This is a genomic window from Streptomyces sp. CB01580 (genome assembly GCF_001905795.1).
In the GTDB taxonomy this organism is placed as follows: domain Bacteria; phylum Actinomycetota; class Actinomycetes; order Streptomycetales; family Streptomycetaceae; genus Streptomyces.
This window is the reverse complement of sequence record NZ_LIXJ01000035.1, coordinates 1-57671: the sequence shown is the minus strand read 5'-3', so window position 1 is coordinate 57671 and position 57671 is coordinate 1. Positions and strand designations below refer to the sequence as shown.

Below are 57671 nucleotides of genomic sequence, written 5' to 3'. Positions count from 1 at the left end.
ATCAGCTCGGAGTCCCTGCGAGGCATAACGATCACGTGTCCGAGAACACGGGGAAACTTCAGTGGCCCCGAAGGGTTGGCGGCCGTAGCCAGAAAGGGCCCAGTACGCGGTGAGCAGGCCGCGCTCAGCGCGGGTCGTGTCGTGGCGTGGCGGTCGTGACGGCGCATCGTGGGTCATCCTCCGAGCCGCATTGCCCCGTTGATCGCCCGTGGAGCGGCAGTCGCATGAACGCGGGCACTCAGCCTCTGGGTGTTCCCGGAACCGGAGCCGGTGGCCAACAACCAGTCGACCCCTATCGTCCACTGGGCCGAAGGATGTATAGGGGGTCGTCCGCGCGCACGACGCCCCCGACTGATGGTCGGGCGATCCTGGGACGCACACGGGGTTGTCGATAGGAGTCGGCCCTATCGTCACCAGGAGCGCTATGACCGAGCTACACATACGACAACCCGCACCCTCACCCGCGCCCACGGCCGCCGGGGCCATGGGCCGCGCGTTGGCTGGCGGCCTGATCATGGCGGTGGCGCTCGGTGCCGGCAACGGCCTCGGACCCGTACTGGCGGACGCCACCGGAGCCAGTGGCTTGGCCGCCCGGCTGATCGCTGCGGCCCTCGTCACCGTCGTGGCCGTGCCGTTCGTCCTGCGTTTGTCACACCCCCGGACGGTCGGCTTCGGCAGTCCGGGCGCGAGCCTACGGGCGTTCCTCACCGGCGTCGGGGTGACGGCCGCGGCAGCGGCGCTGGTCCTGGGCGCGGGCACGGCCGTGGGGTTACTCGTCTGGCAGCAGCTGGACCTCGCCACCCTGGCTGGCTTTCTCGTCACCAACGCCGTCGTCGCACTCCTGCTTGAAGCCCTGCCCGAGGAGACGACGCTGCGCGGCTACACGTGGACATCGCTGCGCAGTCGGTTCGGGCCCGCACCGGCGGCGTTCGGCACCACGGCGGTCTTCCTGCTCGTACCGGGCACCTCGACGCTGGTGACGGTCGGCATCGCCCGGCTGGCCGGTGACGAGCCGGGCCACATCGGCATCGCCCCGGAGGGGCAGCACCCGGTCGACTACCTCATCCTCCTGACGGTCTTCAGCCTGACCCTGATCGCCGCCCGTGCGGCCGTGGGTCACGCCCAGCTGTGGGCGGCGATCGGCACGCACCTGACCGTCCTGACCGTGAACCGCATCATGCTGCAGGGCGAGGACCGCGACGCGGGCGTGACGGTGGAGCAGGCGTCCGGTGACGCGGTGCTCCTCGTACCGCTGTACCTGGTGGTCGTCGCGATCGCATTCCTGGCGTGCCGTCGGGTCACGCGTCGGCACACGCCCGGCGAAAAGTAGGCGGTCACCGTCACCGGCCTGCCCGATGCCGGGCTCCTGGTCCACGCAGAGGACGGAACCGCAGCCCTGGCCGACGACGTCCGTACGGCCTCCGCGAAGCGGCCGAGAAGAAGCGCAAAGCGGACAACGACGCCGCCTATGCCAACCAACGCGCAAGGGCCACACAGGCGAATTCGTTTCCCAGCAGCCCTCCGGCCGCGGAGCAGGGCCAGCAGGCGCACCACCAGCACGCCCGCCTGGCGCTACCGCTACCCCGCCTTCCCGCGGCTGCTCCTGGTCCTCACCGGTGCTTCCGAGGAACGGCTCGCCCGGCGCATCGCCGGCCTGCGAAGCCTCGCCGCCAGCTTGGCGGCCGCGCACCGCGAGCAGCACTCCATGGCCTGCCACCAGCCTCCTTCCCGGTCGGTGAGCACGGCCAGGACGACTGGCCCACCGCACCGCCAGGGTTCGGCACGCGCGTGCCGGCCGGTGTCGGGCAGATGGGTGTGGCAGCCCTCGGCCCTGCACGCACAGTACGCCCCGGCCCTGGGCGCGGGGGCGGCACGCAGGTGAGCCTTGAGATGGACGACCGCGGCCGCACGGCCAGCGACTGCGGACGGCAGACGCTGCTCGGCACAGAATCCACCTGCCAGCGCCCCGAAGGGCCGTCGAGCAGGCTGGCGCCGCCCTTCTCGCCGAGCACGGTATCCAGCTCTGGGGCCGGGTCCGGTCCGGTCCGGATCCCGCCCGATGCAGCTTCGAGGTCACCGTGGGCGAGAACGCGATGGATTTCACTCCCGATGAGGTAGTCGCCCTCGTACGCCACCTGCTGGCCCGCGCCGGGACTTGCCCTCCTGCTGCGGCAGGTGAACCGGCCTGAGTGCCCACGGCACGGGCGTGGTGTCAGTGAGCCATCCGTTCGTCAGGAGCCAACTCACAATGAGGGAGCGCAGGCTCCGCGCAATTCCCATCCCAGGCCAGTGCACAGTTGGCTGTAGGAAGGTCCGTGGCCGTGTTCTGCATGGAACGCGACCGTGAACCGTGCAGCCGGCTTGCTGCGGTCGGGGTGCTTCTCCACGCGCTGTACGCGACAGGGCGGAAGTCCCCTGATCGCGGCGGATCGGGGACTTCCGCCTTTACGGGCCCGGCCAGAGGGGATCTGGGCGGGGCCTTTTGCGGCCCCGGGTGCCGGGTGCCCGTTTACGCGGCGGGGGTGAGTTCGGCGCGGCCGAACAGCAGCGCGTAGCCGGAGGGGAGCTGGCGCAGGATGCGGGTGATGAGGTCGGGTCCGGCATAGGCGGCGACGGCGGAGAAGACGGAGCCGGTGTCCCAGCGGGTGGTGGCCAGGGAGGCGCCGGAGCGGGCGGCGAGGTCCTTGACGAACGCCCAGCCGGTCAGGGGCTGGGTGCCGGGGACCTGCGCGGTCAGGACGCGTGCGGCCTCCAGGGGCAGCCGGGCGGCCAGGTCGACGCGTTCGTCGCCGGCCAGCTGGCGTCCCAGCCCCGCGAGGACCAGGCCGACGGCTTCGTCGGCTTTCTCACGGGTGGGGTAGGCGCCTTCGTAGCGGACCTTCTCCAGCATCTGCTCGTACGCCGTCCCGTACGGCTGCTGGTGCTCAGACGGTACGCGCACGTCGGTGATCACTGCGGTGCATGCCTTTCGTGAAGCCAGGGTGGAGCGGTGCCGGTGCGCGGCACCGAGCTAGTGGTCAGGTGGGCTGGGGGCGGCCGAAGAGGAGGTCGTAGCCGGCGGGGAGCTGGAGCAGGATCTGCCCCAGCAGGTCGTCGCCGGCGGTGTCGGCGACCGTGGACAGGACGGCGCTGACGTCCCACGTCGCGGTCTGCTCGGTGGCGCCCTCGATCCAGGCTGCGGTCGCCCGCACGAACCGCTCCGGCGACAGCGGTTCGGCGCTCTGCAGCGGGTTGAGGAGGATCAGGGCGAAGTCCTCCGGCAGGCGGGCCGCGAGCTGGGAGCGGACTTCGCCGACCAAGTGCGCGCCGAGCAGGGCGAGCACCACCCGGGCCGCGCGCTCGGCTTCCTCCACAGTGCCGTACTCGCCGCGTTCCTTCACGTGGTCGAGGAACGCTTCGCGTCGCAGAGTCATCTCGGCCGCCACCCCTTCTTGTCCTTCGGACTGCCCACGGGGTGGTGCGGAGGGCGGGGTGAGGGGGGAGATCAGGTGCCCGTCCTCCGCACCAGTCCGGCCGGTGTCAGCCGGAGATCTCCTTGTGGCCGGAGCCGACGCCGATGGAGATCTTGCGGGGCTTGGCGCGCTCGGCGATGGGGATGCGCAGGGTGAGCACGCCCGCGTCGTAGTCGGCCTGGATGTGCTCGGTGTCGAGGGTGTCGGCGAGCACGATCTGGCGGGAGAAGACGCCCAGCGGCCGCTCGGAGAGCTCCATCTGCACGTCGTCGGCCTTCGCCACCGGCCGGCGCTCGGCCTTGACGGTGAGCATGTTCCGCTCGACGTCGATGTCGAGCGCGTCTGCGGTGACGCCGGGCAGGTCGAAGGCCACCACGTACTGGTCGCCTTCGCGGTAGGCGTCCATCGGCATCGCCGACGGCCGGGACCATGTGCCCGGGCCCATCAGCTGCTGCGCCAGCCGGTCCAGCTCACGGAAGGGGTCAGTGCGCATCAACATCGTGAAAACACCTCCAGCAGGTTCAGGCAGTTACTGCCAATGCGCCTCACTGACACCGTTGTAACATGTCATCCAATGGATGACAAACACGATGTCGTCAGCCTGATGACAACCCGAGGGAGGTGTCCGTGACCCCGGCCGACCAGCCGTCCCTGTCCCGCACCGACACCCACAGCCCGGTGTCGTTCCTTGCCGCCGCGGCGGCCCTCAACGCCATAGACGCCGCCCTGCGCGAAGCCCAGCACAAGACCCCGAACGCCCCCGCCCCCGGTCCGGAACAGGCCCTGGCTTCCTTGTCGCTGCTGCGGCAGGTACGCGAGCAGCTCGCCGTATGGGAGACCGGCCTGATCGAAACGGCCCGCGACGCGGGAGCCAGCTGGGCCGACCTCGCCCACCCCCTCGGCGTCGCCAGCCGCCAGGCCGCCGAACGCCGCTACCTGCGCGGCCGTCCCGGCCCGGCCGGGACCACCGGCGAGCAGCGTGTCCAAGCCACCCGTCAGGCCCGGGCCGCCGACCGCAGCACCGCCGCCTGGGCCCGCCGCAACGCCGCCGACCTGCGCCGCCTCGCCAGCCAGATCACCGCACTCACCGACCTTCCCCCCGCCGCCCGCCGCCCGATCAGCGAGCTCCACGCGGCCCTCGCCCACGACGATCCCGCCGACCTGATCGCCCCCCTGACCGCCGCCCGCCCGCACCTGGCCGCCGCCCACCCCGACCTCACCGCCCGGCTCGACACCCTCACACCTCCCTGACCCCGCCCGGCGCACCGCAACAGCAACCGGTCAACGTCCGCCCCGGGCAGACGAGGCCTGGAGACCAACGCGGCCTGCCCGCGGGCCTACCTGGCCTGCTCCCTCACCAAGCAGTGCCTGGACGGGGGTGGACGCAGTTGGTGGCCAAGGTGTCGAGGCACCGGTTCCTGCCAGGTTTCAGACCGGCGCTGGCCTCGCCCCCGACGGCCCCTCCTGGGACCACCATCGGCCAGGCACTCGGCACCAGCGAAGAAACCGCCCGCTCCCGCCTGATCCGCTACGCACTCGGCCGCTGACCCGCGAGGACCGGGCCGGCATCGGCCCGCTGGTTGCCGGGCGCACGATCATTTGCGGCCTGCGGATCCCCGGGCCCGTCCCGGGCAGGCCGACGCGGAGGACAGGCCGACTCGGCGGTGTCCGGCGGGCCGCTCCACTGGGCGGACGAGATCCGCGATCCCCACCAGGAGGTCCCCGACCTGCCGGGCGAGACGGAGCCGACCGCGGCCGAGGTGAAGATGGCCCACCAGCTCATCGACGCTCTCACCACCGACTGGGATCCCGAGGCCTTCCATGACACCTTCCAGGAGAAGGTCAAGGCGATGATCGAGGCCAAGGCCGCGGGCGAGACGGTGGAGAAGGCCGAGCCGGCCGCACAGCCCACCGACGTCGTCGACCTCGTGGAAGCCCTGCGCGCCAGCGTCGAGCGAGCCCGCTCCCCCAAGAACACGGGCGAGAAGGCCAGCACATCGCACGCAGCCCGCAGTAAGAAGGCCCCGAAGAAGCGCGCCACCAGCACATCCAAGAGCGGATCTCTTCGGTCCCTGACGAAGGCCGAGCTGTACGAGAAGGCCACCAAGGCCGGCATCCGCGGGCGCTCCGCCATGACCCACGACCAGCTCGCCAACGCCCTCGACCACGCCAAGGGCACATGAGGGACGCTTGAGCGCCGTGCGGGGTCGCCGGTCTCTGTCCTGACGTCGCCCCCACACTGCCGGCTGAGTCCTTCCAGCCCGTGCACGTGCGGTAGGCGGACTTTCTCGCCGCGCAGGTCATCGGGCGCGACGGCCGGCGTCGCGTCCGGAGCCTGATCTGGAAGACCCTGCGTGTCCGGCCTGCGCGGCCCGTACTTCTACGTCGATGGAGTCCTCGGCGAGCCGGACGCGCGATCCGCCCTATTCGCGTTTGCTGTGCTTTCGCAAATTTCCTTTACTCGGACCGGAGTTCGCGTGTTCGCTGCTGGGAGGAGGTGCCGACCTCCTGGCCGACCTTCTGTGCCGGGTCCTGGCCTTGGCCTCCTCGGAGGCTGGCGTCTCAAGCGCGTCCCAACTTCCTCCCAGATCCACTCCCAGCAAGTCCCAGATGGTGGCCTCGACCCCGCGCCGCCAGTACGCCCTCTTGGGATCGATCACCTGCAACCGGAACCGCGTCAAGGCCGCCGGGGCGCGTTCCTCGCTGAACCGCAGTGCCCCCGCGGTTGCCCCACTCACCCGCACCTACGTCCCGTCCCTGACCTCCACGGTGCCCTCGCCGTCGTCGCCGTCATGCCTGGTCTTCGGCGGGGTTCTCGCGGCCGCTGCGGACGCGGGGGTCGGTGTCCGAGGCGGGATTGGCGGCGGCCTGTGTTGTAGTGGCGCAGCCAAAAGAGTGTACGAGCCCGTGCAGGAGGACAGACTCATTGGCCGCGACATCTACGATGTCGTCGTCTCTTCGTGGGGAACCCGGGTTCTGATCAGCGATGTCCAGGGCAAGGGCTTGCCTGTGGTCGGCGCCGCGTTCGCCGTCGTCGGTGCCTTCCGTGCGACCGCATCGACGCTTGGCTCACCGACACACTTCAGGTCGCACACGAGTCTCCCAGCTGGCAACGCTTCGCCCCGCCGGATCACACCCGGCGGGGCGAAGGCAGGACCCGCGACGCCATATCGCCAACAGCGGGCGACCCCATCACGCGCTGGTCAGCTCACCTCGGTGAACCGCCAGCGCTGGTTGGAACCGGAGTTGGCCTGCCATGTCGTGACGGCTGCGCCCTCGTTCGTTGCCTGGCCGCCGACCTCCAGCAGCTGCCCGGTCGCCACGTTCACCAGCGTCCATGTGCCGTCGCCCGTGGTCGACAGGATCCACTCTGCCGCCGGGTTCCGCTCACCCGTATCGGCCTCGATCACCGGCACGTTGTCCCGTACGGTGAGCCGCTTGCCCTCGGCCGGGTTGGCAAAGACGTACCGCTGACGGTTGCCCGTCGTGCCGTGCTTCGCCTCCAGCCGCCATTCCTGCGCGACCGTGCTGTTCGTCGAGTTGATGACCAGGTTCGTGCCGTTTGCGTCGACGGTCATCGCCTTGCCGCTCTGAACACCGGTCATCGTGTACGACTTGCCCGTGCTGAACAGACTTGCGTTCTTCGCGACGCCGGAGACGCCCTTGACGGCGAACGAGGTCACCGACTGCGCAGGGACGGTGAACGTCGCCTTGCCGTCGACGACCTTGACGGGCGCCTGCTTGACCAGTTTGCCGGCCGCGTCGGTGACGGTCGGGGTGACCGCTGCGTCCCGCTTGATCTCCCCGAACTTCGACAGGTCGATCGTCACCGCGCGGGGCGCGGTCGTGGAGTTGACATGGACCAGTGAGGCACCCTTGCCGTTCTTCGTCACGGCCGCGGCGCTGGAGGTGTCGTCGACCTTGATCAGGCTGTCGCCGGGCTTGATGAAGTGCGTGAAGTTCCGGGCGGTGTCGAACTTCGTGTTCGTGTAGATCGGGCAGGTCTTCAGGGTGTCGGCCGACGTGCAGCTGAACGGAATCTGGACGGAGCCCCAGTTGCCGCCCTTGGCGAATTCGCCGCCCGGCTTCATGTTGTCGTAGTCCTCGACCGGCTGCCAGAACACCCACGCCTTGGGCTCCAGCTCGCGCAGGTCGTTCACAATGTGCTGCGCCAGGCCCAGCCCCGGGCGCATGTCGGTGAAGCTCTGCCCGTCGCCCCAGTCGCCTTCGACCTCGCTCATCCACAGCGGTTTGTCGGCTGCCTTGGCCAGGTCACGGACCGTGGTGCGCTGTCCGGTGTTGTAGGTGTGGACGTTCATCCGGCCGACGAGGTCCTTGGACGCCTGCGAGTAGGAGTTCCAGGTCGTCGCGAACCCCCAGGGGGTGGACTCGTCCATCGCCGAGATGCCGGCCTTGACCTTCGCCTTCTTCAGGGCGGGCTCCAGCGCCGCGACCACCTTCTGCTGCAGCTCGGGTCCGATGTCCGCGCCCTCCTGACGGGCCACCGGATTGCCGTCCGCGTCCAGACGTGTGCCCCAGTGACCGATCGGCTCGTTGAACGGGTCGATCGTGTCGACCTTGATGCCCTCGGACTTCTCCAGCCGCTTCGTCGCCCCAGCGAGGTAGGCGGCGAAGTCGTCGACCGAGCTCTCCTTCAACTGGTCGACGCCTGCGTTGAATCCACCGGAGACATAGCCGCTGACGGTCATGAACCAGGGCGGGGAGTTGGAGAACGTCTCCCAGTGGTCGATGTCGTTCTTGATCCGCTTGGCCCACCAGCGCTGGGTGGCGTCCGCCTTGTCGTTCCAGTGGGCCGGGTCGTCGGGGTTCCACCAGTCGGTGTCCGCGCGTGTCGTTCCCGCCGGCGCCTTCCACCAGCCTTCCACCGCACCACCGGGACGCAGATAGTCCTTCACGTCGGGGGCGTTGCCGCCGCCGATGTTGTAACGCGCGATGTTCAGCGCCAGACCGTCGTCGTCGAAGAGCAGATCGGCGAGCTTCTCGCGGATCTCCTTCGGGTAGTCGCCGGTGGCGTTCGCGAACCAGACCAGGCTGGTGCCCCAGCCCTCGAACTTGTCCTGCTTGTACGAAGGGTCCGGCTGGACTGTGACCGACGCGGTGGCCGTGTCGGCCAGTGCGGGCGGCGCCGGGACGGAAAGCAGTGCTGCTCCGGTCGCCAGCGCGGTCATCGACGCGGCCCCCAGGAACCGTCTGCTGTGGGTACGGCGTGGCATCGTGTGCTCCCAACTGAGAATGTGGAAACGCTGCGGGTGGCCCCGGGGCGGGCAATGTGCCGCCTGGGGAGCTCATGTACGGAGGGAAACGGGGGAGTAGGTCAGACCAGCGGCCGGCGCACCACGGCGACCTCGCGTGGCCCGAGGACGAGCCCGCCGTCACCGGCCGTGCCGTACAGCACGTCACCGGCGAACCCGGGGAGTGTCACGGCGTCGCCGGTCCGGTTCACCAGGAACAGGAACCTTTCCTCGGCGTTCCTGCGGACGACCAGCTCGACGCGTCCGCGAGCCTCGTCGGGAAGTTCGCTCTCGACACCCGTCGGCTCGAGCAGACGCGGCAGCAGGGCGGTGAGGCCCTCGACGCCGAGGCGCGTCGAGACGTATGACGCCGAACCGGCGTCCGTCGTACGGCGGGTCACGGCCGGCCGCCCGACCTGGCTACCGGAGTCGTAGCGGGCGAGGACCTCGGTCCGCTCGTCGGTCAGGGTGATGCGGTCGGTCCACAGGGTGCCGGTCGAGCCGTCGTCCAGGGACACAGATTCGTCGGCGAGCAGCGGGCCGAACTCCTCGGCGCGGAAGCCGAGCAGGTCGCGCAGGGCGCCGGGGTAGCCGCCGAGCCAGACGTGGTCGTTCTGGTCGACCACGCCGGAGAAGTACGTAGTGATCAGGTGTCCGCCCTGCTGGGCGTAGCGGGTCAGCTCATTGGCGAGATCGGCCGGGACCACGTGCAGGACGGGCGCGATCAGCACGTCGTGGCGCGCGAAGTCGCTCTTCGTGGTGATCAGGTCGGCACGCACGCCGAGCGCGAGGAGCGCCGAGTACCAGTCCAGGCATTCCTGCCGGTAGTTCAGCAGGGAGGTGGGGTGGGAGTCCTGCTCGCTCGCCCACCAGGAGTCCCAGTCGAAGACGATCCCGACCTTCGCGGCCTCTCGGTTCGAACCGGCCACCGGGGCCAAGGATGTGAGTGTGGCACCGAGCGCGGCAACCGCGCGGAACAGCTCGCTGTCGGCGCCTGCATGCGGGACCATCGCCGAGTGGTACTTCTCAGCGCCCGCCGCCGACTGCCGCCACTGGAAGAAGCAGACGGCGTCCGCGCCGTGCGCCACATGCAGCAGCGAGTCCCCGGCCAGCTCGCCCGGCCGCTTCGCCACGTTCACCGGCTGCCAGTTGACGGCGCTGGTGGAGTGCTCCATCAGGAACCAGGGCCGTCCGCCCGCGATGCCACTGGTGAGGTTCGCGGAGAAGGACAGCTCGTCGCGGGACTGCGGGCCGGGGTGGACGTAGTGGTCGTTGGAGACGAAGCCGATCTCCTCCGCCCAGTCCGCGTAATTCATGCCCTTCGTCTCGCCCATCACCATGAAGTTCGTGGTGACCGGGACGTCCGGGGTGATCTCCTTCAGGATGTCCCGCTCCGCGCGCAGGTAGTCCTTCAGTGCATCGGAGGAGAACCGCTTGAAGTCCAGCTGCTGAGTCGGGTTCGGGTGCGACGCTGCCAGGCGCGGGGGCAGGATCTGCTCCCAGTCGGTGTAGCGCTGCGACCAGAACGCCGTGCCCCAGGCGTGGTTGAGGGCACCCAGAGTGCCGTAGCGGGCGCGCAGCCAGCTCCGGAAGGCGCGGGCCGCATCGTCGGAGAAGTCGTAGACGTTGTGGCAGCCCAGTTCGTTGGAGACATGCCAGGCGACCAGCGCCGGGTGGTCGGCGTAGCGGGTCGCCATCTCGCGCACCAGGCGCAGGGCGTGCTCGCGGAAGACGGGGGAGCTGGGCCGCCAGTGCTGTCGGGCCCCCGGCCACAAGGTCTCGCCGGTCGCGGTGACCGGCAGGATCTCCGGGTGGGCCGTGGTCAGCCACGGCGGCGGGGAGGCGGTAGCGGTCGCCAGGTCGACGTCTATGCCGCCGGAGTGCAGAAGGTCCATGACCTCGTCCAGCCAGCCGAAGTCCCACTCGTCGGGACCCGGCTGCAGGCGTGCCCAGGAGAAGATTGCCACGGAGACAACGGTGACCCCGGCCTCTTGCATCAGCCGGACGTCCTCCTCCCACACCTCCCGGGGCCACTGCTCAGGGTTGTAGTCGGCACCGAAGGCGAGACGTGGGGCGAGGTCACCGTCCGCCCCGCGCCGTGTGCGGCAGTGGAGGGTGGAGATCATGAAGGTCCTTCCGAAGGTGGTGCAGGGGGCGGCGCCGCCAGCAGCCGCGCCGCCTTGCGTTCGAGCTGTTAGCGGGTTACTTCGCGATGGTGAAGCCCTGCTCCTCGCCGTACTTGACCGATGCGTCCTGCCATGCCTTCAGGCCGTCGGCCAACGTGGTACCGGAGACGTACGCCTTGCCGACCGTGTCGTTGAAGATGGAGTTCGCGTACGGCTGGAAGGGCAGGTACTTCCAGTCGCTCGTCACGTTCGCTGCGGACTCGGCGAAGATCTTGTTGGCCTCCTGGCCGCCGAAGTAATCGAACTTCTTGCTCTGGAACGAGGCCGACTCCAGCTCTGCCTTGGTGGCGGGGAAGGCGCCCTCGGCGACCCGGGTGGCGACACCGTCACCGGCGTTGGCGTACTCGGTGAAGGCGTAGGCAAGCTCTCCGTTCTTGCTCAGCGTCGGGACCGCCAGCGAGCTGCCGCCGTTCTCCGCGCTCGCCTTGTCGCCCTTGGTCCAGGCCGGCATCGCCGCCGCGCGCCACTGGCCCTTGGCGTTCGGGACGCCGGTGACGAAGTTGGCGGGCATCCAGGCGCCGGTGGCCAGGGTGGCGATCGTGCCGTCGCCGAGACCCTTGTACCAGTCGTCGGTCCAGCTGGTGACCGGGGTGAGCAGCTTCTCGTCGATCAGCTTCTGCCAGACCGCCTCGAACTTCTTGGCGCCCGTGTCGTCGAAGTTGACGCCGACCTTGGTGCCGTCGAGCTTGTAGGGGCGCGAGCCGGCCTGCCAGAGCATGGAGGTGGTGAAGCCCGCGTCACCGGTGTCGTTGGCGATGTAGACCTTCGGGTCGGCCTTGTGGAGCTTGCGGGCCGCGTCCACGTACTCGTCCCAGGTGGTCGGGACGGCGATCTTGTACTTGTCGAAGACCGCCTTGTTGTAGAACAGCGCCATCGGGCCCGAGTCCATCGGCAGGCCGTAGATCTTGTCGCCGTCGCTGACCGCGTTCCACGGACCGGCCGTGTACTTCGAGGCGAGCTTGTCGGCGCCGTACGGGGCCAGGTCGGTCAGCCCCTTGGTCAGGGAGTACTGGCCGAGCGCGAAGTACTCGACCTGGGTGACGTCCGGGACGCCTTTGCCGGCCGAGATCGCGTTGGACAGCGCGGTGTAGTGCTTGTCGCTGGAGCGCTCGCTGACCAGGTTGACCTTGACCTTCGGGTACTTCTTCTGGAAGTTCGCGGCGACGGTCTTCAGGGTGGGTTCCCAGGCCCAGACCGTGATCTCGCCTCCCTTGTCCAGGGCCTTTTGGATGTCCCCGGCGGAGACCGCCTTCTGTGCGGAGTCGTCGTCCGAGCCGCCGCAGGCGGTGACGCCCAGAGCGAGGGCGGAGACGAGGGCAATGCCGCGCAGGATGCGGCCCGTTGTTCTGCGCATGGTGCTTCCACTTCTTCGTGGGTGGGACAGTGAGGGTGGGGTGATGCGGGTGTTTCTCACATGGGGTGCTTGGGTGCCGCTCGCGTCACTCCTTGACGCTTCCGGCGGCGAGACCGGACTGCCAGTACTTCTGCAGGAGCAGGAAGGCAGCGATCAATGGCAGGATGGTGAGGAGGGAGCCCGTGATCACCAGGTTGAAGATGACGTCGCCGCCGATGGTCTGCGCCTGCGAGCTCCAGGCGCTCAGGCCCAGGGTCAGCGGGTACCACTCCGCGTCCTTCAGCATGATCAGCGGCAGGAAGTAGTTGTTCCAGGTGGCGACCGTGGTGAACAGCAGCACAGTCACGATTCCGGGGGCGAGTAGCGGCAGCGCGACCTGGAAGAAGGTCCGCGCCTCGCCGGCCCCGTCCATCCGGGCTGCCTCCAGCAACTCGGTGGGGATCGCCTCGGCGGCGAACACCCACATCAGGTAGAGGCCGAACGGCGACACCAGCGACGGGATGATCACGGCCCACGGGGTGTCGGTGAGCCCCATTTTGCTGAACATCAGGAAGGTCGGCACTGCCAGCGCCGTACCCGGCACCGCTACTGCGCCGATCACCACGGCGAAAATCGCACGCTTGCCGGGAAAGTCGAACTTGGCCAGCGCATAGCCGCCCAGCACCGCCAGCAGAGTGGCGCCACCCGCGCCCAGCACCACGTACAGCAGGGTGTTCAGCAGCCAGCGTCCGAAGATGCCGTCGTGGTAGGTGAAGGTGTCGCGGACGTTGTCCCACAGGGCGAAGTCGTGGGCGAACCACAGCCCGCTGGAGTCGCCCAAGCCTGCCTGGGTCTTGGTGGAGTTGATGACCAGCCAGATCAGCGGCACCACGGTATAGAGGGCCATCAGAGCCATCAGTGCCGTCATCAGCACACTGCGCTTCGGCTTGCCCGGGAGGTGCTTGCGCGGCGCCCTGAGGCGCGGGGCATCGGCGCTCTTGGCGGGGGAGGCGGTCGTGACAGAGGTGCTCATCGGCTTACGCCCCCTTGCGCATACCGCGCAGCTGCACGACATAGGCGATCACCATGGTGATCACGCCCATGATGATGGCGACCGTCGCGGAGTAGTTGTGCTGCTGGCCGTTGAAGGACAACACGTACGTGTAGAAGTTCGGCGTGTAGTCGGTGGTGATGGCGTTGAGCGCCAGCGGACGCAGGATGTTCGGCTCGTTGAAGAGCTGGAAGCTGCCGATGATAGAGAAGATCGTCGCGATGACGATCGCGCCCCGGATCGCGGGCAGCTTGATCGAGGAGATCACCCGCCACTGACCCGCACCGTCTATCTCCGCCGCCTCGTACAGCGAGGTGGGGATGACCCGCAGGGCCGAGTAGAAGATCAGCATGTTGTACCCGACGAACTCCCAGGTCACGATGTTGCCGATGGACGCGAGGACCCAGTCGGGGGAAAGCAGGTCGGGCAGCTTGATGCCGAACGCGTCGTTGATGTCGCCCACCAGGCCGTACCTGGTGCCGTACATGAAGCCCCACATCAAGGTGGCGACCACGGCAGGCACCGCGTACGGCATGAAGATGGTGATCCGGAAGAAGTTCTTGCCGTACAGCCGCCCGCTGTCCAGCGCCAGTGCCACCAGCAGGGCGATGCCCAGCATGATTGGCACCTGGACCGCCAGGAAGAGCGCCACCCGGCCCACGGCCGCCCAGAACTGGGCGTCCTGCAAGGCCTGCGTGTAGTTGTCCAGGCCGACGAACTGGTTGCCGCCGATGAGCTTGTCCCGGAAGAGGCTCAGGTAGATCGAGTACGTGATGGGGGCCAGGAAGATCAGAGCGAAGACGGCTACGAACGGACCGATGAAGCCCCATCCCGTCCAGGAGCGGCGGTCCCGTTTCGCCGGAGGCGGGGCCGGCCGCGGCTCGGCGGCCGGCGGTTGCAGCGTCGTCATGATCGTTCCTCGCTCGTCCACTCACGGAACCTGCAGCACCGCACAGTTCGCTATGCGACGTCATCGGTGATGTTTGCGTAAACATCACCGGCCAAAAAAGAAGCGAGCTGGTATGTTTACGTAAACATTTGATGGCGGCATGTTTACACTCCCCCGATGACGCGGGTCAAGGGTCTCCCGGGGAGTTCGTGGCCAGAGCGATGACAAGAAGGGGGCAGGGAATGGATACGACACGCGGCACGCCGAAGCAGGCGCCCGCACCCGCGGCCACCGGCGGACGGCGTTCGCGCGGACGGGGCCGCACCTCGGTTTCCATGGCCGACGTGGCGCAACTGGCCGGCGTGTCGTCCCAGACCGTCTCACGTGTGTCCAACGGCTATGCGGGCGTCACCGAGGAGACGCGTCGCCAGGTACTTTCCGCCATGCAGGAACTGGGCTATCGCCCCAACAGCGCCGCCCGCGCCCTGAAACGCGGCGAGTTCCGTACCCTCGGAGTGATCACCTTCTCCCTCTCCACGACCGGAAACGTCCGCACCCTGGAGGCGATCGCGACCTCGGCAGCGGCCGAAGGGTACGCGGTGACCCTGCTGCCGGTCGCCGTCCCCACCCAGGACGAGGTGCGCGGCGCCTTCTCTCGTCTGGAGGAACTCGCCGTCGACGCAGTGATCGTCATCATGGAGGTGCACCTCCTGGATGCGGCCACCATCAACCTCCCGCCGCACGTCCAAGTGGTCGTGGCCGACTCCGACGCGGGCGAGCAATACACGGTCGTCGACACCGACCAGGCCGGCGGCACCTGCACCGCCGTCCAGCACCTCCTCGGGCTCGGCCATGACACGGTCTGGCACCTCGCGGGTCCCGAGGGCTCCTACGCCGCCCAGCGCCGCACCGATGCCTGGCAGGCCACGCTCACCCACGCGGGCCGCCGGGTGCCACCGCTGGTGCGGGGTGACTGGTCGGCGGAGTCCGGCTACAGGGCGGGCCTGGAACTCGCCGCACGCGAGGACTGCACAGCGGTTTTCGCGGCCAACGACCAGATGGCCTTGGGCCTGCTGCGCGCACTGCATGAACGCGGTCGGCGCGTCCCCGAGGACATCAGCGTCGTCGGCTTCGACGACATTCCCGAAACGTCCTCCTTCCTGCCGCCCCTCACCACCCTCCACCAGGACTTCGCCGAAGTCGGCCGCCTCTGCGTCCAGGCGGTCCTGCGCAAGATGCGCCACGACGGTCCGACCCACGGCACCACCCTCGTCCCGACCCACCTGGTGATCCGCGAGAGCACAGCGCCCCCGGCGGCACGCTGATGTGAGTTCTCAGAGAGTGTTTAGTGTGAGCGGATTGCCGCTTATGGCCTAGCTAGCAGGTTCTTTGCCAGGTTGGTGTGGTCTCGCCCTTTGAGCGCTTGGCGAGGTTGTCGATCGAGGCGATGTGTCGGCGCCGACGACGGCAAGCGGGTCAACGGGCGCAAGCGGCACGTCGTGGTCGACATGCTCGGCCTGCTGCTGGGCGTGATGGTCACCGCCGCGGACGTCGGGGCCCGCGCCGCCGCCCAGGTCCTGCTCGCGCAGGTGGCCCCCGGCACCACCGCCGTCCTGGAGCGGTTCGAGCTGATCGTCGACGGCATCGAGCTCGTCCACGGCTACACCGGCGAGACGGACCGCAATGCCTTCACCGAACGCGCCAAGGCCGTCGGCCTCTACGACGACGAGCAGCAGCTCGCCCAGGAAGCCGTCGAGGCCGGACGATACGCCGTCGGCCGCTTCCCCGGCAGTGAGGTAGCAGCACGGCGCTGCGCCGCGGTGAGGAAGTTCGCATCGCCCGCGGCGACCTGGGGCATCTGGTGCGCTGGATGCCCTCACTGAAGGAACGCATCGGCTCCCTCCCCGACGACTGCCCCGGCTGGGGGGCAACGACGGCAAGGACGAGATGCGGCGCCTGGCCGCCGCCTTGCGGCTGGATGTCGCGGACCTGACCGGTCAGCCGTACCCGCCGCGTGGGGAGGAGCACGCGGCGGTGCGGCCGGTGGCCTTCCACCTGCGGCGCAGCCTGGTCCGCCGACAACCGGATAGGGCCCGCGGCGTGCTGCTGGAGGAGCTGGCGGAACGGACCCGAGTCGCCGCACGGTCCGATGCCGCGGGTGATGAGCACCATCTCGCGCTCGGGTTGCCGGAGTTGATCGAGGCGGCCGACCGCGCGCTGGCCGCCGTTGCGGGTTCCCACCGGGCACGTGTGCGCCGTCCGCCGCGATCACGAGCGGGTTCCGGCTCACCTCGGGGGCTTGACGGGCGTGGCACACTCCGAGGCATGATCACGCTCAAGGACGTCCTCGCGCTGCCGGGTCTCGGGCTCGGTCTGATCGACGGCGACGGGGCCGGGGGCGGGACGACCGACGCGCTCGGCCGTGAGGTGCGCTGGGCGCACGTGAGCGAACTGGAGGACCCGACGCCCTGGCTGCTCGGCGGTGAACTGCTGCTGTCCACCGGGCTCAACCGGTTCGAGGACGCGGCGCAAACCTTCGCCTACTGCGAGCGCCTGACGCGGGTGGGCGTCGCGGCGCTCGGGGTGAGCACCGGTGCGAGCCTGCCGCACCCCGAGCTGCCCGCCGTGCTCCTGGCCGGGTGCGCCGCGGCCGGCCTGGCCTTGGTCCACGTGCCCGAGAACACCGGGCTGCAATCGATCATCCAGGCCGTCTCGGACGCGCTGAACGCCGAACACACGGAGCCGATGCGCCGTGCGCTGCTGGCCCAGCGGAATCTCGCGGATGCCGCCGCGCAGGTCAAGGGACCGGACGCCGTGCTGGCGGGGATGGCCGAGACGAGTGGCATGCATTCGGTCCTGTTCGACGGTGAGATGCGGGTCGTGGCCGAGTGCGGCAGCGCCGCTCTGGACCTCGCCGAAGTGCGCCGCACGGTCCGGGCACGCCTGCTGAGCTCGTCCCCGTGGTCGGTCGCGATGGACGTCGGCGAGTGGACGATGACCATCGTGCCGGTGCTGGCCTCGGGGACCATGCGCGGCATCCTCGTCGTGGCCAAACCGGGCGCGTGGACCGAGTACGACCGTGCCCTGCGGTCCATGGCCCACTCCCTGCTCGCAGTCCTCCTCGAACTGCGGTATCGGGCCGGGCAGAGGCGGTGGGCGACGCGTGCGCAGGCGTTCGACGCCCTTCTCGACGGCACCGGAGAGGCGTCCGAGGTGGAGGAGCGGCTCGTTCGAGCCGAACTCGGTTGGGTGACCCGGGTGCAGGTCATCACCACGGCGGCGATGGAGAACCCGGGGCGCCGGGCGGCCTTCGTGGCGGGGCTTCAGGAGCTGGCCGCCGATGTCCTGGTCCGCTCGGCGGGCGGGACGACCCAACTGGGGCTTCTTGACCCCGACGACGGTGTCGAGAGCCGGGCGGAGGCGCTGGCCGCAGAGTGCGGCATCGCCAGGGCGGGCATGAGCCGCCCGGTGCACCGGGCGGAAGGGCATGTGGCGCTGCGTCAGGCCGAGCGGGCCTACCACTCCGCCGACACCCGCGGTGTGCCGTTCGTGGTGCTGGAACGGTTCGGCGGATACCGGGCGTTGCTGTCCCTGGGGAGCGGCGCGGACCGGCAGGAGTACGCCCACCAGGTTCTCAGCCCGCTCATGACCCCGGAGGCGCGGGGCACGGACCTCTACGGGGCGTTGCGCGCCTACGTGCGCTCCGCCGGGAACACCGAGGTCGCCGCAGCCCATCTGGGGGTGCACCGGCACACCGCGCGCGCCCGGCTGCGCCGTGTCGCGGAGCTGACGGGGCTGGATCCGACGCGGGCACTGGATCTCTTCGAGCTGTGGCTCGCGGTGGAGATCCGGGAGCTGTTCGAGGAGCGTGAAGCGGCCGACGGCTGAGCGGGCGGTGCTGCCGGCGGTGCGCCGTCCGGCGGCGGGCCCGGGCCGCTGCCGTGCCGCGCCTCCGTACCCGCACCGCCGCGCCCCGTCGGGACGGCGTCCGGTGTCGCGCCGGGACGGCGTTCCGGTGCCACGCCGACGCGGTGCCGGGGTCGCGACCGGCCGAGTCCGCCGTCAGGCGTCAGGCGTCAGGCGTCAGGCGTCAGGCGTCAGGCGAAGATGCCCTGCGGGTCGTACTCCGCCACGCCGCCCACCACCGTGGCCAGGACCGGCGTGCCGCCGATCTCCTCGGTCGCGCAGGTGGTGATGTCCCGGCCGAGGACGACCAGGTCGGCGAGGTGGCCGGGGGCGAGGCGGCCGAGTTCGTGGTCGGTGCGCTGCGCGTACGCCGAACCGACGGTGTAGGTGCGCAGCGCCTCCAGCACCGGCACCGCCTCGTGGCCGTTGAAGAGCCGGCCCGACGGCGTGCGCCGCTCGACCATGGACTGGATCGCGGGAAGCGGGCCTCCGTCGGCGACGACGGGCCGGTCCGAGCCGCTGGCGACCACGATGCCGCGTTCGGCGAACGACGCGTGCCGGTATGTCCACGGCAGGCGGTCCTCGCCGAGCACGGAGGCGACTCCGTCGCCCAGTTCGGCGACGAACCGGCCCTGGGTGGACGCGATGACTCCGAGCCGGGCGAACCGGTCGAGCTGTTCGGGACGGACCACGGAGGCGTGCTCGATGCGGTGGCGCGGGTCGGGGCGGGCCCCCGCGCGGGCGACCGCGCCGAGCACGTCCAGGGCCACATCGACGGCGTGGTCGCCGATCGCGTGGACGGCTAGTTGCCAGCCCGCGGCGGCCGCGTCCACGGCAGTACCGGTGAGCTCCTCGGCCGTGAACTGCATCATGCCCGCGTGGTCGTGGCCGCAGAAGTTCGCCGTCATCGACGCGGTCCGGCTCATCAACGCGCCGTCGGTGAACATCTTCAGCGGTCCGATGCGCAGCCGCTCGTCGCCCAGGCCGGTGCGCAGGCCGAGGTCGAGCCCGCGCCGGAACGGGTCGGTGTCCGCGCTGGCCAGCGTGTGCAGGTTCTCCATCGCGATCATGAGCTGGACGCGTTGGCGGATCGCGCCCTCCTCGACGGCCCGCTGGTAGACACCGCCCTCGACCGGGCTCGACCCTACGAGCGGGGAGTCTCCGATGCCGGCCTCGGAGACCGAGGTGAGTCCCTCGGCGAGGTAGACGCGGGACGCGGCGCCGAGCGCGTCGATCAGATCGCGCTGCGGGAACGGCTTGCGCAGTCCGCGGAACTCCGCCATCGCCCGCTCGGTGACCAGGCCGGTGGGCGTGCCGTCGGCATGCCGTTCCACCGTTCCGCCCTCCGGGTCCGGGTACGTCGCCGCCATCGCGCCGACCGCCTCGAAGACCGCGGTGCTGGCGACCAGCAGATGGCTCGTGCGGTGCAGCAGCAGGACCTTGCGGCCGCCGCCCGCGCGGTCCAGCTCCTCGCGGAGCGGATGGCCCCCCAGCGCCGTCTGGTCGTATCCCGAGCCGGTGATCCATGCGTCGGGGGCCGCCTCGGCCGCCCGTGCCGCGATCAGGCCGAGGAGTTCGTCCCGCGTACGCACTGCGCTGCAGTCGATCTCCCCGAGGCGCTGGCCGAACTGCGCCATGTGGTTGTGCGAGTCGTTGAACCCGGGGACCACGGTCGCGCCGCCGACGCGGACTTCACGCCGGGCGCGCATCCCCTCCACCTGCTCGTCCAGGCCGACCACCCGTCCCCGCCAGATCCCGACACTGCGGGCGAAGGGGCGGTCGTCGTCCATCGTGACGACGTGGGCATCGGTGAGCAGTAGGTCGAGTTCCATGCGCGTCACCCTAAGCACACCCCGCCGAGCCGGGCGCTGGACATCCTGTACATCCGCGTTTCCTCCTTCGCTGCTCTGTACAGATCGGACCGGCGGGAAGCTGTGGCTGACTTCTCGGGTCACCCGACCTGGGACCGCGAAAGGCACGGCACACAGATGGGCGCACCACCCGCACACCCGTACATCCCCAACGCGGCGGCGGACACCGAGCGCGCGATGCTCGACGTGATCGGCGTCGCCGACGTCGACGAACTCCTCGCCTCGATCCCCGCTAAGCTGCGCATGAGCCGCCCGCTCGACATCGGGCCGCCGCTGACCAGCGAGTACGAGCTGTCCCGCCACATGATGGGCCTGCTCGGGCGGAACGCCACCGTCGATGAGAACCTGTCGTTCCTCGGCATGGGCTGCTACGACCACTGGGTCCCCGCGGTCTGCGGCGAGGTCAACGGCCGCGCCGAGTTCCTCACCGCCTACGCCGGCGAGGCCTACGAGGACCACGGCAAGTGGCAGGCCCTCTTCGAGTACGTCTCCCTGATGGCGGAACTCCTGGAGATGGACGTCGTCAACGTCCCCACCTACGACGGCTTCCAGGCCGCCGCGACCGGCCTGCGGATGGCCGGGCGGATCACCGGACGCCCCCGGGTGCTGGTGACCGGCGCAGTGCTCCCGGACAAGCTCGGCAAGATCGAGGGCTATCTGGACGGCGTCCTCGCGGTCGACATGCTCCCCGTCGACCCCGCCACCGGTCTGACCCGGCCGCAGGACGTGGCCGCGCGCCTCGGCGACGACGTCGCCGCGGTCTACCTGGAGACCCCCAACGCCTATGGCGTCCTGGAGCGGCACGCCCGTGAGATCGCGGCTGCCGCGCACCGCGCCGGCGCGATCGTGGTGTGCGGGACCGACCCGCTCTCCCTCGGCTTCGTGGACCCGCCGGCCCGCTGGGGCGCGGACATCGTCTGCGGTGACATCCAGTCCCTCGGCCTCGGTCTCCACTACGGCGGGGCGCACGGAGGGTTCATCGCCACCCACGACGATGAGCGGTTCGTCTTCGAGTTCCCCTCCCGGCTCTTCGGCCTCGCGCCGACCCGGAAGGCCGGCGAGCTCGGGTTCTGCGACGTCGCCTACGAGCGCACCTCCCTGGCCCGCCGGGAGGAGGGCATCGAGTGGGTGGGCACGGCCGCCGCCCTGTGGGGCATCACGGCCGGCGTCTACCTCTCCCTGATGGGACCCGGCGGCATGGCCGAGCTCGGGGCCGGGGTCGCGTCCCGCACCCGGTACGCGATGCGCAGCCTCGCCGAGGCCGGAGCCGAGGTGCTGCACGCCGACGCCCCGCACTGGCGCGAGTTCGCCGTCCGCTACCCGGGCCGCACCGTCGCCGAGGTCGACGCGCTGCTGCGGGAACGCGGGATCTTCGGCGGCGCAGAGCTGCCGTCGTCCCTCCTTTCCGGCACTGGCGGACCGGGGGACGGCGGGACCGCCCTCGTCTGCGTGACGGAGAAGCACACGACCGCCGACATCGACCGGCTGGCCGGCGAGCTGAAGGAGATCCTGCGATGACCGACCGGGCGACCATCCATGACGAGGCCGCAGACAGGGCCGCCCCGGCCGGTGCCGCGGACGGCCGGTGGCAGGCGCGCAAGGGCCTGCGGCGCGAATACCACGCCCCCCGCTGGGACGAACCCGTCATCTTCGAACTCGACGACCGGGGCCACCGCGGGATCGCGGTCCCCGGCACCGACGACGCCCTCGCCACCGCCCTGGCCGACGCTCCGGAGGAGGCGGTACGACGCGCGGACGCGCCCGCCCTGCCTCGGATCGGGCAGTCGCAGGTGCTGCGGCACTACCTCCGCCTGTCGCAGGAGACCCTCGGCGCCGACCTCAACGTCGACATCGGCCAGGGCACCTGCACCATGAAATACAGCCCGAAGGCCAACGAGCGGTTCGTCTCCGCACCGGGCAGCGCCCGGCTGCACCCGCTCCAGCACCCGTCCACCGTCCAGGGCGCGCTGGAGATCCTCGCCGGGCTCCAGGACATCCTCCGCGAGGTGTCCGGCATGGACGCGGTCTGCCTCCAGGCGGGCGCCGGATCCGCGGCGATCTACGCCAACGTCAAGACCGTGCAGGCGTACCACCGGGCCCGCGGCGAGCACGAGCAGCGGGACGAGATCATCACCACGGTCTTCTCCCACCCGTCCAACGCGGCGACCGCTCGGACCGCCGGCTACAAGGTCATCACCCTCTACCCGGACGAGACGGGGTTCCCCGACCTGGACGCGTTGCGCGGGGCCGTCTCGCAGCGCACCGCGGCCCTGTTCATCACCAACCCCGAGGACACGGGCATCTTCAATCCCCGGATCACGGAGTACGTCGAGGCCGTGCACGCGGTCGGCGGGGTCTGCGTGTACGACCAGGCGAACGCCAACGGGCTCCTCGGGATCACCCGGGCCCGCGACGCGGGCTTCGACCTGTGCCACTTCAATCTGCACAAGACGTTCTCCACACCGCACGCCTGCGGCGGCCCCGCGGCGGGCGCGATCGGCGCGACGGACGAGCTCGCCCCGTTCCTGCCGGGCCCGCGCCTGGTGCGCGGCGAGGACGGGCTCGGCTGGGAGGACGGCGGCGCCACGGCAACGGCCTCCGTCCGCCCCTTCTACGGCGTCGTGCCCAACCTGGTCCGCGCCTACGCGTGGGCCAGGGCGCTCGGCGGCGAGGGACTGCGGCAGGTCGCCGAGACCGCGATCGTCAACAACAACTACGTCCTGGCCTCGCTCGCCGACGTCGACGGTCTCTCCGTGCCGTACGCGCAGGGACAGCACCGCATCGAACAGGTGCGCTATAGCTGGGCGGAGCTGACCGCGGAGACCGGCGTCACCAGCGGTGAGATCGGCGCGCGGATGGCCGACCACGGCATGCACTACTGGACCAGCCACCACCCGTACGTGGTGCCGGAGCCGGTCACCCTCGAACCGACCGAGTCCTACTCCCGGCGCGAACTCGACGAGTACGTCGCGGCGATCAGGCAGACCGCCCACGAGGCCCGGACCGACGCGGAGCTGGTGCGGGCCGCCCCGCACCGCAGCTCGATCCACACCGTCGACGACGAGGCTGTCGGCGACCCGGACACCTGGGCGACCTCCTGGCGCGCCTACCGGCGCAAGTACGAGGGCGAGGTCTTTCCCGAGCCCGAGCGCTGGCAGGCCCCGGCGGGCCTGCCGCTGCCCCAGCGACCGCCCAAGGCGAAGCACCGGTGAGCACATGCCGACCGTAGGACTCCTCATCAACCCCGTCGCGGGCATCGGCGGCCCGGCCGGGTTGCGGGGCAGCGACGGAGCCGACACCCAGCGGCGCGCCCGCGAGCGCGGCGCGGTCGCGGCCGCGCCGCGGCGGGCCCGGGACGCGCTGGCCGCCCTCGTCGAGGCCTGGCCCGACACACCCGTGCTCACCGGGGGCGGTGGCCTGGGCGAGAACGCGGCCCGGGCCGCGGGTTGCCGCGTCGGGGTGGTCCACCGGGCTCCTGCGGGCACGACCACTCCCGAGGACACCCGGCGCACCGTCACCGCACTGCTGGACCGGGGCGTCGACGTCGTCCTCGTCGCGGGCGGCGACGGTACCGCACGGGACGTCGCAGCCGTCTACCGGAACGCCGCGGGCGCCGCCGGAGCCGCCGGAGCCGACGGCCAGGGCCTGCCCCCGGTCGTCGGCGTACCCGGCGGCGTGAAGATGCACTCCGGCGTGTTCGCGCGCTCGCCGCGGACCGCGGGACTGCTGGCCGCGGAGGTGCTGCGCGCCGCAGCCGCCGGGCGCGCCGTGACGACCCGCCAGGCGGAGGTGGTGGACCACGACGAGGAGGCCCGGCGCGCCGGGGTGCTCTCCACCTCCCTCCACGGCCACCTGCCCGTCCCGGCCCGGACGGCGGGGTTGCAGGGAGGCAAGGTGGGGGCCGGCAGCTCCGGGGGCGACGCCGCCGGGGTCGCGGGGCTCGCGGCCGAGTGCGCCCGCCGGATGCGGGAGCACGACCTGTGGGTCCTCGGACCGGGCACGACCGTCGCCGCCGCCGCCCGCGCCCTCGGGGTGGACAACACCCTGCTCGGGATCGACGTGGTGGACGGCGGGACGACGGTCGGCCGCGACGTGGACGCCCGGCGCCTGGCGGATCTCACCGCCGGTCGGCGTCCGCGGCTGCTCCTGTCCCCCGTGGGCGGACAGGGCATGATCTTGGGGCGCGGAAACCAGCAGCTGGACGCGGCGTTCCTGGCGCGCCTGCGACCGGCGGACCTGCTCCTCGCCGCGACGCCCGAGAAGCTGGCGGCGCTCGCCGGCGGGCCGTTGTGGGTGGACGCTCCGACGCCGGAACTCGGTGATCTCCTCGCCGGCCACCACCGGGTGGTCACGGGGTGGCAGCAGTACGCCGTGTTGCCGGTGCGCAGCGCCAACGCGGCCGGGACCGACGTCGCATGACGACCTCGACGAGGGAAGGACACACGATGAACGACACACCCACTGCGGCGCGGGGGCGCCCCGTGGCGATGATCACGGGAGGGGCGGGGAGCTTCGGCTCCGCAAGCTGCCGCCGCTTGGCCGCCGACGGCTTCGCCGTCGCGGTCAGCGACCGGGACCTGGCCGCCGCCGAACGGACGGCGGCCGGAATCGACGGCGCGTTCGCCGTCGGACTGGACGTCACGGACGCGGATGCCGTTCGGGCGGGTGTCGACGCCGTACTGGGGTGCCACGGCCGCCTGGACGTCGTCGTCAACAACGCGGGCGTCGCCCCGCCGGGGACCATGTCCACCACCGGACTCGAGGCGTTCGACGCCACGCTGGCGATCAACCTGCGTGGTGCCTATCTGGTGACGGCCGCGGCCATGGAGGCGTTGACGGCCAGCCCGCGCGCCCGTGTCGTCATGATCGGCTCCCGCACGTGGCTGGCCGGCGGCAACCCCGCCTACTCGGCGAGCAAGGCCGGAATGGTGGGCCTGTGCCGGTCGGTGGCGCAGGACCTCGCCCCGACCGGCGGGACGTGCAACGTGGTGGCCCCCGGTCCCGTGGAAACCGGGTTCGTCGACGCCATGGGCATGGGCGACACCCGGCGCGAGAACTTCGAGCGGTATGCGCGCATGACGCCCCTCGGCCGGGTCGCGACGCCGGAGGACATCGCCTCGGCGGTCGCGTTCTTCGCGTCGCGGGAAGCCAGCTTCATCACCGGCGAGACGCTCAACGTGGCGGGCGGGCTCCAGCTCGCCCCGAAGCTGTGACCGCCATGGGCGCCCGTCCCGGAGGAGAGACGCAGGGCGCCGCGACCGCGGCCACGGGTGCCACCACGACCCCGGACCGGAATTCCTCGACGGTCCCCGACCTCGGTGCCGCCACGCTCCTGGTGCTCGGCGCGGGGAAGATGGGCCTGGGCCTCGCGGAACTGGCCGTCTCCCGCGGTCATGCGGTCCAGATCGTCGAGCCGGACCCCGCGTCCGCACGGCGGGCGCGCGAGCGGCTGGCCACCGCTTCCCCCGACGGCACTGCGCACTCGGCGCGCGTGGTCGGCAGCCTCGCCGAGTGCGTCCCCGCGGACATGGTCGTCGAGGCCGTGCCCGAGGACCCGGTCCTGAAGACGGAGATCCTGCGGAAGGCCGAACGGCTGGTCGCCGACGGCGGCCTCCTCGCGACCAACACCAGCTCGCTGGCGGTCACCGAGATGGCCGCGGCCCTGGACCGGCCAGAACGCTTCTGCGGAATGCACTTCTTTCAACCGGTGCCCACCACGCCGCTCCTGGAGGTGATCCGCACCCCGCAGACCGGCGACGTGGCCGTCGCCACCGCCTCCGCGTGGGCGCGCCACCTCGGCAAGACGGAGATCCGCTGCGCCGACTCCCCGGGCTTCGCCACGAGCCGTCTCGGAGTGGCGATCGGGCTGGAAGCGATGCGGATGGTCGAGGAGGGCATCGCCCCACCCGAGGACATCGACACCGGGATGGAACTCGGCTACCGGCACGGTGTCGGACCACTGCGCATGAGCGACATGGTCGGCCTCGACGTCCGGCTCGCCATCGCCGAGCATCTGGCGGCCACCCTCGGCCCCCGCTTCGAGCCGCCGCGGATCCTGCGCGACATGGTCTCCGCCGGACAGCTCGGCGAGAAGACTGGTCAGGGATTCTTCCGCTGGCCGCACACCCCCGACCCGCCCACCACGGCGGCCCTCACCAGCGAAGGCGGAAGACCTCATGACTGACACGACGGCACCCCCCAGAACGGCCGACGAGACGCCACGGCGCACCGTCTCACCCCACAAGGTGGCCTTCGCCAGCTTTATCGGCACCAGCATCGAGTGGTACGACTTCTTCCTCTACGGCACGGCGTCCGCGCTCGTCTTCGGGGACCTGTTTTTCCCCACCGGCGACCCGCTGATCAGCACCCTGCTGGCGTTCGCCACCTTCGGCGTGGGATTCGCCGCCCGACCCATCGGCGGCGCGGTCTTCGGCAGCCTCGGCGACAAGCTGGGCCGCAAGAAGGTCCTGGTCGTGACGCTGCTGGTGATGGGCGCGGCGACCGCGGCGATCGGCCTGCTGCCCACCTACGGGCAGATCGGGGTGGCCGCGCCGATTTTGCTGGTGCTCCTGCGTCTCGTCCAGGGCTTCGGGGTTGGCGGCGAGTGGGGCGCGGCCGCGCTGATGGCCGTCGAACACGCGCCCAAGGGCCGCCGGGGGTTCTTCGGGAGCATGCCGCAGATGGGCGTGCCCGCCGGCACGATCCTGTCGACGGGCGCCTTCGTGCTCATCAACCGCATGGACGAGCAGACCTTCCTCTCCTGGGGCTGGCGCATCCCGTTCCTCGCGAGCTTCCTGCTGGTCATCGTGGGGCTGCTGATCCGGGTCTCGGTGGAGGAGTCGCCGGAGTTCGAGAAGCTGGTGAAGGAGAAGAAGCAGGTCGCGATGCCGCTGCGCTCCGCGGTCCGCGACCACTGGCGCGTCATCCTGCTCGCGGGCGGCATGCGGTTCTCGGAGAACTCCGTGTTCTACGTCGTCACCGTCTTCCTGCTCAGCTACGGCACCACCGCGCTCGGCCTCGAACGCGCGGCGCTGCTCAACGCGGCGCTCATAGCGGCGTTCGTGGAGATCCTGACGATCCCGTACTTCGGGGCTGTGTCGGCCCGCTTCGGCGCACGTCGGATGTACCTGTCCGCGGCGGCGCTTTCGGTGCTGCTGGCCTTCCCGTTCTTCCTCACCGTCAACACCGGCAACATGGTGGCCGTCACGATCGCCATGATCGTCACCATCGTCGTGGCCTGTGTGATGTACGCGCTGCAGCCGTCGATGATGGGCTCGCTGTTCCCGGCGGAGGTGCGATCCAGTGCGGTATCGATCGGATACCAGATCGCCGCAGTGTTCGCGGGCGGTCTGTCCCCGTTCATCGCGACCGGCCTGTACGCCTGGTCGGGCGAGCAGTGGTGGCCCATCGCGGCCTACATGATGGTCATGGGGCTCATCACCTGGATATGTACCCACCTCGCCACGAAGCGGTACGGCGGCCACCTCACCTGACCGCTCCCGCGACTCGTGCGGCACGGAGCCGACGCGCCCGTACCCCGGTGCGCTCCGGAATCCGCCTCCTGCGGCCCCGGCCCGCCCCTCGCCGTTCCGGCCCGCCCGCTCCCTCGCAGCGCCACGAGGGAGCGGGCGGGCCCGTGCCCCTGGTGGAGATGCGCACCGTGTGCGCGCAGCGCTCGGTGGGCCGGGCACCGCGTGATCACGGCGCCGAGGTGGGCCCGAAACCGGCGCTCGCCCCGCCTCCTTGCGGATACCGCACCCCCTGGTGACACCCCGGCGACGACCGGCCCTCAGTCGGTGTCAGGCAGCAGAGGCGCGCTCAGGACCACGGCGGGGAGAAGAAGTGCCGTGCCCGCGACGACCGCGATCCAGAACCCGTTGCCCGCGCCGAGGCCGTCGATCACGGGCCCGGCGGCTGCGGGACCGATCGCGGTGCCGAGGCTCAGGCCCGCGGTCGACCAGGTGAGGGCCTCGGTGAGCGAAGCCTGCGGGACGTTCTTCTCGATGAGCCGGGAGCTGGGGATCATGGTGGGGGCGAAGAAGACTCCGGCGACGAAGACCGTGAGGGACAGCGCGCCGATCGATCCGACGAACACCATGGGCACGGTGGTCAACGCGGTGGCGACGAGGCCGACCCTCAGGAGCCCGCCGATCGGGCGCGTGATCGTCCTACTGCCGAACACGAAGCCCGAGAGGCATGATCCCGCCGCGTAGAGGGACAGCACGATGCTCGCCAGTGCCGTGTTGCCCCCGGCCTCGGCGAACGCGACGGAGACGACATCGACGGCGCCGATGATCACTCCCATCGCCGTCATGGCGACCACGACGACGGCCACGGTCGGGTCCGAGAGAACGTGAAGGAGACCCGGCCGGACCGTTCCACGCCGGACAGGCAGGGGGGCGCACCAGCGGGCCCGGCAAGACGCCGCCACCGTCCTGGGCGTGCAGCGCCCGGTGGTCAGCGATGTCGAGCGAGGGTGGCCACGGCGCGATGCCTGGGCCGGACCGCAGCGGCGCCAGCCCGGGCAGACGGCGGGCTGAGGGGACCTGGGCGGCGGCAGGTCTTGGCGGATCGGCGGCTGGGTCCGTGTGCACGGTCGTGGCGGCACCGTCCTCCAGCCGGGCATCGACCTCCTTCAGCGCGCGGACGACTTCCCGCCGACGGCGCCCCGTACTCGTCATCACGGACGGCTGTTGCGACGTGCTCCGCGTCCGTACCGAACACGCGTACCTCGTCCCGGAGGGTGCCTCGCTCCCCTTCACACCCCAGGGTCCGGTGTTCCGTCTGCGCTGAGGGCTGTCAGGCGCGTCGGTGGGGTGGCGCCGTCGGTTCGCCCGTACCGCCTCTGGACCCTCGACGGCTGGACCGGGCAAGCCCGGCATGGGGCGGGGCTTGCCCGGGTCAGGGGCGGATCGGGCCTGGGCAGACGACAACGCCGGGTGCCATGTGGCACCCGGCGTCAAGTCGGGGACGAGGAAAGCGAAGGGGCTAATTTCAGAATGGTGTGAGAAGGAAGTCCCTTCATGGCCTCGCCGGGGTCGACGTTATCAGTCAGCCAGGGATCAAGTCGCGCAGATTTTCCGGCGTGATGATCCGTGAGTCCGGGTGCAGTCCGTCCGGACGTTCCAGCCCGATGTACGTGACCGGGCCCTGCGGCGCCGTCGTGCCGTCCCACCGTGTGGTGGCCGTGGCGCGGTCGGCCATAAGGTCGGTGAGGTGGCGGACGGTGAGCTGCTCGCGCTCGACGACGGCGCGCAGCAGCGCCGCGACCGATACGCGGTTCCCTTCGACCCGGTTGGAGTTGGGGTTGCCCTTGAGGTACAGGTGCAGCCACTTGGCGTGCCACCTGCTGTCGTCCCCGCGTACGAACGCCAGGGGCAGCGCGACGCGGCCCGGGCCGCGCAGTTCGGACTTCATGCGGACCGTACGCGGCTCGAAGGGGCGGCCCCGCTGGTCGGCGTCGCGCAGCATGAAGCCGAAGAACGACTCCTCGGTCTCCTCGAAGCCCTCGCCCGAGTAGATGTTGACCTGCGGGACGATGAAGGCGCCGCGCGCGGCGCCCAGGCGGAGGTTGATGAACTCCGAGGCGCCGTCCGGGGCGTCGGTGATGTCGCCGGAGTGCTCGCCCTCGAGCTGGGTGAGGGCGGTGTACGACAGCCACCCGATGGTCTGGAATTCGGCGTCCAGCATCAGCGCCGACAGGTCGTAGTCGGTGGAGCGGCTCGTCTGCTTCCAGTACACGAAGAACCGCAGCAGTTCGCCGTCGACCGGAGACCGGGAGCCGCGGGGCAGCACGCCGAGGCCGGCCGCCGTCGCCCGGCCGCTCAGCGGCAGCGCGACGTCCAGGACGTCCGGGTCGATCAGCAGGTGTCCCGGGGCCGGCAGGCGGCGGCCCAGCTCGGCGTCCAGGGCGGCGAGCACGCGGTCGCGTTCGGCTGCGGGCATCGGGGCGCGGGTGTCGTCGGTGACCCAGGCGCGTCCGAGCCGGTTGACGAACACCCGGCGCCCACCGCCGTCCTCGTGCTGCTCGGTGCGGTTGTGAAGGTGCTCGCGCACGGACAGCAGGACCCGGCCGGCCACCTGCGGGGCCACCTGTTCGGCGGCCGCGACCACCGCCTCGCGTTTCTCCTGGGTGGCGCCGACGCGCAGCAGCCGGTCCAGCGCGCGGAACAGCCTGCCCGGCGCGGCCGTGAGCAGCCGTACGGCTCCGGTGACGTCGCCCGCGCCGAGCAGTTCCTCGACCCGGCTGTCGAGGGACCGGGCCTCCCGTTCGCCCCGGGCGACGGCGAACACCTCGGCGGCGTGCGGCCAGCGCGCCCGGTACTCGTGCGCGTGCAGGCGCTCGCCGAGCCGCTTGAACGCCTCGCTGTGCGCCGCCACGTCGGCCAGCTTGGCCGGGGACGCCGCGACGACGGCGTCGAGACCCGCCAGCAGGGCGCGGCGGACCCGGCGTGAGGGAGACGGGAACCGGGTCGGCTCGGTGAGCGTCACATCGCTGTCCGACAGCGCGCACGCGAGACGCAGCACGTCGGTCACGGTGTCGACGAGGAGGTCCGACCCGGTCTCGAGCCGGGCGCGGTTGACGACGGCGCGGTTCTCCCGCACCGGAATCGCCTCGGGCTGAGGGCCGTCCACGCAGTGGCCCGCAAGCGCCGCCAGATCGAGCAGGGCCTCGTCGCCCAGCGGCGTCGTGCTCCCGGCCAGGGCCAGGTACAGCGCGCTGACCTCGTCGTCCGGCGCACCGCCCAGGTGCAGAACCGTCACGCGGTCGCCCGCCGCGGCGATCAGCTCGTCGTGCACGGCGAGCATCGCCGCGTACGTGTGCTGGTACGTCCCGTACGAGGGCAGGGTCAGCAGGTCCACCGCGCCGGTGCGGAGCTGGTCGAGCGTGCCCTCGCGGGAGATGTGGTCGGCGAGCGCCTGGGCGATGCACTGGTGCCAGAACTCGTATGTGTCCGGCACATTGGCCGGGAAGTCGATGAAGTACGCGTTGTGCTGAACGTGGTCCCCGACCATCGCCCGGACGGTCTCCAGCGTCCGTACGGCAGTATCGACGACCGTCCCCTCGGACAGCGCCGACAGGTGCTTCAACAGGTCTGCCGAGAGCTTGAATCCCACGGACATCAGCGCCGCGTCGAACTGCCGTGCCACGACATCCCCTTGCCCGCTTGGACCAGGGGTGGAGGGAAGGCGGTGGGCGTGCCGGATGACCAGGGGCTCGAAACGGTGGACCATCCGGGCATGTTCCCAGACCCATACGAACCGACGCACTTGGGTTTTCGAACATCCATCGCAGCCTCGCCCCGCCACACTGCGGAACGAGGGGCCGATGAAGGGTGCCAAGGAGGGAGTCGTCCGGGCCCGGACAGGGGTCTGCTCCAGCTGACCGGCGGTGCTCGCCGTCCAGACCAACAACATCAACGCCGCCCGCGAGTTCGCCGACGCCGAGCCGCGGATGCCCGAGCCGCTCGTCGACGTCGCAATGCGGATCGTTGTCCCGGTCACCGCACTGCCCGGCCCGCAGGCGAGCGAGCCGTGCCAGGACGCCTTGGAGACCCTCGGGCGCGTGGAGACACTCCGGCAGACAGCACCATCGCGGCCTTCGACAGTGGCACGGAACGGGCCGCCGCCGGACGCGCGGCCCTTCAAAGCACCGCCGGGGTGAGCCGTATCAGCACTCGCCAACCGCCGCAGTCGGTGCCCAACGCCTATCTGGAATCGTCCGGGCAGGCGGGCCACCGTCCAGGGAAGGCTCGCCCTGGACCGACCGGCGGAGACCCGGGGAACCGCGTGCGGTCCGCGTGGCAGCGGCCGCGCCGTTCGCGGGCCTGCCGCCTACTTGTACCAGTAGCGAACGCCTCCGTGGTGGCTGCAGGTGCCGCGGAACTTCGCCGCGTAGCTGTACGTGCCGTCATTGCACTGGGCGATCGCGCCCGCCGGGTGCGGGCTGCCGACCCGGCACACGCGACTCGGGCGGGCCGGCGATCTGGTGCGTACCAGGGACCGACTTCCCTTCCCAGACCAACGGCTTCCAGGCATCGGGCCCTTGGGCTGGCATCGTCAAGGGGATCACCCTGCAACTGCCGCCCTTCCTGTACACCAGCTCGGCGAACATCCTTGCCGACCTGCGTGCCCGTGACGCCGCCTCCCCCGCTGGTGTTTTCGGTGCGGGCTTCGAGGTGACCACCAACCCGTACCCCACCACCGGCACGGGCCTCCAGTCCGGAGCCTTCTCCCGCTACGACGACCCCAGCCAGATCATCGGCGTCTTTGGCTGGCAGGAAGGCCCCAACATGAGCTCCACCCACTTCGGTCATGAGGCGCAGGCCGTCTACAACGCCGCCCAGTCGGCGCCCCTGACGTAGCCCGGCCGATACCGCACCCGGGCCACGTTCTCTCCATGCACCGGGTGGGCAACGTGCGACAAGGCCATCACATCGAGAGACCCGCTGCCATGGCGCAGCGCGTTGGCGTCGGCGATGTGATCCACCGCCGCATCAGCTGCATCCCTGACGCTGTCGGCCAGGATGAAGCCAACCTGGGCAGCCACATTCACGAGGGCCGCCTGAGAAGCTTCTCCGGCTTGCTCCCGCAGCTCTTCCGTCGGCGTTGTCACGTTGTTGGGTGCGTGGGTGTCTGACGGTGCGTCGAGGTGTGGTGGGGCCGGGTGCCGGCCTGGGCTCAGGCCGCGGTAGGTCGGCCGGTGACGCCGGTGATCTGCTCCCAGATGGTGAAGCGGGTGGTCATTTCGGCTCGGTGTTCGGATGCGGTCATCAGGTGGCGTCGGGGTCGGAAGTGGGGTGAGATACCGCTGGACGCGGATAGGAACCGCTGGGCCCCGCCCACGCTGCGGAAGCCCTTCGTCGCCCGTTCACGTTGCCTCGTCGGCTGGTGGCTGTTCTCGGCCCGGTTGTTCAGGCTCTTGTGCGAGCGATGCTCCACCGAGGGCATGACCTCGCCGTGAGCGGCGCCGTAGGAACGCAGCTCGTCGGTGACGACCACCCGCGGCACCCTGCCCGTCTTCGTCATCAGCCCGCGGAAGAATCGCCTGGCTGCGGCCTTGTCCCGCCGGTTCTGAACAAGAATGTCCAGGACATTGCCGTCCTGGTCGACCGCCCGCCACAGGTACTTCTGCTCACTGTTGATCTTGATGAAGACCTCGTCCAGATGCCACTTGTCCCCGGGGCGGGGCCGCCGGCGGCGCAGCGCGCCGGCGTACGCCTGGCCGAACTTCAGACACCAGCGGCGCACGGTCTCGTGGGAGACGATCACGCCGCGCTGGAACATCAGCTCCTCCACCTCACGGAAACTGAGCGGGAACCGGAAGTACAGCCACACGCAGTGCGAGATGACCTCGACCGGGTACCGGTGCCCCTTGTACGACGGCGGTGCACCCACCACGGACGACTCCCCCCAACGTGATCAACCCGAAGATCAACCCACGGGCCAGCCAACGTGACAGCGCCCTCCGACGGCCTCCTCAAAGATCGGCGCCGCCGGCTTCAGAAGGTTCCTCGCTCTGGCACAGATGCGGCATACCGTTCCCGGCTCCGGGAAGAGCTGGGGCCTCACCCAGATCACCGCCGGTGACCAGCTCCGGCTGATGCAGCTACTGACGACGGAGAACGCGGTGCTCGGCCCCGCGTCGCGCGGCTACGCCCTCGACCTGATGAATCACGTCACGCCCGGCCAGAAGTGGGGGGTGCCCGCCGGATCACCCGCCACGGCAACGGTGCACATCAAGAATGGCTGGCTGCCACGCACCGCCGGCGGATGGCGGGTTCACAGCGTGGGAGCCTTCACCGGCGGCGGTCACGACTACGGCATGGCTGTCCTCTCCACCGGCAGCCGCACCATGGACTACGGCATAGGAACCATCGAAGGAGCGGCCCGCGTCATCCACCACGACCTGAGCGGCGCGGGTTCTGCGGCGAGCCGCTGACCGGAGGGCTACCCGGTCCGGCTGATGCTCCAGGCATCGGCTACGACACCGAGCACCGGACTCCGCACCGGCCAGCAAGGTGGACGTCCGAAGGGCCAGCGGCTCAGGTCACGCCTGCCCGTTCCCTGGTCGGAGCCGATGGCCGCTTGGGGGTCGGAGTGGTGGGGTCGCCGCGGAGGAAGAGTGCCTGGGCGGAGGGGTCCTGCTCTTCCCCCGCGGCGAGTCGGGGCACGGAAAGGGGTTGTCCGGAACTCCGGCGGCCTACCGGGCGCAGTTCCCGGCCGGTGCCGCCCGGTGGGGTCGGATGTCGCAGGTGTCGAGCATCTGGGACAGGGCCGCGGTCTCGGCGGGGTTGGCGGTGAGTTGGTAGCCAGCCTTCACGCTGATCCAGCGGCTGCGACCGAGGCGTTCTACGACCGGCTGGAAGCCGCCTGGGCCGCCTCCACCCGCCGCGAGGTCACCGACATCCTGTTCGAGCTGCGTGCCACCCGGCCACAGGGCGACGTCCTCCATGTCGACTCCGGTCCCTTCCCGCTGCTGGAAATGCTCGTGCCCTGCATCGCCGAAACTGCACGTCACTGGGACAAGCGCCTGGGAGAGCCCGTCAGCGTGCTCACCGACGAGCAGAAGACACTCACCGACGAACGGATCGGCCTCCTGGGCCGCACCTCGGGTGCCACGCCCTCGTCCCGCATCGGCGGCATCCCACTGCAGCATCTGCTACGCGACACTTCCACCGATCACCCCTCCGTGCAGCTCGCCGGCGCCACCGCAGCCGTCGCCGTCCGCCGTGCCGGTGTCGACTCTCCCGCGGCCGATGACCTGTGCTCCAGCGTGATCCCGCTCATCAACGACGAATCGCTCCTGCGCTACGACAGTGCCTCCGCCCTTGCCGCACCCGGCGCAGCACCCCATTGACCCTCGACGTGCCCCCCAAGGCACCGCTGCCCTGAACTCGGCGCCTGGGTTCTGGACATGCGCCGAGCAGACCGACAGCCCGGGGGGTGCCCCTATCTCTTTCGTCAAGTGTCGGGTCGGGGTGTTCGGCCCAAAGTCGCGCTTCGTGGACCACAGCGTGGAGCCGAGGGGAGGGTGGCGGTGTCGCCGTCTGCAGGGGGTGTGCAGCATCGGGAAAATCACTTGATCCGCTGGCTTACGGTTCCCGCATGACGACTACGCTCCGACTGGCAAAGGTCACTGCCGCCAACTTCGATGTCGCGATCGGCCTGAAGGTTCGCCCTGACCAGGAGCACCTGGTCGCGCCCGTCGTGAAGTCCCTCGCCGAGGCGTACGTGTACCCAGGCGTAGCTTGGCCCCGCATCATCTTCGACGGCGACCGACCCGTCGGCTTCCTCATGGCCTTCCTCGACATCGACTTCGCAGGCGACGGCAGGGGCACCGACATCCGCTCGGGCCTGTGGCGGCTTAACATCGCGGCCGGCGAACAGGGCCGCGGCTATGGCCGCTTCGCGGTCGAGTCCGTGGCCGCTGAAATCCGCCGCCGTGGCGGCACCCGCCTGACCACCACCTGGCACCCGGGCGAGGACGGCCCCGAGGGGTTTTATCTGGGGCTCGGGTTCCGGCCGACAGGGGAGATGAGCGGGGATCAGAAGGTCGGGGAGTTGGCGTTGGGCTAGGTAGATCCGGCGGACGTTGCGTTCCGCATGCCCGCGTGTGCAGGAGTCCTCCCCCGCAGAGGCTCAGGGCGAACGCAAAGATGTGGGACGGTAATCCGGTCCGGGATCTTCCTGTGCGGTGCGACATGTGCCATTTTACATGTCACACATCAATGGCCGCTTGTTCAACGTGCGGCCACGACGGCCCCGGAGGCCCCAACAGATGCGCCCCTCCCGGATATCAACGGCCAACGCGCGCAGGCTCCCTGCGCTCGGCGCCGCATTCTTCATCGCGTTCGGCCTGTTCGCACCACAGAGCCAGGCCACCCCCGTCGGCGCCGTGCCCCAGGCCGGGGCCAACGCCGCCGGCCCCGCGGCCTCGGCGCCGCGGTCGATCCCGGTCCCCAAGTCGCCCGACGCCACGACCGACGGCTCCGGCTTCAAGATCTCCTCGCAGGACTCCCTCGAAGAGTCCGCCCCGGCGGCCGCCCCGACCACCGAGCGCGCCAAGGCCGGCAAGCAGTTCTCGGCCGCCGCCGGCGGGAACGAATGCGGCGACCTGTCCGGAGTGATCAACGCCACGGGCAGCGCGCTAATCCAGCAGCTCAAGGCTCTCCCCGAGGTCACCTGCACCTACCCGCTGTTCAACCTCACCGGCACCGACGCCCAGAAGACGTTCCGCGAGCCCCAGATGGTGACCGTCGCCAACGCGCTCCGCGACGCCTCCGCCACCTACCCGGGCGACAACAGCACCTCCGTAGGCCAGTTGGTGATGTTCCTGCGCGCCGGCTACTACGTGCAGGACAACCACCAGGATGTCGTCGGTGACTACGGCACGGCGCTGCAGGCCTCGGCCCGCGGCGCGCTGGACGCCTTCTTCGCCGCCCCGCGCAGCAAGGACGTCACCGACGCCAACGGCGACACCCTCAACGAGGTCGTCACGCTCATCGACAGCACCCACGAGGCCGGTCGGTACGCCGGCGTCGTCAAGTGGATGCTCGCCAACTACGACGCCACCTGGCCGAGCCGGATGACCCTCTCCCTCGAGAACGCCGAGCGCGTCATCGAGAACGGCTTCGATGCCAAGAACGACGGCCGGGGCTGGCGGGCCGCGCTCAAGGCCGACCCCGCGATCCTCAACACCTGGGCCGACTTCATCACCCGCAACGAGACGCAGCTGAACCGCTTGGACGTCATCAGCAACGTCGGCCGCTTCCTCGGTTACGCCCTCGATGTCCCCGAGCTCAAGGACCGGGTCCGGCCGCTGCTGAAGGACCTGATCAACCGCTACCCGAACATTGGCCCCACCGCCCCGATCACCATGAACCTGGGCTGGGCCACACGTCAGTACGACAAGGGCAACTGCGAGGCCTACGGCATCTGCGACCTGGGCAGCCGCGTACTCCCGGTGGTCCTGCCGATCCAGCACACCTGCACCCCGGGCCTGAAGATCCGCGCCCAGGACATGTCCCCCGGACAGCTTGCCACCACCTGCACCAGCCTGATCAACCAGGACGCCTACTTCCACCGCGTGATCGGCGACAAGGGCGCGATCCCCGACGACGTGAACACCAACCTGGAGGTCGTCGCCTTCGACGACTACACCCAGTACTCGCTGTACGCCTGGGCCATCTACGACATCGACGTCGACAACGGCGGCATGTACGAGGAAGGCGACCCGTCCAAGCCGGGCAACCAGGCCCGCTTCATCGCACACGAGGCGTCCTGGCTGCGCCCCAAGTTCGAGATCTGGAACCTCAACCACGAATACACCCACTACCTCGACGGCCGCTACAACATGTACGGCGACTTCGACGCCAGTCAGACCACGCCCACCATCTGGTGGGTCGAGGGCATCGCCGAGAACATCTCGTACGGCTACCGCCAGGAGCGCAACGCCAACGCGATCGCCGCAGCCGGCAAGAACACGTACAAGATCAGCGAGTTGTTCGACACCGTCTACGGCCAGGACGACGACCCCGACGTCAACTCGGCCCGGGTCTACCAGTGGGGCTTCCTGGCGGTCCGCTACATGCTGCAGGCGCACCCCGCGGACATCGAGACCGTGCTCGGCAAGTACCGCACCGGTGACTGGAACGGTGCCCGCACCTTCCTGAAGCAGACCATCGGCACCAGCTACGACGCCGACTTCGCCACCTGGCTGACGACCACCTGCGCAACCGACGACTGCGGCCCCCTGCCGGAGGCCCAGGCCACCCCGCTCTGCACCAACGCAGACACGCGACAATTCGACAAGAACTGCCGCCGGGACAACCTCGCGGCCACCACCGGCAACTACAGCAACCACTTCCTGTACCTACCGGTCGGCGTCAAGCAACTGACCATCACCAGCACCGGCGGCACCGGCAACGCCGACCTGTACTACAACGGCACCAGCTGGGCCACCACCACCTCGTACCAGGCGAAGTCCACCAACGCCGGCAACAACGAGACGCTGACCATCAACAACCCGCCCTCCGGCTGGGTCTACTTCAGCCTCGACGCCGGACAACAGGACTTCAGCGGCGTGAGCGTCACCACGCAGTACCAGTAGGCCGCTCCACCGAGAACCCTCCCACGATGGCCTCCAGCGCGAGTGCGACGCCGTCTACGCTGAGACCCAGTGCCAGGAGAACTCGCGCAGCGTCTCCCAGAAGCCACAGCTGATCGCCCTTGGCATCACCGCCCTCATCCGGCGCCTCCTGACACCCGGGCCCTGACGCCGCGCACTATCGCGCCCCGCCCCCGAGCCCACCAGGCCCGGCGGCGGGGCACGGTAGTGCGCGGCGCGGCCAGTGTGACCGCCCCCGCGTCGGTCAGCACAGTCTTCAGCGAGGTGCCGTTGCGACTGTTGCCCGAACCGCGACCCGCCACCGAGCACCTCGGCCGTCTCCACATCCAGCGCCCGCCCGCGTCGTCGCCGAGCTCAGGCACCGCTTCGATGCCCTGCCTCGGGCATCGAACTTGGGCCGCTGACCGAGCAGGTCTCCAACAAGCCGCGCGCCGCCTATCGGTGTAGTCCCAGACCTGAAGTTTCCCCGTGATGTGTGTCCTGAACATGGAAGGAAGTGTTTGTAGGAGCAGTTTCCAGAAGTGATGCTGTGTGAGAGATGAAGGTTTTGTGGCCCTTCGGAGCCGCCCTGCGGGGGGAGGCTTCAAACCGCCTCATGCTGCGTTAGCTGAAGACTGTCGTGGTGAGCGATGAGGAAAAGGCGTCGTAAGAGGCGTCAGGTGGGGACCGGAAAGACGAACGTAAGTGAATCGCTGCTGACGTGTCGTAAGGAAACCGGATGACATCGAAACCGGAGTGTGTCATGAACTCCGGGATGAGCCTGGCGGGTGCCCGTCTATTGGCCAGGTGGTGTCCGGCATGGAGGCGACGTGAGTCCGGTCTGCGGCTCTCGCATGGAACAGGAGAAGGCAGGCGCTGATACGCCTCGACCTATGTCGGGGGAGAGGGAGTGCCCCAAGCGGTAGAGGCCGCAAGGGGTCGAGTACCGACGTGGCACCTGCTGGCAGACCGGCCCGTAGTAGTGACGAAGCCTCTGTAATGGGGGTGGAGCGAAGGGGCCGGGTCGTTCGTGACTGAGTTGATCACATCAACCGGGCGACAGCCCGGGAGGAGTGCGATGGGCCAGTTGAAGTCTGAGAGGTTGTTGTCTTTCCGAGTCTGACGGCTGCGTTTTCGCTGGTCAGGGGTAGGGGCGGCGTCGGTGTGGGAGTGATGGATCGTCGTTTCGTCGCTCTCGTGGAGGTCACGGATGCCGTCGGTTGTCGGACTGTTGGAACAGCACGAGCTTGCCGCCCGTCGTCGTGTGGACGGGCTGCGTGAGGAAGCCGACCGGATCCAGGCCGAACTCGTGACGGCCGAGCAGGAGTGGTTGGAGTGGACAATCGCCCGCGAGCGTGTGGGTGCGGTGCTGTCCGGGCCGGGCGGGAGTCCGGCCGACGCGGTGGCCGCCGAGCGACCGGGCGGTGCCGGGACGGAAGCCGAGGTGCAGGCGTCACCGCCCATGGCGGCGAAGGCGAAGTCGCAGGTTCCGGTGTGGCGCGAGGGGCTGGCCCGGACGGCACTGTCGGCGGACTACCAGCGCATCCTGGCCGCTCTCGCGGACCGGGTCCGCCTCGGTCAGGGCCCGCTGACCTGCCAGGAGATGGCCTCCGCCTTCGGCATGAACGTGGTGCCGGCCAAGGTGGAGGCGCTGAGGTCGAAGGCGAAACGCCTGGTCGCGCGAGGCTGGCTGGCCGAGCCGGCACCGGGCCGGTTCACGCTCGCGCGGGGCGTGAACGGGTCAGACGGCGGGTCGTGATCATGGTCATCGACCAGTAGACCATCGCCTCGGCGGTGTTGGTGCGGCGTTCGAAGTCGCGCACCAGGCGGCGGCTTCGCATCAGGTGGGCGAAGAGCCGCTCGACGATCCACCGCTTGGGCAGCACCACGAAGCCGCGCGTGTCGTCGCTGCGCTTGACGATCGCCAGGACCAGGACGAACGCGGCCAGACAGTGCTCGACGAGGCTGCCGGTGTAGCCGCCGTCGGCCCAGACGAGTTCCAGCCGGTGATGGGCGTCGGCCACCTGCTCGAGGAGCTCCTTCGCGGCGGCGCGGTCACCGATGTCCGCCGCGGTGACCATCACGCCCAGCAGCAGGCCGAGGGTGTCGACCACGACGTGCCGCTTGCGTCCGTTGATCAGCTTCCCGCCGTCGAAGCCGCGGCTGTCGGAGCCGACCACGGCGTCTGCCTTGACCGACTGCGAGTCGATCACCCCGGCCGTCGGCTCCACATCCCGCCCCGCCTTCTGGCGGACCCGGCCGCGCAGCCGGTCGTGGAACTCCCTGACCAGCACGTGGTCGTGCCAGCGGCGGAAGAACGCATAGACCCGGTCCCACGGCGGGAAGTCGGCCGGCATCGCCCGCCACTTGATGCCGTTGTCCTCCAGATAGCGCACCGCGTCCAGCATCGCCCGGTGACAGTACGCCTCCGGCTGCCCGCCCCGGCCCCGCAACCAGCCCGGCACCGGCAGCAGCGGCCGGACCACGGCCCACTCCGCGTCCGTCATGTCAGAGGGATACCGCCGTACACGCTCGGAGTGATCGGCCGCATTACCGAACCGGTGAGCGGCACAATCACACGCCGGAGCGGCCGAGTTGAACTCCACCGGCGCGAGCACGTACAACTGCGGCAACAGGGTCTCCTGGATCTCGGTCGGCTTCGCAACCCCGAGCTACCAAGAGGCCCTGCCTTCATGCCCGCGGCCAGCCGCGATCACCCGAACGAGACTCCCGTTCGACACCCAGCCCTCAAGATCGGAACGACAACAGCCTCTCAGATCAAGCCGTTTGATATCTCGAAATGGGAAGTCAAGGAGGCGTGGGAGGAAGTCAGGGCGAACAAGGGTGCACCCGGTGTGGATGGGCAGAGCACCAGCGCAGGCGCCCGGCGGCATCACGGTGGTAGTTCTGCATCATGATCTGCAGTAGGGCCTGGACACGAGGACCGGACGCGCGGTCCGCTCCGTGCCGGTAGAGGTGCTCCAGGAGCCGGACGGCGTCGTGCCCGGTGGCAAGGATCCTCGTCATGGGCTTGGTGGGGTTCTTCCCCAGACGGACCGGCCGACCGTAGCGGAGTCCCCAGTCCTCATCGACCAGCCCGTCGAGCAGATGAGGGGAGATGCCGGCGATCTCCTCAAGTGCGGCGCGGAGGGCCTCGGCGATCAGTTCCAGGCAGGTCAGGTCGCGGACCGCCGCCAGGACATGAGTGGAGTCGGTGCGCTGCATAGTACGCTCACGCACCAGCCCGGCCTCCTTGCGCCGCATCAGCGCCAGGTCCAGGAGGCGGTCGGCACGGCCGTCCTCGGCAAGACGGTCGCGGAAGTCTGTCAGCACGCTGTGGTGGAGGCCGGGATCCTCCAGCTCCATGGCCATCGCGTATTTGAAGTCGATGCGGCAGCGGACCGCTTCGGCGGCCTGCCGGTCCGACAGGCCGAGCAGGAACTGAAGCACACAGACAGTGGCCAGTTGAGCGGGCGAGAGCCCCGGACGCCCGTCCCTGGGGTACCAGGCGGTGAAGTCCTCGTCACGCCACAGACCGTCCAGCAGGTCACGCACCCATATCGCCGTCGTGCCACCCGGGTTGCTCGACAGCTTCGTCGGTCGGCGGAACTACCCAAGCATGCCCGCCGACCATGCCGCCGCACCGGGAAACTCCAAGATCCCCGACAGAGTCAAGCTAAGACCTTCCCGGACCGGGGCAGCGCGGCAGGGCCGGGTGGTCGCGGGTACGGACGGCGGGCAGCCAGGCCGTGGTGACCGCGCCAGCCCGCGGCAGCCGGACACGGAACCAGACCGAGGAGCGGTGGTCCTCCTCGTCGATGATCGGCTGCCCGTCCGGGAGTCGGCAGTCCGCGTCGAGGGCGTCGCCGTGCCAGACGCGCACGGGGACGACGTTCTCGGCGGTGTACGGCCGCTGCGGGTCGATCGCCAGGCCGAGGCTGCACTCGGGGATGCGCTCCGGGCGTTCCCGGCAGCCCTGGTCGGCGTTGAACACCCGGATCCAGGCGGGGTCGTCGTCGGCGCCGCCGCGGCCTGCATACGACCAGACGGCGCTGCCCGCGGCCGTGCAGACGGCCAGCACGAGCAGCGCGGCGCGCAGCACGCGCCGCCGCCGGGGTGCGGGGCGGCCGCCGGCCGCGATGCGGGCGAGCAGGCCTTCGGCGGTGTGCGGGGCACGAGCCGCGTGGCTCGGCGCGAGGCAGTCGGTGGCGAGGGCGCGCCAGAACTCCGGGACCGCCGGATCCAGCCGCAGGGCGGTGCGCCTGGCGGCGTACTCCTGCACGGCGGCGCCTCGGGCGGTCGGGGTGGCGCCGGGGAAGGGCCGGGCGCCACCGGTGAAGACCTCGTGGACGACGATGCCCAGGGCCCAGATGTCGGTGGTGGGCCGGATGCGGACGCCCTGCTCGCCGAGGGGTTCGCGCCAGCGTTCGGGCGGCAGGTAGTCGAGGGTGCCCATCGGCGGGGCGTAGCCGTGGGTGCCGGAGAGTTCGACGGCGAAACCGAAGTCGGAGAGCCGGACCTCGCCGTCCGTGCCGATGAGGATGTTCTCGGGTTTGAGGTCGGCGTGCACCCAGCCGGCGGCGTGCAGATGGGCGAGGCCCTGGCAGATACCGGTGATCAGGCGGGCGGCCTCGGCCGCGCCGACCGGGGTGGCCAGGCGTTCGCGGAGGCTGCACCGGGCGCGCTCCATGACGAGGACGATCGCCCCGTCCAGGGCGGGGCGGTCGGGGGCGGCGAGGACGAGGGAGCCAAGCAGCCGGACCAGCCGGGGGTGGCCGGTGGTGCGGGCGAGTTCGGCCTCGCGGCGGGCGGCCTCGGCGACGTTGCGGGCTTGGCGCGGGGCGAGGCCGGAGGTCGGCATGACCTTGAGGGCGACCGAGGGCACATCGGCTCCCACTCCGGCCTCGGCCGGGTCCGCGGGGTGCGCGGCGTAGACAGTGGCCCAGGCGCCGGAACCGAGGGGCTCGTCAACGATCCAGTCGCCCACCCGGTGGCCCGGAGACAGGAGTTCCGGACCGTCGCTGTCCCAGGTGCCGCTGCCGGAGGGCTCGTACGGCATAGGTGTGGTCGGCGGCATCGTGGCTCAGCCCCGCGCCTCGGGCGGGTGCGGTTTGGGCCAGCCCGGCAGGAGCGCGAGGTGGTCCTCGGTGACGATCCCGAACTTCAGCGCGAGCCCGACGACGGCCTCCCGCTTACCGTTGCGGCGGTCGGCGCGGCCTGCCGCGTCCGGGCCGGGCGCGCCGATCCGCAGCTTCTCGTCGGCGAGGTAGTCGATGTGCGCGCTGACGGCCCGGGCGGTGAGCCGTGCGTACCCGGGATGTCCGCGCAGCCGTTCGACGACCTGCGGGGTGGTGGGCACGGCGGCAGGTGAGCTGTCGCGGAGCCAAGGCTCGCAGAGCGCGACGAGGACGAGGAAGTACGTGGCGGTCTCGTCGAGCGAGTACGCAGTGAGGGTACGGCTCTCCCAGGAGCCGCCGGCGGCGTGCGGGTCCAGGTAGACGTGGTCGGGGGCGAACACCTGGAAGGAGAGCGGGGTCTCGCGACGCGAGGGCAGCACCACGCGGGAGAACTCGAAGGGGATGGGTGCGCCGAGGCGGCGGGGCGGGACGCGCAGGTACTCGCCGGCGCCCTCGGGGTTCTCGACCAGATAGCCGTGGGTGACACTGAGGTTGCTGAGCTGCCAGTGGTCGTCGGTGGCGCGGATCTCCCCGGCGAGGCGCGACACCGCCTCGTCGGCGAGCCGGAGTTCGACCGGTGTGGTCGCGGACCCTCGCCCGAACCGCACCCGCTCGCCCGGTCCGAGCCGCAGGGTCACGGCCGTGTCGCCGCCGTTGCCCTCCGGTAAGTGGACAACGATCCCGCTCACCGCACCGCTCCCCCGTCCCGTGCGCCGATGGTTGCCCGAACACGGCTAACGTTACCGTCTGCGCGCGGGGATTCACCGCGTGGCATCGGCCACTTCGGGTGCGCGGGAGGGGCGTGTGGGGCGCGGAGTGGTGGTGTGCCCGGGTTTGCCGGACCCGGCCACCTGGGCGGGCCGGGTCCGGACTCGGGAAGCTCCTATAGATCGTCAAGCGGTCTGTCGGAGCGGTTCGGTGGTGTGGGTGACATGGGGTAGGTGTCGATAGATCTCGCGGGCGACGAACCGTTTCAGGCACCGGACGATGTCCTTCTTGGCCATGCCTTGGGCGGTGCGGCGGGCCACGTATTCCTGAGTGCGCTGGTCGTACTTCATCCGGACCAGCACGATGGTGTGGAGAGCATTGTTGGCCGCGCGGTCTCCACCGCGGTTGAGGCGATGGCGGTTGGTATGGCCGGACGAAGCCGGGACCGGAGCGGCTCCGCAGAGGTGGGCGAAGGCCGCTTCGGAGCGGAGCCGGTCGGGGTTGTCACCCGCACTCGTCAGGAGTTGCCCAGCGGTCTCGGGCCCGATGCCGGGTAGGGCGATCAGCCTGGGGGCGGCCTGGGTTACCAGCGGCCCGATCTCCTTGTCGGCGTCCTTGATTTCCTCGCTGAGTGCCTGGTAGCGGCGTGCGAGCCGCCGCAGAACGGTCCTGACCGCGCAGGCGGGATCGGCGAGCTCGCCGGTCGGGCGGGAGCGGGCCAGGGTGTCGATGAGGTCCCGCGCGGACAGTCCTCGCAGCTTGTCCCGGACGCCGGAGGGAGCGGTGACGATGAGGGTGCGGATCTGGTTGATCGTCTGGGTTCGCGCCTTGACGGCGCTCTTGCGGACTACCCGCAGGGCCCGGATCGCCTCCACAATCCCGTTTCTGGCCTTGGGTGTGCCGCCGGCCCGGCCGGAGAGGACCGCGGTCGCGGCGCCGTAGGCGTCGATGGGGTCGGACTTGCCGTTGTCCCGCCTGGCTTCGCGGTCCGGGCGGTCCACCTCGACGACCGTGATCCCGTTCGCGGTGAGGAACCGGGCGATCTCGGCACCGTAGGCGCCGGTACCCTCGATCCCGACCGCGAGGACCTCAGCGTGCGAGTGCAGCCAGTCCAGCAGCCGCTGGTAGCCCGCCGGCGTGGTCTCGAACGCCTCGGTGGCCAGGTGCCGGCCGATGCCGTCGATGACCGCGGCCTGGCGGAGATCGGTGTGGGTGTCGATCCCGCCGATCACGGCTATCCCGTCTGCTGCCATGCTGATCCGTGCCGCCCTTCCAAAGCTCACTGGTGGGAGGGCACGGGCGGGTCGGGCAGACGGACAAGACAGTGATGGGACCTTTGGCCGGGCTCCTATGAAGTCACAGAAGCCCGACCGGCCACGCGCCGAGTGGCATCGCCCGGCAAGCCGACGATTCCCGAGAAGGACAGCCGAAGCGCCAGTCAGATCAAGAGTCAGACCCCCAGGCGATGCCAAGGTCAATCCTCACCGTCAGATCAGGACTCAGATCAGGGGACGGCGGGGCCGGAAGTGGTGTTCAGCCAGGCCCACTCGGACCAGCTGGAGAACCCGGTCTGCCACTTGTGGTAGATGCCCGCCGGGCTGCTGCCGAGCACCTCGATGCGGCCGTCCGCGTTGGTGGCGGCCGTGATCTCCGTGCCGCCGGTGCCGAAGGTCTCCCATGCTCCGTAGGGGGCGTTGACGCCGGTCTGCCAGAGGTGCTGGGCCACGGTGCCGTTGAGGGCGAAGACCTCGACCCGGCCGTCGGGCGAGCGTTCGCTGGTGAGCTGCGCGTCGGCGGGGCCGCCGGTCGGCTCCCAGCCGGACCAACCGGTCAGACTCGTCTGGTACTTGTGGAAGACGCCGACCGGTCCGGAGGCGAAGACCTCAAGCCGCCCGTCCTGGTTGTGGTCCACCGTCAGATCGCGGCCGCCGCTGCCGAAGTCCTCCCAGGCCGACCAGCCGCCGTTGACCGCCGTCTGGTAGAGGTGCTGGAAGGAGTCTCCGTTCAGCGCGAAGACCTCAAGGCGCCCGTCCGGGGCCTTCGCCATCTCGATCTGGCTGTTCGCCGGGCCGCCGCCAGCGGACTCCCAGCCGGACCAGCCGCCGTTCGGCCCCGTCTGATACCGGTGGAAGACCCCGACCGGCCCCGAGGCGAAGACCTCAAGACGCCCGTCGCCGTTCGCGCCCACGGCGATGTCCCGGCCTCCGCCACCGAAGCTCTTCCAGTCCGACCAGGCTCCCGAGGCCTTGAGCTGATACCTGTGCTGGAAGACGTTCCCGTTGATCGCGAAGAGTTCGAGCCGGCCGTCCGCGTCCGGACCAATCGCCAGTTCCGCGCCGCCCGGCCCGCCGAGTGACTCCCACTCCGACCAGGAGCCGTTTACCGCCGTCTGCCAGGCGTGGTGGATCCCGTCGGCCGCGGCCGCGAAGACCTCCAGGCGCCCGTCGGCCGACTTCGCCGACACCACCCGGCCCGACTCCGCCGGATACACCAACGGCGCGGGGTGGGGGCCGCTGCCGGGTACGCAAGGCAGTTCCACCCCGCCCTCGGCGAGATACGGCTCGGGGGCGATGCCGTACGTGGCGGACGGGTCGCCCCAGATCCGCAGATGGAGGTGCGGACCGGTGGAGTTGCCCTCGGAGCCGATCAGGGCAATCTGCTGACCGGCCACGACGTGGTCGCCCACGAACACGTCCCGCTGGTACATGTGCCCGTACTCGGAGATCTTTCCGTCGGGGTGCTGGATGCGGATCCACTGCCCGTAGCCGGGCTCGTATCCGGAGATGGTCACCTCGCCGTCGCCGACGGCGTAGATGGGGGCTCCGTAGGCCCCGCCGATGTCGACGCCGTTGTGGCCGCTGTGGAAGTGCTGGGTGACGGGGCCGGCGGCCGGGCAGGCGGTGGCGGAGCCGAGGACCTGCGCGGGAGCCGCGGCCGCGCGGACCGGCGTCCGCGCGTCGGCCGCCGACGCCGTCAGCAGTCCCGGCGCCAGGGCCGCGGTCGCGGCGAGCAGGACGCGCAGCGCGCGCCCGGGAAGGGCCGACAACACGTGAGGCCCCCCGTCAGGCCTTGCGGAGGCGGTCGATGACGCCGTTGATGTCCCGTTCGAGCAGGTCCCCGCGCACGAAGTGGCCGCCGGGCACCTCGTACGACTCGTACCGGATGCCCACCCGGTCGAGGTTGGCCTTGAACTCGCGCTGGGTGTCGAGCACCACGGTCTCGTTGGCGTAGCCCTGGATATCCTCGGGGCTGGTGCCGGCGACCAGGAAGACCCGCTTGTTGCGGTAGCTCTCGATGCGCTCGATCGGGTTGTCGGCGCTGACCCGCGCCTGGTCCCAGAACGGCATGCCGTAGACGCTGCCGCCGCCCAGCTCCACGGCGGCCGAGGAGAGGTTCGCCCAGTGGGTGACGGCGCCGTTGAAGCCGCGCAGGCTGGCCGGGCCGGAGTGGGCGCTGACGGAGGCGAAGTGTCCGTAGTACTTGGCCGTGTACTTCAATGCGCCGAAGCCGCCCATGGAGAAGCCGGAGACGGCCCGGCCGTCGTACTCGGCGTAGGTGCGGAAGTTCGCCTCGACCCACGGCAGCAGCTGGGACATGTGGAAGTGCTCCCAGTTGCGGGGGCCGACGGCCGAGGCGACCGGGTTGGAGTACCAGCCAGCGCGTCCGCCGTCGGGCATCACGACGATGAGGCCCTTGCTGGCGGTCAGGCCCCGGATGTTGTGGTGGGCGTCGAAGGTGATGAAGTCCTCCAGACCGCCGTGCAGCAGGTAGAGGACGGGGTAGGTGCGGCCGCTCCAGTGGTAGTCGTCCGGCAGCAGCACGTTGACGCCGGGGTTCCAGCCGATGGCGTCGGTCTGGAAGCGGTAGTACCACATACGGGGGTCGTTCTCGTTGCGGTCGACGATCCGCAGGCCGAAGCCGTCCCCGGCGGCCGCGGCCGTGGGGGCGGCGGCGAGGACGCCGCCGGCGCCGAGTGCTAGGGCGGCGGTGAGTCCGCCGGCGGACCTGAGGATGTTCCTGCGGGAGGGATGCTGCGCGGTCAACGTGACCTCCTGGGAGGAAGCGCGGGGCGTAGGCCGGTCCGGCCGCCCGTGACGGGCGGTTCGGAAGCTAGCGACGCGCCTCCCGCGCGGAGAATCCGGAAGGTTACGGACTGACAGGAGCGGGCGGGGTGGGCTAAGGGCTGTCCCGTAACTGCTGGTCAGGGGTGAGATGATCTTGCCGTGGCTGGTGTGATCACGGCGTCGGAGTCGTCCTGGATAGCCCCGTTCACTGGGCTGAGCCCTCGGCAGTTCGGCAAGTTGGTCACCGCGCTACGGCGTGAGGGCGCCGACCCAGTCCGCAAGGGCCGGCCCTGGAGCCTGCCGTTGGAGGACCGGTTCCTGCTGGTCGCCGCGTACTGGCGGACCAACCTCACCCTGCGCCAACTCGCCCCCTTGTTCGGGGTGTCGAAGTTCGCTGCCCGAGTCGAGCACGCCTTCGCCCGCATGAAGACCTGGAAGATCCTCCGCGACTGCCGCCGCGCGGACCTGGTCGCCGGACGCGCAGGAGGCTGTGCGGTTGCTGGCAGTGTCCGCGCTGGTGGAGGGACGGGACCGGGTAGAGGTCGCCGCCCTGTTCAAGGTGTCGGTCAGGGCCGTGGACAACTGGTGGGCGAAGTGGCAGGCCGGTGGCCGGGACGCACTGCTGTCCCGCCCGCGTGGCCGCCGCGTGGGGGAACACCAGGTGCTGTCCGAGGCCGAGCAGGCCGCTGTGAGGCAGGCCATCCTCGATCACACCCCCTCCGGCCTGGGACTTTCCGGTCAGCTGTGGACGCGTGGGCTGACAGGCGAGCTGATCTTCAAGCTGTACGGGATCCGCTTCACGGAGCCCGGGGTGGGCGAGTACCTCAAACGCTGGGGGCTGACCCTTCGGCGTCCGGACAAGCGGGCGGTCGAGCAGGACCCGGAGGCGGTCCGCGCCTGGCGTGAGGAGACCTGGCCGGTGATCCGGGCCAGGGCGAAGGCGGAGAAGGGTGAAGTCCTGTTCGCCGACCAGGTCGGCATCCGCTCGGATCAGGTCACCGGCCGCACCTGGGGCGTCAAGGGGCGGACTCCGGTCGTCCGCCGCACGGGGAACCGGTTCTCCGTGAACGCGATGTCCGCGATCAGCATGCGCGGCCGGATGCACTTCGTGGTCTTCACCGAGTCGTTCGACGCGAAGGTCATGTGCCGCTTTCTTGCCCGGCTCGTCGGGCACTTCGACCGCAAGGTCCACCTGGTCGTCGACCGGCACCCGGCCCATCGCTCGAAGACCGTCCGGACCTGGCTCGCCGACCATAAGGACGAGATCGAGCTGCACTTCCTGCCATCGTACTCACCCGAGCCGAACCCCGACGAGGTGGTCAACGCCGACCTCAAACGCAGCCTGCCCCACACCCACCGGGCCAGGAACCAGGCCGAACTCGCCGCCGAGACCCGCAGGTTCTTCCACCGCCGACAACGCCAACCCCACATCGTGCGCGGACACTTCGGTGGCCGGCACGTCCGCTACATCCTCAACGAGTGAACACAATGAGTTTCTGATCAATAGGTTGAACTCGTGGTGTTGTCTGACGGCAGGCCATCGGCTGCGGTATTACCGGGGCATGCGGTATCCACAAGGGGGGCGGGCTGACCGCCGAACGTCAGCAGTTTCGTGAGGAGCGAGCTTCCTGGTGGAAATGCAGCGGCTGATACCAGGGCTTCACGTTGCCGAGTTCACCGACTGCGAGGTCTGCGCCATTTTGGAGTCGTCCCCGCCCGGGCCGCCCGACGCGAGCGTCTGCCCGCCGGTGCCGGGGCTCCAGCCGGATCACGGCCGGAGTAGGCCGCTGATCTCCGCCTCGGTGAGGGCACGGTCGAAGACCATGACGTCCTTGATGCCGCCCGGGAAGTGATCGACCGGCCTCCTGCCGTAACGGGGCCGAATGTCGGGTGCGGCTCCGTCGTGGATAGCGGTCGGGGCGCGGGTGGGGCCCCTCGTCGCCCGGTCACCGGAGGCGTACCAGGAACCCCCGGGGGCCACCAAGGCCGAGCGCACGCGTCACGGGGTGAGCCTTGGCGGCCCCCGGAGAACCCTGGTCCGGCGAAGCTGCCCGACCGACGAGGGACCCCACCCGCTCAGGCGCCGGTTCTGCCGGAGGCCCGGCCCCGCGCTGCCTGGCCGGTCGTTTGCCCGACGCGCCGCGCGGGGGTAGGTGATCGCTCTGTGGCGGGTATCTGCCGGATAGCCACCGGTTGACGCGCCCGTCCGGCGTACCGTGGCGCTGGAGGTGGTGAGCGGATGGCTACGGAACTCACGGAGCTGGCGGACAACGTCCGCAAGTACCGGCGTCGGGCCGGGATGAGCCAGGAGGAACTGGCCCACGCCGCAGGCGTGTCACCGGGCACGGTGCGCAAGGTGGAGCAGGGCGGAACGGTCCGCATGGAGACGCTGCACACCCTCGCCCGCGCGCTGGGGGTGACCACTGCCGCGCTGATGGCGTCGGACGCGCCGGAGCCCATAGGGCGGGCCGAGGAGCCGAACCGGCGCAACCTGATCCAGCTTCGCGCCGTGCTCACCCCAGCCGTCGGACTCGTGGACCAGGGAGCCGAAGTCGCAGGCGAGGAACCGAGTCTCCGTACCTTCAGCCGTGCGGTACGAGACGCGCGGGAGCTGTACTTTTCCGACAGCTACAAGAGCGTCGCTGCCCAGCTTCCCGGCCTGCTACGCGATGCCTCCCTCGCTGTGGCCTACTACGACAACGGCGACGAACACCGGCAAGCCCTCTTGGCCCGGGCCGAGGCGCTGCGTCTGGCCGGCACGTACCTCACGCAGGTGAGGCAGTACGACATCGCGTACGCGGCCCTGAGCCGCGCCATCGCGGACGCCAAGCAGAGCGGGGACTTGCTCGCGGCAGGCTCCGGCGTCGGCGGCATGTGCTGGCTGCTGGTACGTCAGGGCAGACTGGACGAGGCGGAGCGGATCGCAGCCGAGAGCATGGACGCGGTCGAGCCGAAGATCACCGGGGCCGAGCCGGACCACTACGCGGTGTGGGGCGGGCTTGCCATGGAGGCCGCAGCCGCAGCCGCCCGGAACAACCGCCCGGACGAAGCCAAGGAGTACCGCAAGGCGGCGCGGGTGGCGGCAACCGCCGTCGGCACCGCGCACCGCAACCTCTCTCGCCACTGGTCCGTCTTCGGGCCCGTCACCGCCGCCCTGAAGGCACTCGAAGACTCCATGGTCATCGGGGTGCGGCGCCGTCGGAGACGCCTGCAACGGTATCCGGATCTTCACCGAGGATCCCGCCCCGGAACCTGCGGACACGATCGCCCTCGCCATCGCCGGAGCGGAAGCAGCCGAGGGCATCCGTGACGCTCTGGAATCCGACTGGGCTCTCCATACCCCGCAGCAAGCTGCCGTCGTCGCCTCCGCGTTGTTCGCTCAGATGAGCGCAGCGGCGGAGGCCTTCGAATCGCTCCGCTGTCTGATCCAGCACGCTGAAGCCCGCCGCGAGACCGCGTTTACCACTGATGCGGTAGACGGTCTGACGCACGCCGCCGCAGCCGTCACCTTCGCCCACAACTTCGCCCCCGGCGTCGCGGGCGCCCTGAAGCATCCTGGACCAGTGGGCAGCCATCGCGGCCGCCCGCCGCTCAGCCGGTGACCGCCGCCCCTGGCGCCGTCTGTCACGCTGCGGTGCTCGATCAGGCCCGCACCCGCTTGCTGCTGGTGCGCTGCGGCGGCCAGTGGGCGCTGCCCGCCGTGACCGTGGACGGCCCGTGGTTCGAGACCGGGCAGGTCGCCGAGGCCCTGCGGGCCCAGACCGGAACGGACGTCTTCCTCCAGCGCTGTCTGCTCGGCGACGACAACCTGGCGCCCGCGCCGGAACGGCTCTACGCCGGGCAGGCGCTGGACCGGCCCGCCGAGACCGCCGACCGCCGCTGGTTCGACCTCACCGACCTGCCCTCGCTGCCCGGGGCACCGTCCGACGCACCCCGGGTCGTGCGGGCGTGGATCGCCGGAGACCTCGGCGGGCAGGACTGGGAGCGCCCCGACTGGCTCGACGAAGTCACAGCCTTCCTCACCGCGCGGCTCGGCCACGACCCAGGGCGCCCGCGCCAGTTGCGCACCTGGCCGCGCTCGTCGGTGTGGCGGGTGCGGCTGCTGTCGCCACTGATCTTCAAGGCGTCACCGGCCGTCTTCGCCGACGAGGGCACGGTCGGTGACACGCTGGCCCGGCTGTTCCCTGGGTCGTTCCCCGCCGTCCTCGGCCATGACCCGGACCGCCGCTGGGTGCTGATGGAGGAACTGGCAGGCCGCCCGCTGACCGACTGCCCGCTGCCGCAGTGGCAGACGGCGCTGGAGTCCTTCGCGGCCCTCCAGATCGAAGCCGTCGGACTGCGGGACGAACTCCTACGCGCCGGCTGCCCGGACCTGGGGATCTCCCGGCTGCGGAAGTGGACCGCCGAACTGCTGGGCCCGGCCGGGCCAGTGGACTCCGGCAAGGTGGCCGGGCTCTCCCCCGGCGAGGCCTCGGCGCTGATGTCGCGGTCCGGGGGGTTCGACCGGGCGTGGCGGCGCCTGGCGGCGTTCGGCGTCCCGGAGACGCTGGAGCACGGGGACTTCCGGCCCGGTCACATCGTCGTCGACCGCGACACGCCGAGGTTCTTCGACCTGTCGGACGCAGCCGTCTCGCACCCGTTCTTCAGCGCCGTCACCCTGCTGGACTTCGAACCCGTGCCCGGCACGGCACAGCAGGCCGACGATCTCCGGGCGAGCTACCTGCGCCCCTGGGCAGCCGCCTACCCGCACGCCGACGTCGAAGCCGCCTTCGAGGCGGCCCGCCCGCTGGCCGTGCTGCACGCCGCCCTCGTGCGGTGGTTCCGGCTGCTGCCGGCTGTGACGCCGCGGGAGAAGTGGGAGTTCATGGTCCTCTAATGGCTCCGTCGGCTGCCGAACCCACCCTCACACCCGTCATCGGGCTGACACCAGGAGCGCGGCTGTCGCGGCCAACCGGGCCTTGGAGCAGGGCGGCTGGCGTGTCACCGACCCCTGGACGGAGACGCCGCCGACGGACGACGCCCCATTCACCGTGACAGTCGAGAAGGCCAGCGTATAGCCGGGACACGAGCAGGACATCCTTGCCCCAGGCGTTCAACAACCAGGGGGCAGTACGTTGTCGTGGAGAGATGCGGTCCAGCCGGCCCTGAGGATGCTGCTCCAGCCGGAGACCCGGCTCGACCCGCACCTGGAGATACTGCGCCTGGGCGCGGAACACGAGGACATCGAGGCCGAAGACATCGTGGTGACCCTGGCCCTGGGCGGCGCACTGGTGACCGGCACCCTGGTCTCCACCGACACCTGGGAACGCCTGCACCTGCGTCAGCTCGGCGACCACGACGACACCCTGCGCCGGGTCGCGCGCCACGCGATCGGGCACTTGGACGAGGCCGCGGAGAAAGGCCGGCGCCGCCGCGAGGTCGACCCCCGCTTCCTTCACCTGCAGGACGTGACCCACCGCTCCGGCCGGGCCACCCACACCCTGCCGACCTGGCGCGGCCCGATCTCGGCGATCAGCGGCTGGTCCCTCGGCGAACCCGGCAAGAACTGATCTGCAGCCGCCGCGTATACCTGTTCCCAGGGACCGGCAGACCGGAATCCGAAAGACCGTCACGGCCCCAACCCTGCCCCTACCGCGAGGGCATGACGCACGATCACCCGACCGCGCCCGCCACGGCGCTGACCGCGCGAGCCGAGTACGACACCGACTGACACGTCTACATCGACGACCCCGCCCGCGGCCCCCTCGGCTACTGCACCGGCACCGGCCCCGACGAACCGTTCGACCCCGACGCCGCCACCCGCGCCAAGGTGGGCTCGCCTCTTCCGGCGATCCACATCCAAAGTCCCACACGCCAGGAGGACGACGATCGAAGATCGGCTGGTGACCACACAGCACCGCCCCCAGGTAATCCGCATCGCCCGGGCCGCCGCACTGCTCGCCGCCACCCTCGCCCTGGCCGCCGGCTGCGACGGCGAGCCGCCGGCCGGGCACGAAATACGAATCAACAAAGCAGTAGGCGTGGCCTCCTTCAAGATCACCTGCACGCGTGACCTGTGGGATCGCACGAGCCACCCCGAGTACGGTGCCGAGTCGTTCGACGACGCCAAACCGCGCAAGCTGGCGGGCGCGCAGGGCGAGCGTGGCCTCGTCGAGATCACGCTGACCGGCACCCAGCTCGTCGACTATCTCGACCAACTCGCGATGGACATCGGCGGCGGCCTCTTCGCGCGTGGCGAGGACAAGCCCATGGCTCAGCGCATGTATGCCGCGATCGCCCCTGTGGTCGACCGGATCCAGAAGGACACCCCGCCCACCGAGGTCCCGGTGGCCACCGTGGACGACGCGATCGCTCCCGCCGGACCCGAAGCGTCGCCTACCGCCGGCATACGCACCTGACAGCCCTACAAGAGCAGGGCAAGTTGTCCGGGCAGCACCCTCCGCCCCGGGTTTTCGGCCGCCCCGTCAGCTCTCCGCCTGTGCCCCAGCGCCATGGCCGTACGCGCGAGGGGCGGGGTCCGGCGCCGCGGGGTGCTGGCCAAGGACTCCGCGGGCGCGCATGTCGGCGAGCGAGTCGAGGTCGGGGCGGTACAGCGTGCCCCCGTCCAGATCCGCGTCGGCCGCATGGACCCGGGGATGAGCGGGGCCGGGGGCGGGGGTGTCCGTCGCAGCGGGGGAGCGGTGTTCGGCGGGGCCAGGCCCCAGCCGGCGGCGGGTCGTCATTCCCAGATCGTACGGACACCGCGTGCGCCAGGGCCTCTGCCGCACGTCAGGCACCGGCCGCTAGTGCCGCTCCTGGCAACGTTTGCCCCGTCGCACCGTCCCGCACGCACGCTCGCGGCGTTGGCCGAGAGCCCACGTAGCCCGCTACGAGGGCTTTCGACCGCCTTGCGATCGCACGCACCGGACGACGCTCCTTCCGGGCAAACCTTGCCGGTCACGGCACTAGTCCTCGTGGCCGAAGCCCCGGAGCACCGGGTCGAGCTCGGCCGCTACCGCACCAGGTACACAGCCTGACTCCCGGCCGCTCCGCAGCATTCAGCGCCCGGTCCAGGGACAGCACGGGCGCCCCGGGCGGGGCCTCGTCGCAGTCGACCGCATGCTGCCTGGCCGGGCCGGCGGCCGCCGAGTTTCTGCAGCACCCAGCCCGACGGCCGCTGGTCGCAGGTGCCCAGGCCCCGCCAACGGGTCCTGGAAAGCAGCGCGCTGAACATCCGTCACTGGGATCAGGTCGTGAACCAGTCGCCCACCTGCGCGCCGCACGGTGGGTGCAGGGTGCCCGCCACCTACGACTCGGACACGCGGGGTTGAACCCGATACGCCTGTTCACTCGAAGAGTGGTTCTTCATACGCCGCCCCGGCCCCTGAACCAGTCGCATCGTTGCAGGTCAGGAACACTCTTTGCGTTTCCGATCGCGTGCAGGGCTTCCCACCACGTGAAAGCCAAGCGTAGTCGGCATGTAACGGTTTGCACTCCTTCTCCCGGATATGAGAGTGAGAGAACATGAAGCTGCCTGTGCGCCGCTCCTTGGGTGTCGCTGCTGCCGCCGCCGTGGCGGTGCTGGCCGCCACGGCCGCCTCCGCCGTAGCCACGCCCATCACGGCGGCTCCGGCTGCAACCGCGCCCGCCGTGTCGTACATCAACCGCACGGCTTGCAACGAGACCAGCTACGTCGAAATTCACAACAACAACGGCAAAGACGTGCTCTGCTACGCCAACGCCGGACAGACGGCCGTCGCCATCTACGGCGTCAACTGGGTCGAGTCGGGGAACAACGTCGTGACCTTCCAGTTCCAGCGGAGCCTGAACAACCCGAGCCTCGAAAGCGTCACGCTCAAGAAGTGGGATACGTGGAAGGCCGGTAAGAACCCGGTCCACAAGATCGTCTCGATCAAGATCCACTAACTTCGCCGTTTCGGCTGGGGCTGACCGGATACGCGAAAGTGCCTTCTGAGCTGGGGCGATGAACCTTGTCTAGGGGTTCTTTCGGTCCAGGCGGAAGGCACTTTCTGCGTACAGCGGTTTGGCGATGCTGGAGAGTGACGGTGGAGGACGCGAGGGAGTCCTATGAGCGGGTCTACACCGACCTGCTCGGTGTCGTGGCGCGGCTGGACAGTCTGAGGCGACACGGCGGTCGAAACCTGGACCCGACGGCCAATGCGGCGATGTACGCCTGCGGCTAAGCGGGCGCCCTGCAGAATTTCCGTTCCTCCGGGGCCGCTGAACCCGTTCAAGACGTGGCACCCCTGTACGCCCCTCAGAGCGCCTGTCAGCCGCCCCGGGTCCCCCTGGGCTGGGGCGGTTCGTGTTCCCGGCGCAGAGGGGTGTACAGCGGTTCGCCCGCCGGGCAAGCCGGGGCTCACGCGGGCGAGGGACCGTCGCTACCGCCGACCGTTGTTGTAACCGAGGTTGGTCCAGGCCCTGGTCGGGGCTGTGGGTCAGTTCCGGCGATGGGCCGCGCAGGCGACCACGATGAAGGGGAGCAGGAGCAGGCCGAGGGTACTGACTCACCTGATGACGGGGGCGCGCTCTTGTCACCCGCCGTAGGCGAAGTACAGGTAGTAGAGGGCGCTGCGCCTGTGGAAAACCCGGCTGGTGGTGACGTCGCGGCCGCCGCGGACGAGGCTGGGCTCGCGCTTCGCGCAAGTGGAAAGAGCAGGCCCGTGTCGAATCCGGTGGTGGAAAAGCGCGGCAGCAGGTCCGGGAGCGGCCGGGGTTCGTCGTACGACGGTCCGCTGGTGATGAGCGCGGAGGTCTACGCGCTGCTGGAGCCGGTGCACCACCTCCTGGCGAAGGTGTCCAACCCGTTCGTCGTCCGGGAGATCGCCCGTGAAGTCACCCGCCAGCTCGAGGACGGCACCGCACCGGATCGGCTGTACCAGCAGCTGACCACCCGCTGCGCGTCGGCGACGGTCTCGGAGATCCGGGATGCGGGCCGGTGGCTGCTCGGGGTCGCCCTGCCCCGCTGGGGCTGCGGCCTGCAGGACTGCGAGGCTGGCGTGATCTGGCGGACCGGTGCCCGGTGCGAGGTCTGCGCGGAGATCGTTCAGGACAAGGCCGCCGCCCGGCAACGCGCCAACCGCGCCGCCCGGGGCCTGTGCCCCGAGCACGGCACCCGCTCCGGCCCGGCCGGACACTGTGCCGACTGCGAGCTCGACGCCGCCATCGGCCGACCCACCCAGGTTCCGGTGCAGCAGACGCCGGAAGGCCCGCCCTGCGGCGCCTGCGGCGAGTGCGGCGTGTGGATCTACATGATCGGCCATGCCCTGACCGATGGCCTGTGCAAGCCCTGCCGCGAGGACTTCCGCCCCCTCACCGCTCCCGCGCCCCGGCTGGCAGACGCCCCTGCGCCCTACAAGACCATCACGGTGCCGGAGCCGCCCACGGCAATCAGCCCGAGGACCTGCATCGGCCGCGAGAAGCCGCTCCGTGCACCAGGAGATCGCCGGGGCGGTGGCCTGATGACCAACGTCCCACCGCCCACCGGCGTGGCTCTCGCCCGCCAGGCCCTGGCCGCGGCCCGGGAGGCGGCGAAAAAGAACGGCGCCACCACCAAGAAGCCGAAGCGGCGATCCGGCACCACCGTACGGCGGGACGGGCGCGAGCCGCTCGGGCTTGGTGCGGCGATCGGCATGATGATGGCCGAGCGCGGCCTAGGGTCTGTGTGATGTCG

50 protein-coding genes and 5 pseudogenes (1 of these 55 running past the window's edge) are annotated in these 57671 nt (G+C 70.3%); 31 read left to right on the top strand and 24 right to left on the bottom strand.

What is annotated here, in order from left to right; translation table 11 throughout:
• Both AMK22_RS42485 and AMK22_RS32845 read left to right on the top strand, forming a co-directional pair.
• A pseudogene (locus tag AMK22_RS42485) lies at positions 1-159 on the top strand (transposase); its annotated part reaches 78 nt to the left of the window's first position; the annotation flags it as partial.
• 265 nt (positions 160-424) lie between these two features.
• A complete protein-coding gene (locus AMK22_RS32845) occupies positions 425-1330 on the top strand; it encodes a CPBP family glutamic-type intramembrane protease (RefSeq protein WP_143203626.1) in 906 nt (301 codons plus the stop codon).
• A gap of 1179 nt (positions 1331-2509) precedes the next feature.
• Here AMK22_RS32845 and AMK22_RS32835 read toward each other — a convergent pair.
• The 3 genes from AMK22_RS32835 to AMK22_RS32825 form a co-directional block, all read right to left on the bottom strand.
• Entirely contained in the window at positions 2510-2953 is a 444-nt protein-coding gene (locus AMK22_RS32835; RefSeq protein WP_073791033.1) for a DUF2267 domain-containing protein, read from the bottom strand.
• Positions 2954-3017: 64 nt separating this feature from the next.
• Entirely contained in the window at positions 3018-3413 is a 396-nt protein-coding gene (locus AMK22_RS32830) for a DUF2267 domain-containing protein (RefSeq protein ID WP_073791043.1), read from the bottom strand.
• A gap of 106 nt (positions 3414-3519) precedes the next feature.
• Positions 3520-3951: an Hsp20/alpha crystallin family protein gene (locus tag AMK22_RS32825; protein WP_073791032.1), complete on the bottom strand. Its 432-nt coding sequence runs from the start codon at positions 3949-3951 to the stop codon at positions 3520-3522.
• A 128-nt stretch (positions 3952-4079) separates the two neighbouring features.
• Between AMK22_RS32825 and AMK22_RS32820 the strand changes: the two genes are divergently transcribed.
• The 3 genes and pseudogenes from AMK22_RS32820 to AMK22_RS41435 all read left to right on the top strand — a co-directional run.
• Positions 4080-4703 carry a type III effector protein gene (locus AMK22_RS32820; RefSeq protein WP_073791031.1) on the top strand — a complete coding sequence of 208 codons (624 nt, stop codon included), beginning with the start codon at positions 4080-4082 and terminating at the stop codon, positions 4701-4703.
• Positions 4704-5116: 413 nt separating this feature from the next.
• Complete coding sequence (locus AMK22_RS32815) at positions 5117-5635, top strand: hypothetical protein (RefSeq protein WP_073791030.1); 519 nt, start codon at positions 5117-5119, stop codon at positions 5633-5635.
• A 712-nt stretch (positions 5636-6347) separates the two neighbouring features.
• Positions 6348-6509: pseudogene (locus AMK22_RS41435) on the top strand (serine/threonine-protein phosphatase); the annotation flags it as partial.
• 146 nt (positions 6510-6655) lie between these two features.
• Here the strand turns inward: AMK22_RS41435 and AMK22_RS32810 are convergent.
• From AMK22_RS32810 to AMK22_RS32790, 5 genes are all read right to left on the bottom strand, one after another.
• On the bottom strand, positions 6656-8686 hold the full coding sequence (locus AMK22_RS32810) for a glycoside hydrolase (protein ID WP_073791029.1): 2031 nt from the start codon (positions 8684-8686) through the stop codon (positions 6656-6658).
• 101 nt (positions 8687-8787) lie between these two features.
• Complete coding sequence (locus AMK22_RS32805) at positions 8788-10830, bottom strand: beta-galactosidase (RefSeq protein ID WP_073791028.1); 2043 nt, start codon at positions 10828-10830, stop codon at positions 8788-8790.
• Positions 10831-10906: 76 nt separating this feature from the next.
• Positions 10907-12244 (bottom strand): ABC transporter substrate-binding protein, encoded by a 1338-nt coding sequence (locus tag AMK22_RS32800; RefSeq protein ID WP_073791027.1) that lies wholly within the window; start codon positions 12242-12244, stop codon positions 10907-10909.
• Between the two features lie 85 nt (positions 12245-12329).
• Positions 12330-13256, bottom strand: a complete 927-nt coding sequence (locus AMK22_RS32795; RefSeq protein WP_073791026.1) for a carbohydrate ABC transporter permease — start codon at positions 13254-13256, stop codon at positions 12330-12332.
• A gap of 4 nt (positions 13257-13260) precedes the next feature.
• Positions 13261-14184, bottom strand: a complete 924-nt coding sequence (locus AMK22_RS32790; protein WP_073791025.1) for a carbohydrate ABC transporter permease — start codon at positions 14182-14184, stop codon at positions 13261-13263.
• A gap of 314 nt (positions 14185-14498) precedes the next feature.
• On the opposite strand from AMK22_RS32790, the gene AMK22_RS32785 reads away from it, so the two are divergent.
• From AMK22_RS32785 to AMK22_RS32770, 3 genes are all read left to right on the top strand, one after another.
• Positions 14499-15488 carry a LacI family DNA-binding transcriptional regulator gene (locus AMK22_RS32785; RefSeq protein WP_073791042.1) on the top strand — a complete coding sequence of 330 codons (990 nt, stop codon included), beginning with the start codon at positions 14499-14501 and terminating at the stop codon, positions 15486-15488.
• A gap of 90 nt (positions 15489-15578) precedes the next feature.
• Positions 15579-16046, top strand: a complete 468-nt coding sequence (locus AMK22_RS42480) for a transposase (RefSeq protein ID WP_158072107.1) — start codon at positions 15579-15581, stop codon at positions 16044-16046.
• 442 nt (positions 16047-16488) lie between these two features.
• The gene (locus AMK22_RS32770; RefSeq protein WP_158072106.1) at positions 16489-18051 is read left to right on the top strand and encodes a PucR family transcriptional regulator; all 1563 of its coding nucleotides are present in this window, start codon (positions 16489-16491) and stop codon (positions 18049-18051) included.
• Positions 18052-18260: 209 nt separating this feature from the next.
• Here the strand turns inward: AMK22_RS32770 and AMK22_RS32765 are convergent, their stop codons facing one another.
• The gene (locus tag AMK22_RS32765) at positions 18261-19901 is read right to left on the bottom strand and encodes an amidohydrolase (protein ID WP_073791023.1); all 1641 of its coding nucleotides are present in this window, start codon (positions 19899-19901) and stop codon (positions 18261-18263) included.
• Between the two features lie 156 nt (positions 19902-20057).
• Here AMK22_RS32765 and gcvPA point away from each other — a divergent pair, with 156 nt between their 5' ends.
• Genes gcvPA through AMK22_RS32735 form a run of 6 tightly spaced genes read left to right on the top strand, consistent with a single transcriptional unit; the run spans position 20058 to position 27433 of the window.
• On the top strand, positions 20058-21458 hold the full coding sequence (gene gcvPA, locus AMK22_RS32760; RefSeq protein WP_073791041.1) for an aminomethyl-transferring glycine dehydrogenase subunit GcvPA: 1401 nt from the start codon (positions 20058-20060) through the stop codon (positions 21456-21458).
• Positions 21455-23152, top strand: a complete 1698-nt coding sequence (gcvPB, locus tag AMK22_RS32755) for an aminomethyl-transferring glycine dehydrogenase subunit GcvPB (protein WP_073791022.1) — start codon at positions 21455-21457, stop codon at positions 23150-23152. Before gcvPA ends, gcvPB begins: the two co-directional genes overlap by 4 nt.
• A 4-nt stretch (positions 23153-23156) precedes the next feature.
• On the top strand, positions 23157-24359 hold the full coding sequence (locus AMK22_RS32750; RefSeq protein WP_073791021.1) for an ATP-NAD kinase family protein: 1203 nt from the start codon (positions 23157-23159) through the stop codon (positions 24357-24359).
• Between the two features lie 26 nt (positions 24360-24385).
• A complete protein-coding gene (locus AMK22_RS32745; protein ID WP_073791020.1) occupies positions 24386-25153 on the top strand; it encodes an SDR family NAD(P)-dependent oxidoreductase in 768 nt (255 codons plus the stop codon).
• Positions 25154-25158: 5 nt separating this feature from the next.
• A complete protein-coding gene (locus AMK22_RS32740; protein ID WP_079186528.1) occupies positions 25159-26124 on the top strand; it encodes a 3-hydroxyacyl-CoA dehydrogenase family protein in 966 nt (321 codons plus the stop codon).
• Positions 26117-27433 (top strand): MFS transporter, encoded by a 1317-nt coding sequence (locus AMK22_RS32735; RefSeq protein ID WP_079186525.1) that lies wholly within the window; start codon positions 26117-26119, stop codon positions 27431-27433. The genes AMK22_RS32740 and AMK22_RS32735 overlap by 8 nt, the downstream gene beginning before the upstream one ends.
• A 296-nt stretch (positions 27434-27729) precedes the next feature.
• On the opposite strand, the gene AMK22_RS32730 is transcribed toward AMK22_RS32735, so the two are convergent.
• Entirely contained in the window at positions 27730-28275 is a 546-nt protein-coding gene (locus tag AMK22_RS32730; RefSeq protein WP_073791017.1) for an MFS transporter, read from the bottom strand.
• Positions 28276-28510: 235 nt separating this feature from the next.
• Here AMK22_RS32730 and AMK22_RS41425 point away from each other — a divergent pair.
• A pseudogene (locus AMK22_RS41425) lies at positions 28511-28733 on the top strand (DUF2201 family putative metallopeptidase); the annotation flags it as partial.
• 258 nt (positions 28734-28991) lie between these two features.
• Here the strand turns inward: AMK22_RS41425 and AMK22_RS32720 are convergent.
• Positions 28992-31175 (bottom strand): TerD family protein, encoded by a 2184-nt coding sequence (locus tag AMK22_RS32720; protein ID WP_073791016.1) that lies wholly within the window; start codon positions 31173-31175, stop codon positions 28992-28994.
• Positions 31176-31332: 157 nt separating this feature from the next.
• Between AMK22_RS32720 and AMK22_RS32715 the strand changes: the two genes are divergently transcribed.
• Positions 31333-31605, top strand: a complete 273-nt coding sequence (locus tag AMK22_RS32715; protein ID WP_073791015.1) for a hypothetical protein — start codon at positions 31333-31335, stop codon at positions 31603-31605.
• 170 nt (positions 31606-31775) lie between these two features.
• Here AMK22_RS32715 and AMK22_RS37840 read toward each other — a convergent pair whose 3' ends face one another.
• Complete coding sequence (locus tag AMK22_RS37840; RefSeq protein WP_079186527.1) at positions 31776-31979, bottom strand: DUF3761 domain-containing protein; 204 nt, start codon at positions 31977-31979, stop codon at positions 31776-31778.
• A 140-nt stretch (positions 31980-32119) separates the two neighbouring features.
• On the opposite strand from AMK22_RS37840, the gene AMK22_RS40285 reads away from it, so the two are divergent.
• A complete protein-coding gene (locus AMK22_RS40285; RefSeq protein WP_199883375.1) occupies positions 32120-32305 on the top strand; it encodes a hypothetical protein in 186 nt (61 codons plus the stop codon).
• On the opposite strand, the gene AMK22_RS32700 is transcribed toward AMK22_RS40285, so the two are convergent.
• A complete protein-coding gene (locus AMK22_RS32700) occupies positions 32272-32556 on the bottom strand; it encodes a hypothetical protein (RefSeq protein ID WP_143203625.1) in 285 nt (94 codons plus the stop codon). The two genes, AMK22_RS40285 and AMK22_RS32700, sit on opposite strands and share 34 nt — an antisense overlap.
• A 65-nt stretch (positions 32557-32621) precedes the next feature.
• A complete protein-coding gene (locus AMK22_RS32695) occupies positions 32622-33341 on the bottom strand; it encodes an IS6 family transposase (protein WP_199883373.1) in 720 nt (239 codons plus the stop codon).
• Positions 33342-33468: 127 nt separating this feature from the next.
• Here AMK22_RS32695 and AMK22_RS32690 point away from each other — a divergent pair, with 127 nt between their 5' ends.
• The 5 genes from AMK22_RS32690 (at position 33469) to AMK22_RS32670 (ending at position 39808) form a co-directional block, all read left to right on the top strand.
• Complete coding sequence (locus AMK22_RS32690; protein WP_199883372.1) at positions 33469-33882, top strand: hypothetical protein; 414 nt, start codon at positions 33469-33471, stop codon at positions 33880-33882.
• 363 nt (positions 33883-34245) lie between these two features.
• A complete protein-coding gene (locus AMK22_RS32685; RefSeq protein WP_073791012.1) occupies positions 34246-34800 on the top strand; it encodes a hypothetical protein in 555 nt (184 codons plus the stop codon).
• A gap of 248 nt (positions 34801-35048) precedes the next feature.
• A complete protein-coding gene (locus AMK22_RS32680) occupies positions 35049-35519 on the top strand; it encodes a GNAT family N-acetyltransferase (protein WP_073791010.1) in 471 nt (156 codons plus the stop codon).
• Positions 35520-35721: 202 nt separating this feature from the next.
• Complete coding sequence (locus AMK22_RS32675) at positions 35722-38052, top strand: M9 family metallopeptidase (RefSeq protein WP_242434249.1); 2331 nt, start codon at positions 35722-35724, stop codon at positions 38050-38052.
• Between the two features lie 1207 nt (positions 38053-39259).
• Positions 39260-39808 carry a hypothetical protein gene (locus AMK22_RS32670; RefSeq protein WP_073791006.1) on the top strand — a complete coding sequence of 183 codons (549 nt, stop codon included), beginning with the start codon at positions 39260-39262 and terminating at the stop codon, positions 39806-39808.
• Here the strand turns inward: AMK22_RS32670 and AMK22_RS32665 are convergent.
• The 7 genes from AMK22_RS32665 to AMK22_RS32630 all read right to left on the bottom strand — a co-directional run bounded on the left by AMK22_RS32665 (position 39765) and on the right by AMK22_RS32630 (position 47977).
• Complete coding sequence (locus AMK22_RS32665; RefSeq protein WP_073791005.1) at positions 39765-40556, bottom strand: IS5 family transposase; 792 nt, start codon at positions 40554-40556, stop codon at positions 39765-39767. The genes AMK22_RS32670 and AMK22_RS32665 overlap by 44 nt on opposite strands.
• Positions 40557-40878: 322 nt before the next feature.
• Entirely contained in the window at positions 40879-41604 is a 726-nt protein-coding gene (locus AMK22_RS32655) for a transposase (RefSeq protein WP_242434248.1), read from the bottom strand.
• A gap of 121 nt (positions 41605-41725) precedes the next feature.
• The gene (locus tag AMK22_RS32650) at positions 41726-43126 is read right to left on the bottom strand and encodes a serine/threonine-protein kinase (RefSeq protein WP_079186524.1); all 1401 of its coding nucleotides are present in this window, start codon (positions 43124-43126) and stop codon (positions 41726-41728) included.
• Positions 43127-43132: 6 nt separating this feature from the next.
• The gene (locus AMK22_RS32645; RefSeq protein WP_199883371.1) at positions 43133-43915 is read right to left on the bottom strand and encodes a serine/threonine protein kinase; all 783 of its coding nucleotides are present in this window, start codon (positions 43913-43915) and stop codon (positions 43133-43135) included.
• Positions 43916-44119: 204 nt separating this feature from the next.
• The gene (locus AMK22_RS32640; protein ID WP_073791000.1) at positions 44120-45187 is read right to left on the bottom strand and encodes an IS110 family transposase; all 1068 of its coding nucleotides are present in this window, start codon (positions 45185-45187) and stop codon (positions 44120-44122) included.
• 251 nt (positions 45188-45438) lie between these two features.
• The gene (locus tag AMK22_RS32635) at positions 45439-46983 is read right to left on the bottom strand and encodes a peptidoglycan DD-metalloendopeptidase family protein (RefSeq protein WP_073790998.1); all 1545 of its coding nucleotides are present in this window, start codon (positions 46981-46983) and stop codon (positions 45439-45441) included.
• A 13-nt stretch (positions 46984-46996) separates the two neighbouring features.
• Positions 46997-47977 (bottom strand): alpha/beta hydrolase, encoded by a 981-nt coding sequence (locus AMK22_RS32630; protein ID WP_073790997.1) that lies wholly within the window; start codon positions 47975-47977, stop codon positions 46997-46999.
• A gap of 180 nt (positions 47978-48157) precedes the next feature.
• Here AMK22_RS32630 and AMK22_RS32625 point away from each other — a divergent pair.
• Positions 48158-48397, top strand: a pseudogene (locus tag AMK22_RS32625) (helix-turn-helix domain-containing protein); the annotation flags it as partial.
• Between the two features lie 91 nt (positions 48398-48488).
• On the top strand, positions 48489-49481 hold the full coding sequence (locus tag AMK22_RS32620; RefSeq protein WP_443333334.1) for an IS630 family transposase: 993 nt from the start codon (positions 48489-48491) through the stop codon (positions 49479-49481).
• 285 nt (positions 49482-49766) lie between these two features.
• Here the strand turns inward: AMK22_RS32620 and AMK22_RS38835 are convergent, their stop codons facing one another.
• Entirely contained in the window at positions 49767-49994 is a 228-nt protein-coding gene (locus AMK22_RS38835) for a hypothetical protein (protein ID WP_107430694.1), read from the bottom strand.
• Between the two features lie 243 nt (positions 49995-50237).
• Here AMK22_RS38835 and AMK22_RS32610 point away from each other — a divergent pair, with 243 nt between their 5' ends.
• The 4 genes from AMK22_RS32610 (at position 50238) to AMK22_RS32595 (ending at position 54396) form a co-directional block, all read left to right on the top strand.
• Positions 50238-51308 (top strand): helix-turn-helix domain-containing protein, encoded by a 1071-nt coding sequence (locus tag AMK22_RS32610; protein WP_242434247.1) that lies wholly within the window; start codon positions 50238-50240, stop codon positions 51306-51308.
• 288 nt (positions 51309-51596) lie between these two features.
• A complete protein-coding gene (locus AMK22_RS32605) occupies positions 51597-52874 on the top strand; it encodes a phosphotransferase (RefSeq protein ID WP_079186523.1) in 1278 nt (425 codons plus the stop codon).
• Between the two features lie 238 nt (positions 52875-53112).
• Positions 53113-53547 (top strand): hypothetical protein, encoded by a 435-nt coding sequence (locus AMK22_RS32600; RefSeq protein WP_143203623.1) that lies wholly within the window; start codon positions 53113-53115, stop codon positions 53545-53547.
• Between the two features lie 333 nt (positions 53548-53880).
• Complete coding sequence (locus AMK22_RS32595) at positions 53881-54396, top strand: hypothetical protein (protein WP_073790989.1); 516 nt, start codon at positions 53881-53883, stop codon at positions 54394-54396.
• A 66-nt stretch (positions 54397-54462) separates the two neighbouring features.
• Here AMK22_RS32595 and AMK22_RS32590 read toward each other — a convergent pair whose 3' ends face one another.
• Both AMK22_RS32590 and AMK22_RS41420 read right to left on the bottom strand, forming a co-directional pair.
• Positions 54463-54720, bottom strand: coding sequence for a hypothetical protein (locus tag AMK22_RS32590; protein ID WP_143203622.1), 258 nt, complete (start codon positions 54718-54720; stop codon positions 54463-54465).
• 222 nt (positions 54721-54942) lie between these two features.
• Positions 54943-55157, bottom strand: a pseudogene (locus AMK22_RS41420) (DUF6233 domain-containing protein); the annotation flags it as partial.
• Positions 55158-55501: 344 nt separating this feature from the next.
• Between AMK22_RS41420 and AMK22_RS32585 the strand changes: the two are divergent.
• The 3 genes from AMK22_RS32585 (at position 55502) to AMK22_RS41415 (ending at position 57666) form a co-directional block, all read left to right on the top strand.
• On the top strand, positions 55502-55903 hold the full coding sequence (locus AMK22_RS32585; protein ID WP_073790985.1) for a beta/gamma crystallin domain-containing protein: 402 nt from the start codon (positions 55502-55504) through the stop codon (positions 55901-55903).
• A 140-nt stretch (positions 55904-56043) separates the two neighbouring features.
• Positions 56044-56181: a hypothetical protein gene (locus tag AMK22_RS39740; protein WP_158072105.1), complete on the top strand. Its 138-nt coding sequence runs from the start codon at positions 56044-56046 to the stop codon at positions 56179-56181.
• A gap of 480 nt (positions 56182-56661) precedes the next feature.
• The gene (locus tag AMK22_RS41415) at positions 56662-57666 is read left to right on the top strand and encodes a hypothetical protein (protein WP_242434246.1); all 1005 of its coding nucleotides are present in this window, start codon (positions 56662-56664) and stop codon (positions 57664-57666) included.
• Positions 57667-57671: the final 5 nt, after the last annotated feature.

What these genes read in the sequence shown, in the direction of transcription:
- gcvPB (WP_073791022.1), top strand. Translation starts at nt 21,455, where the DNA reads ATGACCGACCGGGCGACCATCCATGACGAGGCCGCAGACAGGGCCGCC.
- AMK22_RS32770 (WP_158072106.1), top strand. Translation starts at nt 16,489, where the DNA reads ATGATCACGCTCAAGGACGTCCTCGCGCTGCCGGGTCTCGGGCTCGGT.
- AMK22_RS32750 (WP_073791021.1), top strand. Translation starts at nt 23,157, where the DNA reads ATGCCGACCGTAGGACTCCTCATCAACCCCGTCGCGGGCATCGGCGGC.
- AMK22_RS32830 (WP_073791043.1), bottom strand. Translation starts at nt 3,413, where the DNA reads ATGACTCTGCGACGCGAAGCGTTCCTCGACCACGTGAAGGAACGCGGC.
- AMK22_RS32650 (WP_079186524.1), bottom strand. Translation starts at nt 43,126, where the DNA reads ATGCCGCCGACCACACCTATGCCGTACGAGCCCTCCGGCAGCGGCACC.
- AMK22_RS32740 (WP_079186528.1), top strand. Translation starts at nt 25,159, where the DNA reads ATGGGCGCCCGTCCCGGAGGAGAGACGCAGGGCGCCGCGACCGCGGCC.
- AMK22_RS32665 (WP_073791005.1), bottom strand. Translation starts at nt 40,556, where the DNA reads ATGACGGACGCGGAGTGGGCCGTGGTCCGGCCGCTGCTGCCGGTGCCG.
- AMK22_RS32680 (WP_073791010.1), top strand. Translation starts at nt 35,049, where the DNA reads ATGACGACTACGCTCCGACTGGCAAAGGTCACTGCCGCCAACTTCGAT.
- AMK22_RS32810 (WP_073791029.1), bottom strand. Translation starts at nt 8,686, where the DNA reads ATGCCACGCCGTACCCACAGCAGACGGTTCCTGGGGGCCGCGTCGATG.
- AMK22_RS32735 (WP_079186525.1), top strand. Translation starts at nt 26,117, where the DNA reads ATGACTGACACGACGGCACCCCCCAGAACGGCCGACGAGACGCCACGG.
- AMK22_RS32585 (WP_073790985.1), top strand. Translation starts at nt 55,502, where the DNA reads ATGAAGCTGCCTGTGCGCCGCTCCTTGGGTGTCGCTGCTGCCGCCGCC.
- AMK22_RS32590 (WP_143203622.1), bottom strand. Translation starts at nt 54,720, where the DNA reads ATGACGACCCGCCGCCGGCTGGGGCCTGGCCCCGCCGAACACCGCTCC.
- gcvPA (WP_073791041.1), top strand. Translation starts at nt 20,058, where the DNA reads ATGGGCGCACCACCCGCACACCCGTACATCCCCAACGCGGCGGCGGAC.
- AMK22_RS37840 (WP_079186527.1), bottom strand. Translation starts at nt 31,979, where the DNA reads ATGCCTGGAAGCCGTTGGTCTGGGAAGGGAAGTCGGTCCCTGGTACGC.
- AMK22_RS32765 (WP_073791023.1), bottom strand. Translation starts at nt 19,901, where the DNA reads ATGGAACTCGACCTACTGCTCACCGATGCCCACGTCGTCACGATGGAC.
- AMK22_RS32670 (WP_073791006.1), top strand. Translation starts at nt 39,260, where the DNA reads ATGCCGTCGGTTGTCGGACTGTTGGAACAGCACGAGCTTGCCGCCCGT.
- AMK22_RS32610 (WP_242434247.1), top strand. Translation starts at nt 50,238, where the DNA reads ATGGCTACGGAACTCACGGAGCTGGCGGACAACGTCCGCAAGTACCGG.
- AMK22_RS32805 (WP_073791028.1), bottom strand. Translation starts at nt 10,830, where the DNA reads ATGATCTCCACCCTCCACTGCCGCACACGGCGCGGGGCGGACGGTGAC.
- AMK22_RS32790 (WP_073791025.1), bottom strand. Translation starts at nt 14,184, where the DNA reads ATGACGACGCTGCAACCGCCGGCCGCCGAGCCGCGGCCGGCCCCGCCT.
- AMK22_RS32675 (WP_242434249.1), top strand. Translation starts at nt 35,722, where the DNA reads ATGCGCCCCTCCCGGATATCAACGGCCAACGCGCGCAGGCTCCCTGCG.
- AMK22_RS32825 (WP_073791032.1), bottom strand. Translation starts at nt 3,951, where the DNA reads ATGTTGATGCGCACTGACCCCTTCCGTGAGCTGGACCGGCTGGCGCAG.
- AMK22_RS32845 (WP_143203626.1), top strand. Translation starts at nt 425, where the DNA reads ATGACCGAGCTACACATACGACAACCCGCACCCTCACCCGCGCCCACG.
- AMK22_RS32785 (WP_073791042.1), top strand. Translation starts at nt 14,499, where the DNA reads ATGGCCGACGTGGCGCAACTGGCCGGCGTGTCGTCCCAGACCGTCTCA.
- AMK22_RS32640 (WP_073791000.1), bottom strand. Translation starts at nt 45,187, where the DNA reads ATGGCAGCAGACGGGATAGCCGTGATCGGCGGGATCGACACCCACACC.
- AMK22_RS32800 (WP_073791027.1), bottom strand. Translation starts at nt 12,244, where the DNA reads ATGCGCAGAACAACGGGCCGCATCCTGCGCGGCATTGCCCTCGTCTCC.
- AMK22_RS32745 (WP_073791020.1), top strand. Translation starts at nt 24,386, where the DNA reads ATGAACGACACACCCACTGCGGCGCGGGGGCGCCCCGTGGCGATGATC.
- AMK22_RS32795 (WP_073791026.1), bottom strand. Translation starts at nt 13,256, where the DNA reads ATGAGCACCTCTGTCACGACCGCCTCCCCCGCCAAGAGCGCCGATGCC.
- AMK22_RS32720 (WP_073791016.1), bottom strand. Translation starts at nt 31,175, where the DNA reads ATGGTCCACCGTTTCGAGCCCCTGGTCATCCGGCACGCCCACCGCCTT.
- AMK22_RS32690 (WP_199883372.1), top strand. Translation starts at nt 33,469, where the DNA reads ATGCGGCATACCGTTCCCGGCTCCGGGAAGAGCTGGGGCCTCACCCAG.